Here is a 56,916-nt window from a genome sequence, read left to right as displayed (position 1 = left end):
GTCAGCGATGTGTTCCTGGACCTTGGCCACGGCTTTCTCGTCGATCAGCGGGCCAGTGGTGGTGCCTTCTTCCAGGCCGTTGCCGATCTTCAGCTTGGCCACGGCCGCCTTGAGTTTCTCGGCGAATGCGTCGTACACCGAATCCTGGATGTACAGGCGGTTGGCGCAGACGCAGGTCTGGCCGTTGTTGCGGTACTTGGAAATGATCGCGCCTTCGACGGCCTTATCCAGGTCCGCGTCGTCGAACACGATGAACGGCGCGTTGCCGCCCAGCTCCAGGGACACTTTCTTGATGTCCTTGGCGCATTCGGACATCAGTTGACGACCGATTTCGGTCGAACCGGTGAACGACAATTTACGCACGGTCGGGTTGCTGGTCAGCTCGCCGCCGATGTCGCCGGCGCTGCCGGTCACCACGCTGAACACACCGGCCGGGATGCCGGCGCGCTGGGCCAGTTCAGCCAGGGCGAACGCCGAGAACGGGGTTTGCGAAGCAGGCTTGAGCACCATGGTGCAACCGGCGGCCAGGGCCGGGCCGGCTTTACGGGTGATCATCGCAGCCGGGAAGTTCCACGGGGTGATCGCAGCGGTCACGCCGATCGGCTGCTTGATCACGATCAGGCGCTTGTCTGGCTGGTGGCCGGGAATCACGTCACCGTAGATGCGCTTGGATTCTTCGGCGAACCACTCGATGAAGGAAGCGGCGTAAACGATTTCGCCCTTGGCTTCGGCCAATGGCTTGCCTTGCTCGAGAGTCATCAGGCGCGCCAGGTCGTCCTGGTTCTCGATGATCAGCTCGAACCAGCGACGCAGCTTGTTGGCGCGTTCCTTGGCGGTCAGTGCACGCCAGGCCGGCAGCGCCTTGTCGGCGGCTTCGATGGCGCGGCGGGTTTCGGCAGTGCCCATTTTTGGCACGGTGCCCAGGATTTCGCCCGTTGCCGGGTTGTTGACCTTGATCGTCTGACCGCTGTCCGCGTCGACCCAAGCGCCATCAATGAAGGCTTGCTGGCGGAACAACAGGGTGTCTTTAAGCTGCATGTCGGCTTTCCTTAACAGCGCCGCGCGCACGCGGAGCAAATTATGATTGTAGAAAGGCGCCAAAAAGGCGGCCGTCAGGGAAATCATTCACCGGGTGCAAGCACACAAAAAGCGCACGTAGAGGTTTCGTGCGGTTCAGCACCCAGACAAGAGCGTTTGAAATCTCAAACGAATCCTAGGATCAACGGGGGTAAAGGACAATAGCCTGTTCGAAAAAAAGAACGAAAACGCCGCCTTTGCCGCTTTTTTCAGATCAGCGTAGCAAACGTGGGTTACGCTTTGAAAAAGCGCCGTCGAATCAGCAGCATGGACGCCCGCCATGCATATGAGTATCATGCGCCCGCATTGCACCAGTAGCTCAGCTGGATAGAGTACTGCCCTCCGAAGGCAGGGGTCGTGGGTTCGAATCCCGCCTGGTGCGCCATATTTAGCAACGAGAAAGCCTCAGGCCGTAGGGTCTGGGGCTTTTTTGTGGGCGCAATTGCGTCTGTGACGATTTCTCAAAGTGCGGGCAAAAAAAACCCCTGAGCAATTTCAGCACCAAAGCGCTTCAACCGACAGGGGCCGTGTTACGAGAAAGTGTTGAGTTTTGACATCATTCCGTCAAGAGCGGAAAAATCTTGCGGCAGTATTTTCTTCAACGTCACATGCAACGTTGCTCGGAGGCGACGCAATCAATAATGGCTTCCAGCTCTGAAAAAACCGCGTCTGCATCAATGGGCAGACGCGGATCGTTTCGACTGCTGGCGATTGCCTCCCGAAGTTCGTCAGCCTGTAATCTGGCCACTATCGCGGCCATGTCCGACACCAAAGGTATTGGCATTTCAAGCATCGGCGGTGAGATTTTGTTGTTTGGCGAAGATAGCGGCCATTTCCGGGTCGTCCAGATGATCCAGGGCTCGCTCCACCAGCAGGTGGACGCCATCGGCCATGCGGTTTATGGCCAAGGCGATAGAGCGGCGTGAGCCGTCGACTTCGTCGGCGAGATCGGCGGCCAAGGCGCTGATCGCCAGCAGGTCTTCGGAGGCGTTGGAGAGCAGAGCTTCAGTGTGGATGTTGGGGCTTACGGTGAAGAGCGAGGCTTTGCGGGCGGGTTGTTCTGGTTCGGTTTCGGGTGGATCGGGGATGACTTTGGACATGATCTTCAATTCCTTGAATGATGCCCTCACCCTTGCGCGACTAAACGAAGGGGTGGCGGCTGTACGCAGGTTAGTCGGACCGGGGAATTGAAGAAGCCGGCGCACCCGAAGGTGCCCTACGCACAACCACCATCAAAAGCAGGTGTCTGAGACCTGTCTGACGTTGCTCATGCAGCTTCAATTACCGGCGGGCGACTAAACCCGATCACTGACAATCAGTGACGGGAATCAAATTACCGAGCAGTCCGAAAGTGCACAAGCCGGCGGATTCTGGCGTGGGCGTAGGCAACGACGCAAGAATTTGTAGCTTGCAGGAAGTAAAACAGAGGTCTGTTAAACAGCCGCCAAATCACTGGCCTGCGCGGCTTCCCTGCTCGCGATGAGCGAATGAAGTGCACGGCGTACCAGTTTTTTAGCGTTATCGTTGACCTACATCGCGAGCAGGCTCGCTCCCACATGGGGTCATCCCATGCAGGGGATCGTTTCCCACGCTGAGGGTCACTCGGTGGTCCAGTCGAACTCGTCGTAGTCATCGTCGAAGTCGTCCTCATCGAGGATGTCTTCTTCATCCGGCTGTTCCGCCTGCTTGGCCAGCAGAAACTCCTTACGACTCTCGGTAATGGCTCGCCGCAGTTCCTCACCCTTTTCCGGGCAGTTGAGCATTTGGGCGATGCGATCGATTTTTTTTGCCACGGCATCCTCCAACGCATCGGCTATACGCCGATAGTGCGCGTTTTCGCGAGGTGATGCCAAATAGCTGGCCGCGCTGCCCTCATTTTTTCTGCAATTGTTGGAGTCGCGCCTTCAGGTCTTCCCCGGGAAACCGCTTGTGCAACGTCGCCATCAGTTCATCCGCAGCCTGGGTTTGCCCGGCCTCGCGCAGGCGCAGCACTTCGTGCAATTGCTCATCCAGAGGTTTTACTGGCGCAGCAGCGCGCTTGCTGGTTTTGGTGTGCTCGGCCATTTCGGCGTTGATCGACTCGCTCTGCCCGGCGAAATCGGCCATTGGAGCGGCAGGCGCAGGGGCGGCCAGCGAGCGCGCCACCGACGGCGCCGGCGCGGACTCCTTTTGCGCGACCGGGGCCGATGCCTTGGGCGCGAAGTCAAAGCTTTGGGGTTGCTCAGGCGTACGCTGCACCAGCGCGAGCATCAGGGCAACACCCACCAGGCTGGCAAAGGCCACTTGCCAACGCGGTTTCTGGCAGGCCGCGACCCAGCGTTGCCACAGGTTCGGTTGGCGCGCGGGCACTTCACGCTGGGCGGCGGCGAGGATGAACGCGTCCAGATGGGCCGGCGGTTCGCCTGTCGCCTGTTCACGGTAATGCTCAACCACCTGCTCTTCGGGCGTAGGACGGGCGTCAGTCATGTCAGTACCTCCTCGGCCAGCAGCCGACGCAGTTTTTGCTGGGCGTAGCGCAAACGGCTCTTGACCGTTTCCAGCGGTGTTTCGGTGAGGGCGGCGATCTGCGGCAGGTCGAGTTCGCCATGGGCGCGCAGTAAAAACACTTCGCGCTGATCGGCAGGCAGATTTTGCAATGCAGCCTCCAGGCGCTGACCGTCGCGGCTCAAGCTCAACAGTTGCTCGGGATCGCTGGCGTCGTCGATCGGTGCGTGCGTCTGTTCGTCGTAGCGATCATGCAGAGGATTGCGTACGCCGTGTTTGCGCCAGTGATCAATCAGCCGATTGCGGGCGATCTGGTAAAGCCACGTACGAAAACTCGCTCGACCTTGTGGCTGGCTGGTGCTGCGGATCAGGCTCAGCCAGGTTTCCTGGTACACCTCTTCGGCCCATTCCGCCTGACCGCTAAGCCCCAGCAAAAACCGATAGAGGCCTTGCCGGTGGCGGGCGTACAGAATCTCGAACGCCGGCCCGTCGCCTGAGCGATAGCGGGCCAGCAGCATATCGTCACTCAGCTGCGCGGCAGGCATGTCAGTGCACTTCACTGTTGCTGGCCACGGTTGAAGTCTGCAGGCTCTGCGCCAGCTCCACCAGTTGCACGAACTCGACGCGCAGGCCGAAGCGATCCTCGCCGCGTGCGCCCCGCGCCAGGGCCTCGGTGTCCTTGAGGCTGAATTCACCGGTGTAGCGCCCGTCCTTGAGCTGCTGGGCGAACGCCGCCACGGCCGCGGCAAAGCGCAGGTCGTCACTGGCCGGCGACGCAACAGCGCTGATCGGCCGCTCGACCAGGCGACTGGTGCCACCTTCCGGCAACTGATAACGCACACGCAGCATCGCCATTTCTCCCTTGTTGTCGGCCACCGCGGCGCTCGATTTGCCGTAGCGCAGCGGCTCCAGCCAGCCCTTCTCGCCCGTCGGGACAATTTCGTACAACGCCGTCACGGTATGGCCTGCACCGATTTCTCCGGCATCGACCTTGTCGTTGCTGAAATCCTCACGTTTGAGGGCGCGGTTTTCATAACCCAACAGCCGGTATTCGCTGACCTGCGCCGGGTTGAACTCCACCTGCAATTTGACGTTTTTCGCCACCACCGCGAGGGTCGAGCCCAACTGATCCACCAGCACCTTGCGCGCCTCGCGCAGGTTATTGATGTAGGCGTAGTTGCCATCACCGGCATCGGCCAGTTGTTCCATCAGGTGTTCATTGTAGTTATCCACACCGAAACCCAGGGTGGTCAGGGAAACGCCGGTCTTGCGTTTATCCACAGCCATTTGCTTGAGGCTGTCGAAGTCACTGATGCCAACATTGAAGTCGCCATCGGTGGCCAGCAGGATGCGGTTGATGCCCTTGGGGATAAACGCCTGACGAGCCATTTGATAGGCCAGCTCGATGCCCGAGGCCCCAGCGGTGGAGCCGCCTGCGGACAATTGGTCGATGGCGCTGCGAATTTTCGCCTTTTCCCGTCCGGATGTAGGTTCGAGCACCACACGTGACTCGCCGGCATACACCACCAGCGACACGCGATCCTGCTCGCGCAGTTGATCGACCAGCAATTTCAGGGTGCTCTTGACCAGCGGCAGGCCCTCGCGGCGGTCCATCGAACCGGACACATCCACCAGGAACACCAGATTTGCCGGGGCCAGCTCCGCCACTGCGCGGTCCGATGCCTTGATACCGATGCGCAGCAAACGGGTGTGCGGGTTCCACGGTGACGGTGTCAGTTCGGTGGTCACACCAAACGGTGAGCCATCGGTGGGCAACGCATAGTCGTAGGGAAAATAATTGACCATTTCCTCCAGGCGCACCGCGCCTTCGGGTGGCAGGCGGCCTTGATTGAGCAGGCGGCGCACGTTGGCGTAGGCGCCGGTGTCGACGTCGGCGCTGAAAGTGGAAACCGGTGCCTCGGCGACGCTGTGGATCGGGTTGTCCGCCAGGGCCTGATACTGCTCGCGCGGCTCATCGCGATAACCCGGTGGTGCGGACTCGGCAGCGAAACCGGCCAGGGGCGCCGCACGTACGCTGCGTTTGGCCATGGCCGCATCAGCCATGATCGCCTCCTGCATCACGGGCGCAGGCGCAATCGGTGCGGACACAACGGCCTTGTCAGGCGTTGACGAAACACCGCAACCGGCGACCGCCAGCAGCAACCCGGCGGCGAAACCCTGGGCGGCCGGGCGAAGGACATGCAGAGGGAGGAACATGGTGGCTGACCTCAAGAGGAAATTGATCCATTCATCCTCTGAGACGGGCCGTCGCACCGGTTCGGGTTAACCGCGCTGAAAAATCTTCAGCGGTGGTAACGCCGCACCACGCTGCTGTTGCGAAGTACGTGGCCTTTGATTTTTTCCAGCAGTTGCGCGCGGGTCAGGCCTGCTGGCAAAGCATCTGGAGCGAGGTCCAGGGCGTAGAGCTGGACAATGTAGTGGTGGGAACTGTCGCCCACCGGCGGGCATGGCCCGATATAACCGGTGGAGCCTTTGCTGTTGGTGCCTGCCGCCCCCTCGAACGAGGACTTGGTGCCCGCCCCTGGCGGAATCTGCCGGGTACTGGCCTTGATGCCGTAATGAATCCAGTGATCGACGCCCTGCCCTTTCTGGCCATCCGGGTCGTGCATGACGATGGCGTAGCTCTGGGTGCCAGACGGGCCGGCATTCCAGCTCAACGCCGGGGATTGGTTCTTGCCGCCACAGCCGCTGGCATCGCTGGCCGCCACCGAGGTGAACAGACGGTTGTCGGTCACGCCAGGCATGCTGACGGTGAAGCGTTCCTGGGCCTGTGCCGGAACCTGCACGCAAAGGGCGACGGCAAGGGCCGCCAGCCAAGGGTTCAGAGAGGTCAATCGAGTCATACCGGAGCACCTTGTGCGGGTGGGGCCGTGGTCGGCGTGCAAACTATAGCGGACCGTTCGTGCCGTGGCAGCGGGATTTGGCTGAACCTCGCAATATTGGCCAAACTCATAAGTGAAACGCTTGCCTGGAGAACGATCATGGCACTGCACCGCGTTGCCCGTTTGGCCGATATCCCCGAGAACCGAGGCCTGGAAGTCAATGTGGGCGAGAGCAAGATGGTTTTGTTGCGGGCGGGCGAGCAATTGCGCGCCTATCAGGGCGAATGCCCGCATGCCGGAGCACCACTGGCCGAGGGCGCACTGTGCAACGGGCGGCTGATTTGCCCGTGGCACAAGGCGGCCTACCGGATTGAGGACGGCGCCCTGTGCGAACCGCCTTCGCTGGACAGTCTCAAGCGCTACCCCCTTGAGGTGCGCGGTGACGAGGTCTGGGTCGATGATCAGTCGCTGCCCGACCCGCACACCCCGCCAGCCGATGACGAACGGACCTTTGTGATCATCGGCGCGGGCGCCGCAGGTACGGCGGCTGCGGCCGCATTGCGGGAAAAGGGTTTTGGCGGTCGCGTGCTGCTGATCGACCGCGAAACCGGGGCCGGCTATGACCGTACCGTGCTGAGCAAGTTTGTCATCGCCGGCGAGATGCCTGTGGATGAAGTCCCGGCGTTGCGTGACGAGTCGTTCTATCGCGAACAACGAATCGAACGACTCAAGGCCGACGTGGCGAGCCTGGATGCCCAGCGCCGCAGCGTGCGGTTGACTGACGGTCAGACCGTGACCTACGACGCCGCGCTGCTCGCCACCGGAGGCACGCCCAAACCTCTGGAGTTGCCTGGCGCCGACCTGCCACAGGTGTTCCTACTGCGGTCCAAAGCCCACGCTCAAGAAATTCTCGCCTCGACCCAACCCGGCCAGCGCGCCGTGATCATCGGTGACAGCTTCATCGCCATGGAATCCGCCGCCGCCCTGCGAGAACACGGCCTCGAGGTCACGGTGCTGGCCCGCCACGCGGTGCCCTTCGCCAAACAGTTTGGTGAAACCGTCGGCAAGGCGATCCTCGCACACCATGCCGCCCACGGTGTGGCGTTTCACAGCGACAGCGAAGCGGCGCAGATCGAGGGCAGAGGCAAGGTCGAAGCGGTGACGCTGAAAAACGGCCAGCGTCTGCCGGCGGACCTGGTGCTGGTTGGTATCGGCGTCACGCCGGCCACCGATCCGTTTGTCGGGCTGCCCATGGAGAAAGACCTTTCGCTGCGGGTCGACGGCGGCCTGCGCGTGGCTGACGGACTGTGGGCAGCGGGCGACATCGCCACCTTCCCCCTCAACGGCCAGCCGCAGCGGATCGAGCACTGGCGCCTGGCACAACAGCATGCGCGAATTGCAGCGGCGAATATGCTGGGTGGCGACGAACACTATCTGGATGTGCCGTACTTCTGGACCTGGCACTTCGGCCAGAACTACGACTACCTCGGCCACGCCCAGGACTGGGACGAGGTCGAATTCAAGGGAGACCCGAACCACCCACCGTTCATTGGCCTGTTCGGCAAAAACGGCGTGGTGGCCGCCGCCATCGCCTGCGAGGAAGAGCGGGCGATGGCGATGCTGGCCGAGCGGATGAAACAGCCGCTGTCGATCGACGAGGCGTGGCGGCTGATTCGCGACGTGTGAGCGTTACTCGGTGACCTGGACGCCGCCGATCTTGCTCATTACGAAGCCGACAAACTGTTCGACGGTCATCTTCTGGCCGTTGAACTCCACCTCATTGTTGGCGTAGTGCAGCTTGCTGACGACGTTGGTGCCATCGAGCGTGGCGAACTGCGTGCCGACGGCCATGGCGCCGAACATGTCAGCGGTGGCCTTGGCCTGATCGACAATCAGCTTGGCGTCGGTCTGGCCTTCCAGTTGCCCCTGAACGCTGAGTACATCGACCAGCATCGGCTTGGACACCTGAATGTTGATGTCGAGCAGGGCGATCAACTGCTTGATCAACTGGTCGGGCGGCAGGTCCATGGATTTCGGTTTGGTCAGGTCGAGCACCATGTTGGCGTGGCTTTCACCGTTGGCGGTGGTGAACGCCAGTTTCTCCAGCGCCACCTGAGGGCCGGCGGCCAGCAGTTTTTCCAGGTCGGCCTTGACCTGGGTCTCTTCAGCCGGGGTCAGCACCAACTCGGGCGCAGGCTCACCCGCCGCTGCGGCCTTGGCGGCAGCCTCTTCGTAGGGTTGCAGTTTGGTTTGATAAACCTGCATCAACGACATGGTCGCCGGGATGTCGAGGTTCTTCAGGCTCATGGCCAACTGCGCGGAGCCGACTTTTTTATCGTTCAGCGAGACTTCGCCGATCTTGTAATCGGCGCGCCCGGCAGCGTTGGTGCCTGACTCTTCGGTGAGGCTCTTCATTTCGAATTTGTTCAGGCCCAGAACCAATTGCTGCGGACCGAAGGTGGTCTTGCTGTCGGTCAGCTCGACCGTGTTCTCGCCGGTGTAATAGCCGTAGGTGCTCTTGGCCAGGTTGCTGGCCAGGGTCAGGCCTTTCAACTCGATTTTCACCGGAGACTGGCTCTCGTCGACGGTGGTCAAGGTGAAGTTGTCCATGTAACCGTTGGCTTTGACTTTCTGCGCCTGGGCGGTGGCCGAGACTTCGAGGTTCAGGCCGGAGAATTTCAGGTGCGACTTGTCGTCCAGCGCCACATCCAGCGGCAGCAGTTCGAAGGTGCCGTTGGTGGCGTTGTCGTAGCCGATGTTGACCACGCCGGTGAGCGGCGATTTGTCCTTGGCGGCGGCAAACCATTTTTCGGTGACCGGGGTCTTTTCCAGCGCGTAGTGACTGGTGGCCATGACCGGCAGCCACTTCAGCGACACCAGCCGCGAGAACGGCAGCGGACCGTGTTCGATGTTATCGACGAAGAGCAGCTCGACCGGCGTCTCGCCGAACGCTTCGCCCTCGCCCTTGAGGCGGTAGTGCGCGGTGCTGCTGAACAGGTGGCGCTCCAGCGACACCAGCTCCAGCGAAGCGGTGCCCTTGGTGCCGACCAGCGCGGCTTGCAGCTCCTTGTTGGCGTCGGCGATGGAGGTGTTCAATACCCCTTCGAGCCGGGTGCCGGTGTACCAGGCACCGCCAGCGCTGATAGCGCCGATCGCTACGACAATTCCAAGAAGCACGCCTGCGGATTTATTCATGAATGACCCAGTCAATGTCCGTTGTTTGAGTTGTGGTCGTCTTCCCTGAACCCTTGGCGGGTTATGGCTCGACTCCGGCGAAAGTGACATGCAGGTTAGCATCAGGCGCGGGGGGTGGCCCAATGATTAAAGGTGAAAGAGTGTCATTTGGGCGATGGCATGGCCTGGGGATTTTCGGCGGGTTCAAGATCGCCATCGCGGGCAAGTCGAATCGTCGCACCGCCGCTCCTACAGGGGCTACACATCCCACTTGTAGGAGCGAGCTTGCTCGCGATGGCGCCCGCCCAGACACCACAGCACTCAGGAATACTGAACTTCCATCTCATCGAGCTGATGATCGAAGCTTTTCAGCCGCGCCGTCCATGTATACACCAGCACTTCGAAGTCGCGATTGATCACCGCCCCGCCCGTCACATCCGCGCGCGGGTCGCAGAAGTCCAGTTGATAGCGCTCGCGGGCCATGGCCGAGGCGACATCCGAGAGTTCGCGGGCGTTGCTCAGCCAGTGCCGGCCGTCCTCGGCGATTTGCTTGTCCAGGGCCAGGCATTGCTTTTTCAGGGTCTCGAGGCTTTTTTCCAGCGGTGTGCCGGTCAGTTCGCCCATGACTTCCTGGAAGGTGCGCCCGGGTTGCCAGTAACTGCCCCAGAAATAACGGTCGAACACCGTCTCCACCCGACGCAAGGCCACCTTGGTGTCCCAGATCAGCACCAGGGTCTTGCCTTGTTCGAGTTGTCTTTTTTTGATGCGCTGGGCCTGGAGCGAAGCCCAGGCCACGACCACGATGGCCATCACCGCAATCAGCGCGGCCGCGCTGTCGAGAAACACCAGCGCCTGATCGAGCTGATGCGCCAGCATGACGCCGTAGAAATAGGTGGCTGACAGCAAGACCAATGCCGCAATAGCGCACCAGAAGCCGGGAGCATAAGGGTTTTTCATTATTAGAGTCCCCATGACCAACGCTAGCCTTGATTGATGAAATCGCCGCGCGACCTCATCAAGTCAAAGCATAGCAACGGCCTCAGGGTTTGCTGGCGTTCGCACCTTGCGTTCGTCCGCTTTCCCAGCCACCGCCCAGCGCCAGGAACAAGTCGATCTGGCTCAACGCAACCTGGGTGTTGGCGGCGGCCAGTTGCGCCGTGACGTCGGTGTAGGTGCGGGTCGCCTGCAGGTCGGCGAGGAACGACTCGCGGCCGGCCTGGAAGAAGCGGTGCGTCTGGTCGGCCGCCAGCTTCGCCGATTGCTCGGCGTCCGCCAGGGCTTCGCGGCGTTGCAGCAAGGCCGAGTACTGCGCCAGGCTGGTCTGGGTTTCACGGATGGCGTTGAGCACCACGCCGTCGAAGTGCGCCAGGGTCGCCTGGGTCACGGCTTCGGCTTCGCGGATGCGCGCCCGAGCGCCGTTGGTCGGCACGTTCCAGGTCAGCGACGGGCCGAAGCCCCAGCGATTGGTCGACGGCTCGCCGAGGTTTTCCAGGATGCCGACGGTGCCAATGGTCGCGCCGATGCGGATGTCCGGGTACAGCTCGCCGGTGGCGACGCCGATGCCAGCGGTTGCCGCGGCCAATCGGCGTTCGGCCTGGCGGATATCCGGGCGGCGCTTGAGCAGCGAGGCGCCGTCACCCACGGGAATCAATTGGGCAATTTTCGGCAGCTCGGCACAGGTCGCCGTGCCCGCCGGCAACTGATCGACCGGTGTGGCCAGCAGCATCGACAGTCGGTACAGCCCGGCCTGGCGCGCCGCGTCGTAGCGTGGCATCTCGGCACGCAACGACTTGAATTGGGTTTGCGAACGGGTGACCTGGGTTTCGTCACCGCGACCGGCGTCGCGCAGGCGCTGGATCAGCGTGGTGCTTTGCGATTGCAGGTCGAGGGAGTGCTGGGCGATTTCCCGCTCTTCGTTGGCCGCACACACCTGGGTGTAGGCCCGCACGACATCGGCCACCAGGGTGATGCGTGCGGTATCGGCGGCGGCCTGGGTCGCATCGGCATTGGCCTTGGCCGCTTCGATGCCGCGCTTGAGCGTGCCCCACAGGTCGAATTGATAGGACGCGCTGATGCCGATGTCACCGATGTTGGCCACCGGCACTTTCTCCGGCAGCAGGAAGGCTTCACCCGACTCCTGCAAGCGCTGGGCGCCCATCTTGATGCCGCCGCTCCAGCCACCCGCCGCTTCGGCTTCGTCCACCTGGGCGCGAGCGCGCAACAGGCTGGCCGCCGCTACCCGCAGATCGGTGTTGGACGCCAACGCCTGCTGGACCAACTGGTTGAGGCGCGGATCCTGGTACAGGCGCCACCAGTCGGCCGGCACCGGTGCCGACACCACCGGCTTGCCATCGACCGCCAGCTCGCCCTGCAAATCCTCGCGATGCACGGCGGCCTCGTCCGGCAGGTGATAGTCCGGCCCGACCATCTGGCACGCCGACAACAGCAAGCCTAATCCGGCGACCGCCAAACCCCGGGCCTTGCTCATTGCGCCGGCTCCTTGTCGTCAATGATCGACACGGTGGCGGTACGCCCGGCAATCATGCGGAAGTCCGCCGGCACGTCGTCGAAGGCAATCCGCACCGGGATTCGCTGGGCCAGGCGCACCCAGCTGAACGCCGGGTTGACGTTGGGCAGCAGGTTGCTGCCACTGCTGCGGTCACGGTCTTCGATACCGGCGACGATGCTTTCCACGTGGCCGCGCAGGCGAGCGCTGTCGCCGATCACGCGAATGTCGACGCTCTGGCCGACATGGATGCCGTCCAGTTTGGTTTCTTCGAAGTAGCCATCAATGTGGAAGGAATTGCTGTCCACCACCGACAGCACCGGGCGCCCGGCGGTGACGAACTCCTGGGTACGCGGGGCACGGTCGTTGACGTAGCCGTCCACCGGGCTGCGGATGGTCGAGCGGTCGAGGTTGAGCTGGGCGCTGTCCACCGCCACTTGCGCTTCCATCAACGCCACTTCGGCGCGGGCCACTTTCGACTGGCTTTCTTCCAGCTGTTCGCCCGGCACCAGGTTGCCCAGCCCCTTGTTGCGCTTGGCTTCGCGCTGGGCCTGGGCGAGGGTTTCCTGACGGTCGGCCACCGCCGCCTTGGCCTGGCGCAACGCCAGCTTGAAGCGGTCCTGGTCGATGCTGAACAGCACCTGGCCGCGCTTGACCAACTGGTTGTCGCGCACTTCCACCTGCTGGATCAGTCCGGACACGTCTGGTGCGATCTGCACGATGTCGGTACGGATGTGCCCGTCACGGGTCCAGGGCGCGAACATGTAATACATGACCATGCGCCAGACCACGACGACCGCGAAGCTCACGATCAACAGGGTCAGGACCACACGGCCGAGGGTCAAAAAAGGTTTTTTCATGTCATCAGGTATCGGCTGAGTGAATCCACGGCGCCCAGCAGCAAGGCGTACAGAGCCACGTTGAACAATGCCCGGTGCCAGACCAGACGGTAAAAGTGCAGGCGCGTCAGCACGCCGTGCACCAGCAGGTAAAGCAGGTAAGTAATGCCCATCAGCACCAGCAGCGTGGGCAGGAACACCCCGCTGATATCCAGATCACCGATCATAAAGGCGCTCCATCAATGCCATGGGGAAGCGGTTCTTCGGCCTCGCTGCTGCCGACGAATTCAACACCGGGCAACAAGGCCAGGCGCAGGCCGCTCAAGGCATGCAGCAAGTGCAGGCGCGCACCGTCGTCGCATTCGTGATCGAGGGCGCGGCGGGTGCGGTCCATCAACATCAGCAACGCCGCCGGTGCCGGCAGGCGCTCATCGGCCTTGAGGCAAGCCTTGAAGTATTCGCCGACCTCGGCCACCACTTGATGCAACAACACCTGGGGCACGCCAAGCACGCGCGGGGTGTAGGCCAGCAGGTCGAGCAAGTTCAGCGCGACACGCACTTCGCGCAGCGCGATGCCGGTGTCCTGGCCGGTCATGGCCAGCCGCGGCAAATGCTGCATCAGTCGGTCCAGCACCTGCACGCCCAACTGCCGATGTTCGGCCAGGGTTGCAGGCTCGGTCAGGCTGACGATGTCGCGCCAGCTGAAACGGGTCAGGCGCTTGGCGGCCAGCTCCGCGCCGAACGGCCGGGCGATCAACGTCCAGACAAAGGCGAACAGCAAGCCCACCGGCCCCGCCAGGTTGGAGTTGGCGAAGCTGAGGAAGTCGGCGTCGTAGGCGCCCTGGATGCTGATGAACGACGAGGTGTTGACCAGCGTCAGCAGCATGCCCAGGTAGAACTGCGGCTTGACCGTCAGGGTGCCGATGCAGATGAACGGCACGGCGAAGGCCAGCACCAGCATCGGGAAGTCATGCAGGTTGGGCAGCACCAGAAACAGGTAAAGGCTGGCGAACAGCACCGACATCGCCGTCCAGAAAAAGAACCGGTAGATCTGCGGCGCCGGGTCGTCCATCGAGGCGAAGAAACTGCACGCCACCGCCGCCAGAATCACCGCAGCGCCGCCGTCGGTCCAGCCGAGCAGGATCCACAGCACCGAGGCGACGATGATCGCGGTGACCGTGGACGCTGCCGAGTAGAGCATCAGCCCACGGTCGAGAAACGGCGACAGCCGCCCCAGGCGCCAGTGACGATAGACCGCGTGCCAACTGTCCTGGCTTTCGCTCTCGATGGCGTATTGCAGGCTGCGGCAGTCCTGCCACAGATCGACCCACTCGCCGAGGCGATACAGGGCGTTGGAGAACAGCAGTTGCTTGCGATCGTCCAGCGCCTGGGCGGCGGGTTGCAGCGCTTCGATCTGGTCTTTCAGCGCTTGCCAGCGGGTGAGGTCGGCGTCCTTGTGCTCAAGCCATTGGGTGGTGGCCGCGAGCAGCGGCGCGAACCTGTCCACCAGCTCCGGCGTACGCCGTTCGAGGGCGTAGAGCGCGTCGTCGAGATCGTCGATCAGCGGCAGCAGGTGGATCATCCGCCCGCGCAGCTCCTTGGTATTGCGCACGGTCTGCGGACCCGCGCCCTCGTGGGGCAACTGGCCGATCATCAATTCCAGGGTGTTGAACGTCGCCACCATTGATGAGCGCAACGCGCTGATTTCGGCCGGCTGCACGTTTCGGCTGAGAAACCGCAGGCTGTAGGTGGAGGCATCGGCGAACCATTTGTTCACCGAATCGTTGAACACTGGCGCCAGCCGCCGCGGCCAGAACATCGCACCGACCACCGCCGCCACCGCAATGCCGAGAAAAATCTCTTCGGTGCGCGCCTCGGCCACATCCCACACGGCCAGCGGGTTATCCACCACGGGCAGGGCAATCAGCGGCAGGGTATAACCGGCGAGCATCAGCGCGTAGTTGTTGGCGGTGCGCAGGTGCATGGACAAAAACAGCAGGATGCCGGTCCACAGCGCGATGACCAGCACCAGCACGTAGGGGCTCTGCACGAACATCGGCACGAACAGCACCGCCGCCGCCGCGCCGAGGAACGTCCCGATGGCCCGATAGAGCGCCTTGGAACTGGTCGGACCGACGAAGGGGCTGGACACGATGTAGACCGTGGCCATCGCCCAATACGGACGTGGCATCTGCATGAGCAGGGCGATGTACAACGCGATCATCGAGGCGGCGAAAGTCCGCACGCCGTAGAACCAGTCGCGGGCCGGGGGAACGCCGGCGAAGAATCCGCTCAAGGTGTCACCACGGCAGGCGCGTTGGCGGCTTCAAAGGCCTTGAGAACCCGCAATGCGGCTTCCAGATCACTCTGCGGGAGGCCTTCGAGCACTTCATGGCGCAGGCGCACCAGCTCGACTTCCACCGCCTGTACCAGCTCGCGGCCGGTGTCGGTCAGGCTCAAGCATTTGGCGCGACGATCCTGGGCATCGGCGGTGCGACGCACATAGCCGCCATGGCACAACTGGTCGAGCAGACGCACCAGCGACGGGCTTTCCATACCGGCTGCCTGCGCCACGGTCACCTGACGCACGCCCTCACCCAGCCGCCCGATCATCAACAACGGGACGGCGCAGGCTTCGGAAATACCATAGTTGACCAGCGTGGTCTGGCAGATTTTGCGCCAATGCCGCGCGGCCACCACCATGGAGCTGCTGATGTTCATCTGGAGAGCGTCGAGGTTTTTCGGCACGGGATAAAAGACACACTGTTAGTTTGCTAACTATCAATATGACATTGACCGGGAAAGTTGGTCAAGTTTTGAAACAATTCCCCGACGAGAAACCTACTGCCCCCTGCCCTTCCTCAGCAGCACGTTCAACTGATCGACCACCTCCGCCCAATCGGCGTCATCGAGAATCTCGTCACGCAGGAACGCAGCCTGGCTCTGGCTCCAGAAAAACGCGTCGGCCAAATGCAGCTCCGGCTTCAGCGGGGAATGGCTGGTGATGAACTGGTCGATGCTGACCGGATCGTTGGGCAGGCCCAATTGTTTGAAGAGCGAAGGGAGGCTGTGGGTTGGGGATTCCATGGTGGGGTCCTGTGCAAGATTATTGATCGCCATCGCGGGCAAGCCCGCTCCTACAGGTCTTTACGCCCCCCTGTAGGAGCGAGCTTGCTCGCGATGGCGCCTTCACTGACACAAAAAGTCTAGGCCGAACCCCGCTACCGCGAGTGAATTCCGCCCACTGGATACAGTCGACAACTGATCAGAATTCGACCAACCCACAGCTCGACTAAACTCAATACAGGGTCGGCTCTCGCGGAGGGTCAAGTGAACACGCGTTGCTTTACCGTGGCGTTACTGTTGGCCGCCAGCGGATCGGTGCTGGCGGCAGACAGCGCCGTGCTGACGGCCAGCCCGATGGGCATCTGGCTGATCATCTTCGGCGTCGCGTTGCTGGTGGCCGAGGCTGCATTGCCCAATTACGGCGTGATCGGCCTGGGCGGGATCGTCCTGTTCGTCATCGGCGCAATCATCATGACCAACGCCGACGTACCCGAACCCCTGATGATCGGCCTGGGCCTGCTCAGCGCCCTGCTGCTGGCGGTCCTGCTGATCCGTGCGCTGAAGACCCGCCCGCGCCACACCGTCAGTGGCGACGCCGGGCTGGTGGGCAGCGTGACCCCGGTGACCTCGCTGCAAGCGGGCAACGCCTGCCATGGCTGGGTGCATCTGCAAGGCGAGCAGTGGCAGGTGCTCAGCGCCACGCCGTTGCAGGCCGGGCAGACGGTTCGCGTGGTGGCGCGCAAGGGCTTACTGCTGCAAGTGGCCGCGGCTGACGCGGCGCCCGCTGGAGAATGATCATGGGCCTGCAACTGGGTTTTGCCGCGCTGCTGCTGTTGGTCATCGCGCTGGCGGCATCGACCTTTCGCATCCTGCGCGAATACGAGCGCGGCGTGGTGTTCCAGCTCGGGCGCTTCTGGCAGGTCAAGGGCCCCGGCCTGATCCTGCTGATTCCGGTGGTGCAGCAGATGGTCCGCGTCGACCTGCGCACCATCGTGCTCGATGTGCCGGCACAGGACGTGATCACCCGCGACAACGTATCGGTCAAGGTCAACGCGGTGCTGTACTTTCGCGTGCTCGATCCACAGAAGGCGATCATCCAGGTCGAAGACTTCCTCACCGCCACCAGCCAACTGGCGCAGACCACCCTGCGCGCGGTGCTCGGCAAGCACGAGCTCGACGAACTGCTGGCCGAACGCGAACGCCTGAACACCGACATCCAGCAGGTGCTCGATGCCCAGACCGACGCCTGGGGCATCAAGGTGGCCAACGTCGAGATCAAGCACGTCGACCTCAACGAGTCGATGGTGCGCGCCATCGCCAGGCAGGCGGAAGCCGAACGCGAGCGGCGGGCCAAGGTGATCCACGCCGAAGGCGAATTGCAGGCCTCGGAAAAACTCATGCAGGCCGCCGAAATGCTCGGCCGCCAGCCAGGTGCCATGCAATTGCGCTACATGCAGACCCTCAGTTCGATTGCCGGCGACAAGAGCTCGACCATCGTCTTTCCGCTGCCCATCGAACTGCTCAAGGGCATGGCGGACCTGTCGTCGAAACCCTAGAAGTCGAGGGGAAGTGCGCCTGGCGACTTCTCGCTTGCTGCCGCTCGTGATTTACCAGTCGTAAGACAGGCTCGACACCACCGTCCGGCCGTCACCGTAGTAGCAATCCCACTCGCTGACGCAACTGGCGACGTATTCCTTGTCGGCCAGGTTCTTCACGTTCAGCGCCAGCTTCACGCCCTTGAGGCGCAACGCCGACAGGCCCAGGTCGTACGTCAGGCTCGCGTCATACACCGTGTAGGACGGAATCTGGAAGGCGCCATCGTAGTCATCACCATAGCTGCTGCGGGCATACCGCGCGCCCACGCCGGCACCGAGCCCTGCCAGCGGCGTGTCGCCCCGCACCACGTAATTGACCCACATCGCCGCCGTCAGCGGTGGATTGCCTGCCGGATGGCGGCCTTTGCGCCCGTCGTTGTCCTTGGTGTATTTGATGTCGTTGCGCGATGCCGAGGCGATCACGCTCAAGGATTCGGTGACTTCAGCCTTGGCTTCGAATTCGATGCCCTTGGAGCGAATGGCGCCGCTCTGGCCACTGAAACCGGGGTTGGCCAGGTCGGTGGTGAGGATGTTCTGCTGCTCCAGCTCATACGCGGAGATCTGCACGAAACTGTTCTGGCCCGGCGGCTGATATTTCACGCCCGCTTCGTACTGCTTGCCGGTGGACGGGTCGAAGGCACGGCCCTGCACGTCGGTGCCGGTGAGCGGCAGGAACGATTCCGAATAGCTGACAAAGGGTGCGATGCCGTTATCGAACAGGTAGACGATGCCGCCACGACCGGTGAATTTCTCGTCCTTGTTGTTGGTGTGGGTGCCCGCCAGCGGCTGCTTGTTATCGACTTCGGCCCAATCGTAGCGACCGCCGAGCACAAACACCCAGTTGTCGAGCTTGATCTGGTCCTGGGCGTACAAACCGGTCTGGGTGATGGTGTTGTCCCAGCGGTAGTTGTTGCCGAAGTTCAGCGGCTGGCCGTAGACCGGGGTGAACAGGTCGATGATCGGCGGGTTGTAGTCATACAGACCGTCGAACTTCGAATTGAAATGGTAGTAGTCCACGCCGACGATCGCGGTGTGGCTGAACGGGCCGGTGTCGAACTCGGCCTGGGCGATGTTATCCACGCCGAAGACCTTGTTGTCCTGTTGCCAGTTCACGCCGTAGCGGGTTTGGTAGCGCTGGTCGTCCTGCCCGGTGATCGGGTTGGTGACAAATCGGTAGCCGTGCAGTGGCGCGGTGTAGTGGTCGTTGACCCGTGCATAGCGGGCATTCTGCTTCAGCGTCCAGACATCGTTCAGCCGATGGGAAAACTCGTAGCCGAAGGCGTATTGCTCGCGGTGGTAGTCGTTGACCCCAGGCTCCCCCAGGAACAGGTCGCGGTCGATCTTGCCGTTGGGGTTATGGAACAGCGTGCCCACCGCCGGCAGGCCCTGCGCCTCGGGCACACCCTCGTCTTTCTGGTACTGGGCGAACAGGGTCAGGCTGGTGTCGTCGCTGGGACGCCAAGTGAAGCTCGGGGCGATGAACTGGCGCTTGTCCTTGACGTAGTCGATCTCGTCCTGGCTGTCATTGGCCAGGGCGGTCAGGCGATAGAGGTACTTGCCTTCGTCGTCGAGCGGGCCGCCGAGGTCGATGGCGGCGCTCTTGTGATCGTAGCTGCCGGCTTCGAACCTGACCTGATGCAAGGCCTGTTCGGTGGGCCGCTTGCTCACCAGGTTGACGATCCCGCCGGGCTGGTTCTGCCCGTACAACACCGATGCCGGGCCCTTGAGCACCTCGATGCGTTCCAGCGAGTACGGTTCGATCTGCAACGCGCCGCCGGTGCTGCCACCGCCATAGGGCAGGTGCAGGCCGTCGAGGTACAGCGGCGTCGGCGAGAAGCCGCGCGAGGTCGGCTCATCGAAGATCTTCACCCGGTCGGAGAAGCCGCCACCGGTGATCCCCGGCGTGTAGCGCAGGGCTTCGGTGACGCTTTGCGCATTGCGCGAGCTGATTTCGGCGGCGGTGACGACGTTGACGGTCTGCGGGATTTCCACCAGCGCGGCGTCGGTCTTGGTGCCGGTGGCGCTGCGCTTGGCGACGATGCCCTCGACCGGGCCCCAGGCATTTTCCCGGGCTTCGGGGGCGCTGACGCGGGTGGCACCCAATTGCAGTGGGCCGTCTTGTGCAACCGGCTGCAACGACCAGCCGCCCTGGGCGTAAACGGCCTGCAAGCCGCTGCCGGCGAGCAACCGCTCAAGGCCCTGGGTCACATCAAAACGCCCCTGGAGCCCGGCACTGCGTTTGCCTTCGGTCAGTTGCGCATCCACCGACAGCAGAATGCCCGCCTCGCTGGCAAACCGATTGAGCACCTGATCGAGGTTGCCCGCGCCGATGCTGTACTGGCGAGCCTGACTGACGGCGCTGTCCTCGGCCCAGGCCAGGTGTGGCGCCAGCGGTGTGGTGGCCAGCAAGGTGGCGAATACGCCGCGGCGCAACACGCCATCGAGGGCAAAAGTCTTCTGTGTCGGACGTTGTGGCATTCTGGAACTCCCCGTGAGAATGCTTCTTGATTTGCTTTCAAGAGGTATCCCGAACGGGGCAAGAAAACCGACAAGCACTTGTGGAAATTTTTTTCCGGGCCGTCAGGCGCGGCGTTTGACCGTCACCCAGTAGCGGGTCACCGACTCGACCTGCACCGGCAAGGTCCGTTCGAGCGCGGCGAGCACCGCGTCGGTGTTGTCCAGGGGAAACACCCCGGTCAACAGCAGCGACGAGACCGATTCATCGCAGCGAATCCAGCCCGGTCGATAACGCGCCAGCTCCGCCAGGAAACGCCCGAGCGGCTGACGCTCGGCAATCAGGCGGCCCTGGCTCCAACTGCTGGCATTGACGTTGGCCGTTTGCAAAGGACCCACACCACTGGCGCTGAACCACAACGCGTGCCCCGCCTCCATGAGCACCGGCGCGCCCTGCCTGGGGCTGATGCGCAACTGCCCTTCATACAGCTCGACACGGGCGCCATCGTCCATTTCCCGCACGGAAAACCGCGTGCCCAACGCCTGTACATCGCCGCTGGCGGTTTCCACGATCAACGGCCGCACCGGGTCGTGACCGCTGGTGAGCAGCACCTCGCCGCGGAGCAACTTGATCCGCCGTTCCTGCGCGGTGAAACGCAGGTCGACCGCGCTGTCGCTGTTGAGGTCGAGCCGGGTGCCATCGCTCAGGGTCAGGTGGCGGATCTCACCGGTGGCGGTGCGGTGCTCGGCGAAGGTGGCGCGCCAGGTCACCTGGTCTTGCAGCAGATAGCCGCTGCCGCCAGCGACCAGCAACAGGCCGAGCATTTTCAGGGCGGCACGGCGCTGCGGGTCGGGGCTGTCGCGCAACACCGCGCGGGCGCATCCGGCCGGCACCGAGCCGAAGGTCTGTTGCAGTTGTTGCAGGCGCTGCCAGGCCCGCTGATGCTCCGGATGCGCCTGCTGCCACTGTACGAAAGCCTGGCGCTGCGGCGCGTCGAGGTCACCGCCCCAGTGCAGCATCAGCCACTCGCTGGCCTGCTCGACGATCGCCGGGTCGATGGGTGCGTCGTGGGCGCGGCTCATGATTCGTAGACCAGTTGATAACAGGCGAGAATTGCCCGGGTCATGTACTTCTGCACCGAACTGACCGTCACCCCGAGCCGCTCGGCAATCTGCGCATAGCTCAGGCCTTCGAACTGCGACAGCAAGAACGCCTGGCGCACATTGTCCGGCATGCGGTCGAGCATCGCGTCGATCTGCATCAGGGTTTCGAGGATCAGGGCGCGGGTTTCCAGGGACGGTGATTCCGGCTCCGGCAGGTGCGCGATGCTGTCCAGGTAGGCGCGCTCGATGCGCAAGCGGCGCCATTGGTCGATCACCAGGTTGCGAGCGATCTGCGTCAGATAGCTGCGGCTTTCCTGCGGGCCGGGCATGCGCCCCGAGACCAGCAGGCGCAGGAAGGTATCCTGCGCCACGTCCGCCGCGTGTTCGCGGTCGCCCAGGCGTTTGCGTAACCAGCCTTGCAACCAGCCATGGTTCTCGCGGTAAAGACGATGAAGGGAGTCGTTGCCGCCAGTGGCTGCGTCCATGGGGTGGTTCTACGCGCGTGATTGATAGCAATTATCATTACACTTAACGCAGCCACTTGGCAAAACGATTAGCGTTGCGCCGCCAGCGGGTACACCGACTCCCAGCCGCCGCCCAAGGCCTTGTACAAGCCGATCATCGCCAGCGATACGCCGGTCGAGCTTTCCACCCATTGCTGCTGAGTCGCGAGCAAATCGGCCTGTACGGTGAGTACGTTGACGAAGTCCACCACCCCTTCCACGTATTGCTGCTTGGCGGTGCTCAAAGCGATCTGGTTCTGCCGCACCGCTTCGGCGAGGCTGTCGCGGCGCAACTGGCTGGCGTTGTAGGCCGTCAGTTGGTCGTCGATTTCATGCCAGGCACGCAGCACGGTCTGCTGGTAGGCGATCGCGGCTTCCTGTTGCTGGGCTTCGCGCAAATTCAGCACACCGCGCAGGCGCCCACCGTCGAACAGCGGCAGGCTCATTTGCGGGCCGATGCCGAACGAGCGCGAGCTCCATGAGCCGAAATCACTCAGTTGCATCGCTTGCGAACCGAGGTTGCCCGACAGTGTAATGCGCGGATAGAAATCTGCTTTGGCCACGCCGATGTTCGCCGTGGCGGCGTGCAGGCGCGCCTCGGCCTGGCGAATGTCCGGGCGGCGCTCGGCCAATTGCGACGGCAGGCCGATAGCGACCTGGCGCGGCGTTTGCGGCACGGGCGCGTCAGCCGACAACTCGGCCTGCAACGCCTGCGGTGGCTCGCCCATCAACAGGCTCAAGGCGTTGATCAATTGCGCCTGGCGCGCCTCGAGTGCCGGCAGGCGCGACTCGATGGCGGCGACTTGCGCGGCCGCTTCGGCGACATCCAGGTCGGTGGCGACACCGTCTGCCAGGCGCAGTTGCGACAGCTTCAAACTGTGCCGCGCGACGTCGAGGTTCTGCTCGGTGACCGCCCGGGTGTTCTGCACGCCGCGCAGTTGGATGTAGTCCTGCGCCGTCTCCGCGAGCACCGACAGCAGCACGCCGCGCTGGTCGTTCTCGGCGACTTCCAGGGTCGCGTCAGCCGCTTCGGTTTCCCGGCGCACACGGCCCCAGAAATCCAGCTCCCAGGAGGCCGAGAAGCCGGCGTCCCACAGGTTGAAGGCCGACCGCCCCTGATTGCCTGAAGGGTCGCTCAAGCCTTCAGCGCTGTTGCGCTTGCGCCCGTAGCTGGCGGTGGCCGCCGTGTTGGGGTAACGCTCGGCGGTGACCACCTGGCGCACCGCGCGGCTCTGTTCCAGGCGGCTGCTGGCGAGTTTCAGGTCGAGGTTACTGGTGAGTGCACGTTGCGCCAGGGCCGACAGCTTGGCGTCCTGGAACACTTCCCACCAACGTTCGCTCATGGTCTCGGCTACGGCCTGGCTGGCGGCTGCCTGGTTGGGTTTTGACCATTCGGCGATGGGCTGGGTTTGTGGCTTCTGGAAGTCCGGGCCGAGGGTGCAGGCTGAGAGGCTCAGGGCCAGCAAGGCACTGATGATGAGTTGGGGCTGATGAACTGATCGCGAGCAGGCTCGCTCCCACAAGCGCACCACTGAACCTGTGGGAGCGAGCCTGCTCGCGATGAGGCCAGAGCGGCCAGCAAAAATCTTCATCGCTGCACAACCTCGCGCGCCCCGCCCCCAGCGGTATCAATACTGGCCTCCACCGACATCCCCACGCGCAACCGCTCAGCCAGCGGCTGCCCCGGTTCCAGCACGATCTTCACCGGAATGCGCTGTACCACCTTGGTGAAGTTGCCCGTGGCGTTGTCAGGCTTGATCGAGGCGAAGGTCACCCCGGTGGCCGGCGCAATGCTCTCGACACGACCGGACAGCGCTTCACCACCCAGGCTGTCGACGCGCACCTGCACGTCCTGCCCCGGTTGCACGTCGGTCAATTGGGTTTCCTGGAAGTTGGCCACCACATACGCCTGGGTCAGCGGCACCACCGCCAGCAGCTTGCTGCCCGGCGTGACGTACGCGCCGACGCGCACTGCCCGCTCGCCGACCATGCCGTCCTGCGGCGCGACGATGCGGGTGTAGGACAGCTCGAAACTGGCAATCTCCAATGCCGCCTGCGCACGCTTCAGCCCCCCTTCGGCGGCATCACGCTGCGCGGTGAGGATTTCCACTTGCTTGCGCTCTGCCGCCAGTACCGCGGTGGTGTTGGTCAACCTGGCGCTGGCCTGCTCGATGCGCGTGCTGGCTTGCTGGGCGTTCTGCACCGTGCCCGCGCCCACACCGGCCAGGTGGTTGTAGCGTTTCAGTTCATGTTCGGCGAACGCCATTTCCGCCTTGGCCGACGCCACCGAGGCTTGTGCCTGGGCGATCACCGACACCTGGCGTTCGAGGGTCGCCCGGGCATTTTGCAGTTGCGCCCGTGCCACCAGCGTCTCGGCATCGGCAGCCTGGGCAGCGGCGCGCAGGTCGCGATCGTCGATCAGCGCCAGCAATTGGCCGGCCTTGACCTGCTGGTTGTCCTCGACATACACCTCTTTGATGAACCCGGCGACACGCGGCACCACCAGGGTGAAGTCGGCGCTGACAAACGCATCGTTGGTCACCTGCTGAGTGCGCTTGCCGAACAGCCCCGGCGCCAGCAGGTAAGCCAGCACGCCCACCGCCACCACGGCGGCGATGGCCACGGCCACTTTTTGCTTTGATTGAGTCGTCATAAAAACCTTCAGTTTCAGTGGAGCATTCAAGTCGGCGCGCGCGGTGGATAGATCCGCGTCGGCAGCCAGAAAATCAACAGGATCAGCACCAGGGCGACGCCGGTCATGCACAGGTAAAGGTCCGACGCCGTCAGCACCACCGCCTGCTCGTGCAAACGATGGGCGAGGCCGGCGCTGTCGCCATCGACCAGCGGCGAGTTGCCGAGGCGGTCCACCAACATGGTCGAATGAAAGTGCAACCGCGAGGTGGTCAGCGTCTCGATCACGCCCGTGGCGATCACCGCCGCCAGCCCTTTCACGGTGTTGAACCAGGAGGAGGCGAACGGGCCTTCCATCGGCGTGATGCTGCCGGTGGAAAGCATCAGCAAAGGCAACACCGCCATGGGTTGGCCAAAGATCTGCAACAGTTGCAGTACGTAGAAGTCGTCGCGAATCCATTGCGAGGTCAGCTGCGAGCCCCCCAGGCACGACACCGCCAGCATGCTCAGGCCGATCCCCAGCACCCAGCGGCAATCCACCCAGCGCAGGTTGCACAGCGCCGCCACCAGCGGCAGCGCGATCAGTTGCGGCAGCGCCGCGATCAACATGATCGGCGCGGTCTGCACCGGGCGATAACCCTGCACCTGCGCCAGGTAACTGGACGGCAGGATGATCACCGACAGCAGGATCACCAGCACACCGGCCAGTGTCAGCAGTGCGAACGACAGGTTGCGGATGCCGAGCATCTGCAACTTGAAAAATGGAATCGGCTGCGACCATTCGTTGATCAGAAACAGCACCAGCAACACCAGGCCACCGGTGAGCAAACCCGTGATCAGGCTCGACTCGAACCAGTCCAGGCGATTGCCTTGCAGGATGCCGATCACCAACATGCAGATCGCCGGAAAACCCAGCAGCACGCCGCGCCAGTTGAATTGCTTGAAACGCTCCAGGCGGACCGGGTCCTGAGGCAAGCCGTAGGCGACCGCCACCATGGCGATCAGGCATGGCGCGATGATCTGCCAGAAGGTCCATTGCCAGCCGACATGCTCGGTCCAAAGCCCCGCCAGCGGCGTACCGAGCCCAGGGCCGAACGTGGCGGTCAGGGCATATCCGGCCAGGCCGTAGAGCTTCACGTTGGCCGGCAGGAAACGCAGGGCCACGGTCATCAGCATCGGCGGCAACGCACCGCCCGCCAGGCCTTGCAGGGTGCGCATCAGCAACAGGCTTTCGTAGTTCGGGGCGAAGGGGCACAGCACGCCCAGCAAGGTGAACAGGCCGATGGCGCAGAGGGTAAAACGCCGCAACGAGAACGTCACCGCACACCAGGGGGCGAATGCCATCGCCGCCACCGAGGTCGCGGTGTAGCTGGCGACCAGCCAGGTGCCTTCGTCATAGCCGATGGCCAGGGCGCCGCGGATGTCGGCGAGGGCCACCTTGGTCACCATCTCATTGAGGCCCGACACCAGCACCGCCAGTAACACGCCCACCAGGCCAATGATGATCCGCAGGCCAAATTGCGTCGGCGCGGCGGCCGGCGCAGGGGCAGCCAACGACGCCGATGCCGTCAGGGAGGTCATCGGTAGACTCCAAAATGAATAGGCTGGCAGTTTAAGGACGCTGATCGCTGACGAAAATTGACTTATTGGCAATGTATAAGTGCATCAGACGCAGCTATCGAATGACAAGGTGCCGCCTCGCAACGCTGAAAAAACTAACACCGGCCTCACAGGTGCAACACCATCCATAGGTATGAATGGCCTGTGCCGTCATCAGGCCTGGGCGGCCAGCCAGGTTTCGTCGCAGCGGTTCTTCACCGTTTCGCGCAGCCAGCGATGCACCGGATCGTTGTCGAAGCGCGGGTGCCAGGCTTGCGTCAGCACGATGGTCGGCAGCGCCACCGGCAGGGTGAACGAGCACAACTTCAGGCCCAGGCGGCGCACGCTCAACAGCGTTTCCCGGGGCACCGGCAGAATCAGGTCGGAATCAGGCAAGGCGAACATCGCGGCATGGAAGCTCGGCGCGATTACCGCCACCCGTCGCTCCAGCCCCAGGGCGTTGAGCGCGGTGTCGATCGGCCCGCGAGCGATACCGCGACGGGACATGCTGATGTGGGAAAACCCGGCGAAGCGTTCAGGGGTGATTTCTTCGTCCAGCAACGGATGGCCTTCGCGCACCAGGCCGACGAACTGCGTGGAAAACAGGTTCTGCACCTTTACTTCCGGCATCAGCGGACGACTGTTGCTGACATTCAGGTCGATGCGCCCTTCGCGCAGCGCCTCGTCATCGCCATCGCCTTCCGGAACGAAGCGCAGCTCACAATGTGGCGCCTGGCGCTCCATGGTGTCGAACAGCTTGCCGCCGTAGATGCCAACGAAAAAGTCGTTGGCCCGGATGCTGAAGCGCCGGCGCAAACTGCCCAGGTCCAGCACCCGCGCCGAATGAAACAACTGCGCCGCCTGCTCCACCAGGTCGCGCACCTGCTCGCGCAGCTCCAGCGCCTTGGGCGTCGGCACCAGGCCACGGCCGGCCCGCACCAGAATCGGATCGCCAATGGCCTCGCGAATGCGCGTGAGCGTGCGGCTCATGGCTGCCGGGCTGAGGTTCATCCGCCGCGCCGCGCCCACCACACTGCCCTCGTCGAGCAGAGCGTCGAGGGCGACCAGAAGGTTCATGTCCGGGAGTTGCATGCTGAGCACTCATTGGCCGTGGGGATTGATTCGAGCGCAATGCTAGCAAACATCTTTGGTTGATGTGGTGGTCGGTAGGGCCCCATCGCGGGCAAGCCCGCTCCTACAGTGGATCGGTGTACGCAGATCCATTGTGGGAGCGGGCTTGCTCGCGAAGGGGCCAGTCCTGACACCCATTACCTCTGCATCCCCCACCGCTTCACCGTCACCCGCTCCAGCGAATCGAACACCAGGTTCTCCACCAGCAACCCGATCAGGATCACCACCGCCAATCCGGCAAACACCTTGTCGGTGTACAGCTCATTGCGATTCTGGAAGATGTACCAGCCCAACCCGCCCTTGCCACTGGTCGCGCCAAACACCAGTTCCGCCGCTATCAACGTGCGCCAGGCAAATGCCCAGCCGATTTTCAATCCGGCGAGAATCGACGGCAGCGCCGCCGGAATCAGGATGAACAGCACGAAACGCATGCCCTTCAGGCCATAGTTGCGCCCCGCCATGCGCAGGGTTTCCGAGACGCCGAGGAAGCCGGCATAGGTGTTGAGCGCCAACGCCCACAACACCGAATGCACCAGCACGAAAATCAGGCTGTTCTGCCCCAGGCCGAACCACAGCAGCGCCAGCGGCAACAGGGCAATGGCCGGCAACGGGTTGAACATCGAGGTCAGCGTACTCAGCAGGTCGCGTCCCAACTGGGTCGACACCGCCAGGGTGGTCAGGGCAAACGCCAGAACGATGCCGATCAGATAGCCCTTGACCAGCACCACCAGGGAAATCCACACCTTGCCCAACAGCTCGCCACTGACCAGCCCGCCATACAGCGCCTGGGCGGTCTGCACGAAGCTGGGCAGCAGCAGGTCGTTGTTCTGGTAACGGGCGATGGCTTCCCAGAGCAGCGCCAGCAGGATCAGGATCAGGCCTTTGCGAATCCAGCCCTGTTGCCACAGGCGCTGGCCCAGCGGCAGCTCACGCTCCAGCGACACGTTGGCAAGCGGCGGCAGAACGTTTTCGAATTCTTCACGCGGGGATGATAAATGGCTCATCGGGCCCTCCTCTCAACTGGCTCAATAAGCGATGCGGATATCGGTGAAATCCAGTTCGCGCTCGGTTTGCTCTGACGGGCCTTCATCGAACAACAGCCGATGAATACGCCGCGCCGATTCCTGAAACGCCGCGCCACCCAGGCTATGCAGATCGTACTGATGGCTGTGGACTTCCGCCCGCACGCGGCCCGGATGCGGCGACAGCAACAGGATGCGATTGCCCACCACCAGCGCCTCTTCGATGGAGTGGGTGACGAACAGCAAGGTGAAGCGCACCTCCTCCCAGAGGAGCAGCAACTCTTCCTGCATCTTGCGCCGGGTCAGCGCGTCGAGGGCGGCGAAAGGTTCGTCCATCAACAGGATCTTCGGCTGCATGGCCAGCGCGCGGGCAATGGCCACACGCGCTTTCATGCCACCCGAAAGCGTGTGCGGATAGGCATCGGCGAACGCCGCCAGCCCGACCTTTTCCAGATAATCCAGCGCGCGTTCTTCGGCTTCCTTGCGCTTGAGGGTTTTCGACGCCAGCAGCGGAAACATCACGTTCTGTTTGACGGTTTTCCACGGCGGCAGTTGGTCGAACTCCTGGAACACCACGATCCGGTCCGGCCCTGGCGCATCGACGCGCTGGCCTTGCAGGCGGATCTCGCCCTCGACCGGCTGGATGAAGCCGGCGGCGGCCTTGAGCAAGGTCGATTTACCGCAGCCGGAAGGCCCCAGCAGGACAAACCGGTCCGCCGGATCAATCTCGAAACTGACTTGATGGGTCGCCCGAACCACCCGCTGGGGCGTGCGGTATTCGAGGCTGACGTTGTCGACCGCCAACAGCGCCTGGGCGGTGGCGTTCGGTTTGCTGGCCGTGTGGCCTGGCAATGGGGCGTTCATGTCGATCAGCTCCCTTAAAGCGGCTTGGTGCCCTGGATGGTGGTGCGATACAACTTGCGACGCAGATGACCTGGGCATCCGGTGGCGAGGTGGATCAGCGAGCGGTTGTCCCAGAACACCAGGTCATGGGGCTGCCATTGGTGACGGTAGATGTTCTGCGGCAACACGCTGTGGGCGTAGAGTTCATCGAGCAACTGCTTGCTCTCGTCCTCCGGCAAGCCGACGATCCGTGTGGTGAACCCTTCGCTGACGAACAAGGCCTTGCGACCGTTTTCCGGGTGGGTGCGCACGATCGGGTGGATGACTTCGGCGACCTGGGCCAGTTGTTCCGGTGTCAGGGTCGGACGCCAATTGCCTTCGAACTTGGTCTCGCTGTAGCGTGCCGTGTAGGAATGCGCTGCGGACCGTCCTTCGACCGCCTTGCGCAGCGCTTCGGGCAGGTTATCCCAGGCTTTGTGCATGTCGGCGAACAGGGTGTCGCCACCTTCCGATGGCAGTTCCTGGGCGTGCAGCATCGAGCCCAGGCTGGGCAGCTCCTTGTAGGAAAGGTCGGAGTGCCAGAACTTGCCGGCATCGCCCAGGCCGATGGACTGGCCGTTTTCGATGATGTTGGAAACGATGAGGATTTCCGGGTGCCCGGCCAGCAGGAACTGCTTGAGCACATGGATCTGCAACACGCCAAAACGGCGGCTGAAGTCGATCTGTTGCTGGGGGGTAATGCGCTGGTCGCGGAACACCACGACATGGTGGTCCAGGTGCGCACGGTGAATGCGCGCGAAATCATCGTCATTGACCGGCCGGGAGAGGTCCAGGCCAATGATTTCGGCGCCGACCACGCCGTTGAATGGGCGAATCTCGAAGATTTGCGCGGCGATGTTGCGAGTTGCAGAAACGACGGACATAAAATCACTCCCACGCACGGCACGCTCAAGGGCGCGCACGTCGATCAGAAACTCACGGAGGTCCCGTGTTGGTTCGTGTCGTGCGGCGCGCCGATTGGTCGGCAGGTACGCAGGGTGTTAACTTTATAGATATAAGAACTTTATTTTAAATACCGTTAGCGCATAACCATATGGCTGATTTCGCCTATGCTGCTGACAGGATGACGCTGCTCAACTCATGAGGGACGCTCGATGTTCTACGTGCAACGCGATACGGACGGCCAATTGACGCGCGTGGAAGCCGAGGCGTACGCCGGGTCCACTGAAACCTTGCCGGCGGATCATCCTGACCTGCAGGAATGGTTCGCCACTGAACTGGTGGCCACCAGTCAGAAGCAGTTGAAGCAGATCAAACAGCTCAAGCAACTGAAGCAGAGCGACCTGGACATGATCCGGGTCATCGACGACCTGATCCAGGTGCTCACCGACAAAGGCGTGATTCGTGTCACCGACCTGCCGGTCGCCGCCCAGGCCAAGCTCATGGACCGTTCCCAGGCGCGGGAAGCGCTGGGTGGGCTGGAGCATTTGGTGGATGACGATGAGGTGGGGTTGATCTAGTTCTCTCAGGTATTGTGTCGTTATTGAAGGCCCCATCGCGAGCAGGCTCGCTCCCACAGGATTTTCAGTGTGGGAGCGAGCCTGGAGAACAACCCAACGCCAAAGCTCACTCCCAGGGCTTCGGCTCCCCAACCAACTGCCCCTGCACACCAAAAATCTCCATCTCGCGAATCACCGCCAGCTCTCCTTCGGTTTCGACCCGCTCGGCAATCAGCGGCAGGTCGATGCTGTGCGCCGCGCGCTGAATCGCCTCGATGAACAAACGCTTGTCACTCTCCTGATCAATCGCGCGGATGTACACACCATCAATTTTCAGGTACGCCAGCCCCAGCCGCGCCAGGTTGCCGATCATGCTGAAGCGGCCGCCAAAATGTTGCAGGCCCAGGGAGAAGCCAATCTCGCGCAGGCGGCGCATCAGGTCTTCGAGCCGGGCTTGTTCCGGCAGTTGCTCCTCGCCGATTTCCAGGATCAGTCGCGGGCCGAGGTTGGAGTGCGCGCGCAAAATGTCGAAGACCTTGCCCAACGCCTGGGGATGGGTCAGCGTCGCCGAAGACAGGTTCAGCGCCAGCGCGGCTTGATGGCCCGTCATCTGCTCCAGCACCTGTTCCAGCATCAGCCGATCCAGGCGCGCGGCCCAGCCGAAACGCTCCAGCCACGGCAGGAATCGGCCGGCCGGAATCGCCTGGCCCTGGTCGTCGATCAACCGCGACAACACCTTGTAATGCAACACCAGCGAGGTGTCCTGGCTGGCCACCACCGGCTGGAAATACAGCTCGAAACGCCGTTGATTCAGCGCGTTATCGAGCAAGCGGTGCCAGGCATGATGATCGTCGGCGAGCGCCGACGGAGCACTGTGGTCCAGGCAGACCCACCTCGACTCACCCTGGCCTTCTGCCTGGGCGAGGGCCTGATCGGCAAGCCCGAGCACCGCTTGCGGTGAATCACCAAACTTGAAAGGCGCCAGACCGATGTAGGCCACGGCCGCCAGGTCGGTGGCACCCGTCGCGTGCAGACTGGTCAGGGCCAGGTCCAGGTGTTGCGCCAGTTGCAGCGCTTCGGCGTGCATCAACCCCGGCGCCAGCACTGCGAATTCGCCACCGCGGACCCGCGTCACCATGTTCAGCGTCTCCGGATAACGGGCGCACTCACGCAACAGCTGCTGGCCGACCGCCTTGAGCAACTCGTCGGTGTGCTGGCCACCCAGGCGCTGATTCAGCCCGGCCAGGTCCTTGACCCGCAACAGCATCAAGTAACCCGAGCTCGCCTTCTCGGGATTGCTCACCCGCGCATTCAATTGCATCTCGAAGTAACGCCGGTTGGCCAACCCGGTCAATGAATCCTGATAGGACTCGTCGCGCAATTTTTCACTGCGTTCGGCCTGCTCCTGGAACAACGCCTTGAGCTTTTCGACCATCTGGTTCATGGCCTGCACTACGCGACGCAACTCGGGGGTGCGTGGCAGGTCCGGCAGGCTGAGGAATTCGCGACGGGCAATGGCGTGGGATTGCTGGACCATGTAATCCAGCGGCTTCAATTGCCGGCGCAGCAGCAAGGCGCCCAGCGCCGCACTGACCGCACCGCACAGCAGCAACCAGCCGAGGCTGCCCAGGGCGCTCTGCCACAGCTTGGCGATGGCGAACATCGGATGGCTGACCACTTCGACCCGTGCTGCCTGCTCCCAGCCGCGACTGACGATCGCATCGCCCCCCGCCGGATCCAGGCCGATCAGTTTGACGAACCAGTCGGGCACGTTGCTCACCGCCGGGCTGCCGCTGCGTTCGACCAGCGTCTTGTCGTTCGCCAGATCGACCACGCGGATGCTCGCGTAATAACCGCTGTCGAAAATCGAGCTGACCAGCAGCTCGACCATCGCCGGGTCGTCGATGTTCGGCGTCAACGACAGCGCCAGCGCCGTTGCCGCGTCCTGCGCATGGGAGCGCAACTGGTTGACGTACTGGGTGCGCGAGCTTTCGAGGCTGACCATGAAGCTGCCGGTGAAGGCGACCACCAGGAACAGACAGATTGCGATCAACAGCTGTTTGAACAAAGACATCTGAGAGCGTGCTCCTAGTTAGTCGTCTCGACCGGAAATCCTTCGGCCTGCATTTTTTTCAGAACGTCCTGCCAGCGAGACAGGCGTTTGGTGTCGCTGACTCTTTTGTTGCCCTTGTCCCCCGGCAACCACACGCCCTCGGCATTAAAAGCGTAGACGGGCAGCAGGTCGGTTCGTTGGCTGGCGGGTTTGATCGCGTCTATCAGGCTGTCGAGCACCAGCGGCATGGCGTCGGGGCTGGCGTAGTAAGTCAGCACCATGTGCGCGCGGTTCTGGGTCAGGGCCTTGACGTAGGTGATGCGCAACTTGTCGCTGGAAACGCCGAGATGACGCAAGCTGAAATACTTGGCGATGGCGTAGTCTTCGCAATCCCCGGCGCCTTTCCACAAGGCTTCGATGGGCGTTTCCCAGTAATCGACCGTGTGCCACAAGTCGATGTCTTCCTGATAACGCAGTTGCCGGTTGAAGAACAGATTGACGACCTTGAGCTTCTCGAGCTCAGGGAGCTGCTTCTGCGTCGCCAGCAGGTTCTGCCAGGCATTCGATTCGTTGCTGACCTGCGCCCAAAGGTCCGTACAATGCCTGCGCCCGGCGGCTGATCAGGGAGAAATCCCAGTCGGCATGCAGACCGCCCGCCAAGGCACCGGCCAGCAGCAACGCGCAGGATAGCCAGCGCACAGTCCGAGGGATCGCGAAACGTACCGCCAATGCGTGGCATCCATGTAGGCAGGTGGATTCGATGAAGGTGAAGGTTAGCCGGTTACAGGAACAATGGCACGGTGAGATCGCAGGACCGCGCTAAGCTTGATGTACAAGATGTTTAATTTGCCCGTTTGACAACTTCTCAGGCAGTTACTAGTTTCATTTTGGATCCAATCTCTCAGTCATCAGGGTGCGTTGTAGTGACACAAAAACCCAACCCTCTTCACAGCATCAAGGTCAACGGCCCGATTCCCGCCCACGTGGCCCGTTCCGTCATCGAACAGACGTTGCGCGCCGCCATCCTCGACGGCCGTATTCCCTGCGGTACCGCCCTTCGCCAGCAGGACCTGGCCGATCTGTTCGGGGTGAGTCGCATGCCCGTGCGCGAAGCCCTGCGCCAGCTCGAAGCGCAGGCGCTGCTCAATGTGGTCGCCCATAAAGGCGCTGTCGTTGCGCCACTGGTTCAGGGCGATGCCGCCGAAACCTATGCGCTGCGCATTTTGCTGGAGTCAGAAGCGCTGCGTCTGTCGATCCCTCTGCTCACTGCCGAGGATTTCGAGCACGCCGCCCAGTACATCGAAGCACTGGAAACCGAGCACGACTACAGCGAAATCGGTCGACTCAACCGTCTGTTTCACATGTCGCTCTACGGCAAGGCCCCCAACCATCGGTTGTTGAAACTGATCGAAGAGGGCCTGAACGAAGAAGAACGCTTCCTGCGGTTCAACCTGGAAGCCATGGGCCTGGGCAAACTGTCCCAGGACGATCACCGCGCCTTGCTGCACGCGGCGCAAGCTCGCGACATCGAAGCTACGGTGAAGCTGCTTGAGCACCACCTCAATCGCGGCGTCGAGGTCATTACCCGCTACCTCGAAAGCACCGAAGCCAAAAGTCGAAAAGCCTAGAAACGAATCGCCGCACCGGACCTGATCGAGCCGCTTCCCTCAGCTCGATCAGGTCTGGCGCAGCTGCGTAACCTCCCTTTTTTTCCTCGAGTTCAAGCGCTGCGCTGACGGCAGGACACGTCAGCGATAGCGGCTGCCTTGATTTACGCTCAGTCTTGGATTGCCAACCAATAACAACGGGCGAAACACCGCACAAGCGGCGTCGCCCACCCTACCCAAGAACCTACGGAAGGAGTCTTGCCACGGGAAAAGGAAGTATTGGCGCCATGGCCATCTTCCCCCTCAGATCACACTAACGATGATCCTTAGAAAGTTGCTCGAGTGAGGCATTCACTCTTTATTCGATTTCTACTTATATAAGTCGGAGGGAGCAACTACGCCAAAATAAAACTTCATACAAAAGTTTTATCGGGGTATCTCGCACCTTAAAAAGTTGAACTTGAAATTAGTATAAAAATTACTTGCCCGACACTTAATTCGTGTATTAATTTTTTCTCTGCCACCCAAGAGCACCGGCCACCAAGCGCTACGCCATTGACCTGCATGTCAGTGACATCGTTCAACGCTTGTTGTACCCGCTCGCCAGAAAGAACTTCATACAACTGTTACCTGTTGATTCCAATCCATTACAGAACACTGACCTATAGGCTCGCCATGAATTCAATAAAAGACCGGCTCGATCAGAAAAAGGCAGAACTGAGTTCGCACCCCATCTTTTCTGAAATACATTCTCTTGCGGTACTTCAACGGTTCATGGAGTGCCATGTATTTGCAGTATGGGACTTCATGTCCCTGACCAAGCGCCTGCAACAGGAACTCACGTGCGTACAACTGCCCTGGCTGCCGCCGAGGGATCCACGCGCGGCGCGACTGATCAACGAAATCGTGCTTGGCGAAGAGTCCGATGATCGTCCCGCCCAGGGTCATTACAGCCATTTCGAGCTGTACCTCGATGCCATGCGCGAGGTGGGCGCCAGCACCGTCGTGGTAGAGCGGTTCGTCGCCCTGCAACAGGAAGGCGTGAGCTATGACGTCGCGCTGCGCAGCGTGGACGTCGACCCGTGCGCCGCGCAATTCGTGCGCCACACCCTGCACACCGCGCTGCACGCGCCCGGCCACAGCGTGGCGGCAGCCTTTCTGCACGGTCGCGAAAGCGTCATTCCGCAGATGTTCCAGCGCATTCTGGACGATTGGGGCATTGGCATCGAACAGGCGCCGACCTTCCGCTATTACCTGGAGCGCCATATCGAAGTCGACTCCGAAGACCATGGCCCGGCCGCTGAACAGCTGCTGGCGCGACTGGTGGATGGCGACCCGCAAAAGGAACGGGACGTCTATGCCAGTGCCCTTGCCGCCGTGGAAAGCCGTATCGCCCTGTGGGATGGCCTGCGCCTGAGCATGCACGAGCCTCTGGCGGAGGTGAACGCATGAACGCCGTCGACTACCAATCCTTCGCCGATGCCTGGGAAAACCGCGCGACCATTCGCACTCGCCCGCGCCGCATGCTGGAGAACGACGACAAGCTGATCTACCCGCTCAGCCGCCAGCAACTGGTGCTGAGCGAAACCTTCCTGCGCGAATGCCCCGAACAGCGGGATTTCGCGCTGGTGCAGACGCTCTACAAATTCATCAACGACGTGGTGATTTTCGAGACCGAGATCGTCGATAAAACCGCCCGCAGCATCGCCAAGAATCGCTTCCCCGTGCCCTTCCCGTTCGCCTGCCGCTACGACGCCATGACCGTGGTGATCGACGAGGATTATCACGCGCTGGTGGCGATGGATTTCATGCAACAGACCGTTGCCCTGACCGGCATCGAGCCCATCGAACTGCCTGACCAGATCGAACTGAGCCGGGCGATTCCGGCGGCCATGGCCCTGGCACCGGATCATTTACGAGCGGCCGTGGAACTGATCTGCGTCGCCATCGCCGAGAACACCGTCACGTGCGATGTCGCAGCGTTCGCCAGGGACGACAGCGTCAAGCATTCGATCAAGGGGCTGATGGCCGATCACTTGCTCGACGAAGGCCGCCATTCGGGCTTCTGGGCCCGGCTGGTACGTATTTACTGGCACACCGCAAGCGACGCTGACCGCCAATGCATCGCACGGATTCTGCCGGTGTTCATCAGTCATTACCTGACCAATGACATCCAGCAAGCCTTCGACCTGCGTCTGATCGGCGCCTTGCGCATCAGCGATGCCGCCCGCGATGCACTCCAGCGCGAGGTGTCCGGCGTGGCCTTCCCGATCAATCGCCATCACCCACTGGTGGCCAACATCGTGCGGTTCTTCCACAGCAGCTCGCTGCTCGATTCACCGTGCGTGCAAACAGCCCTAAGCGATTACCTGGTTTAACGAGGAGCCCCTCATGAGACGTCTCGACATTTTGCTCATTGGCCGCAGCCTGGCGTTGAACGACCTGACATCCGAGCTGGAACAAACCGGCCATTCGCTCACACGTTCAATGGATCCTCACACGCTGCCGCCGGGCAACTTCGATCTGTTGATCGATGATTCCAGCCTGCCGTCGCAGGGACCGGGCAATACCCCACGATTGACGCTGTGCCTGGGCGTCGGCGTGGTAGGTGCGTCCGGCCTGCCACCCCTGGACTTGCTGTGCCTGCTCGGCTCGATGCCGTTTGCACGCATGCCGGTCGCTGACGAACCCTCGGGCAACGGTCAGGCGCTGCGCCTGCGAGCCGTGGCGGAAATCGTTGATCACGTCGCGTTGCTGGTCAGTCGCTTCTCCCGGGACGCGGATTACTTTCTGCGGGCCGAGCCGGCAGGCGTCGCGCATTTTCAGCGAATGGAAAGCTTGCAGTATCTGGAAGGCCTCGCCTTTGTTCATCGGCTCAATGCAACCGCTGACGAGCGCCTGCGGCTGCGCGCCCAGGTGCCCATGATCGAGCGCCTCGAGCAGCGTTTCATCCAGTGCCCCGACAGCCCCGCACTGTGCATCGGTGACAGCATTGTCAGCTATGGGCAATTGCATGCTCACAGCCGCGCCATTGCGCAGCGGCTGCAACCGTTGCTTGACGCTCGGAGCGGGCCGTTGGTGGTGGGTGTTTGCCTGCCGAAATGCAGTGCGCTGTATGCGGGGATTCTGGCGGTTCTCGGCAGCGGCGCGGTGTATCTGCCACTGGAACCGAGCCATCCGTTGCCCCGCCAGCAATACATTCTGTCCGACGCCGGGGCCGTGCTGTTGCTCCATGACGGCAGCCACCCACTCGCCGGGGAGATGCCCAGCCTGGACATCAGCGCCATCGACATTGCCGACGCAGACCCCGATCAGCCACTGATGCATCGCCGCCCCGCTCTCGACTCGCCCTGCATGGCGTTCTACACCTCGGGCACCACCGGTCACCCCAAGGGTGTGTTGCTCAGCCAGGCCAACCTGGCGCACTTCACTGCGTGGTACGCCGACTATGTCCAACTGAGCGAAGGCAGCCGCGCGTTGCAGTTCTCTTCGCTGAGTTTCGACTCGTCGCTGATCGACATCTTTCCGACCTTGCTGCAGGGCGCCCTGTTGGTCGTGCCCAGCGATGATCAGCGTCGTGATCCGCGGCAACTGGTGGAGCTGATCCGCCGACAACGCTTGAGCCACGCGTTTCTGCCGCCGGCGCTGTTGAGCATCCTGCCGCTGGAGCAGTTGCAGGGCCTGGCGCACATCATGACCGGCGGCGATGTGTGCGAGCCTTGTGTCATCGAACAGCTCACCCGTCAGGGCAACCTCTACAACCTCTACGGCCCGACAGAGGCCACGGTATTGATCACCGCCCGGCGATTGCAGGCCGGCGACAGCAACCGCACTCTGGGCGCGCCGATCGCCAACAGCCAGGTGCTGATTCTCGACGAGGATCTTCAACCGGTGCCGCAGAACACCGTCGGCGAGCTGTACATCGTGGGGCCGGGGGTGGGCCTGGCGTACCTGAACAATCCACAGCAGACCGCTGAGCGCTATCTGCAACTCGACGTCCCCCATGGCCAGCCCCTGCGTGCCTATCGTACCGGCGACATGGCGAAGTGGACCGACGCTGGCATCGAGCTGTGCGGGCGGCGGGATAATCAGGTCAAGATCCGCGGTTTTCGGGTCGAGCCGGAAGAGATTGAACGCTGTCTGCGCGACAGCCAACTGTACCGTCAGGTGGCGGTGGTCATCGACAGTCAACGGCGGATCCTGGCGTTCCTCGCCCAGCCGCTGGAGAGTCGACGCGCGACGGCCCGCGATGCACTGCAAGCTCATGCTCGCCAGTTACTACCGGACTACATGCAACCCTGCGCCTGGACCGAACTGGCCAACATGCCATTCGCCAGCAACGGTAAAGTCGATCGCAAGGCGCTGCTGGAGATGCCCGTCAGCCTGAACGAGAGCTCCTCAGTGCGTTTGCCGGCGAGCGCGGATGAAGCGGTGCTGGTGGAGATCTGGGCTGACTTGCTGGAACTGCCCGCGAGCGATATCTCCACGGACGAAAGCTTCTTCAATCTGGGCGGCCACTCAATTCTGCTGTCGCGCATGCTGTTGCGGTTAAGGGAAACGTTCGGGCGCAGTATCTCGATCAACCGCTTCATCGAACTGCCAACCATCGAAAAGCTCGCGACGCTGGTGCGAGGTTCCGGCACCGCAGAAGTGTTGAGCGAGCAGGCACTGGGCGACGCCTTCCGCGAGCTGGATGTACAGCCGTTGCCGGCAGGTCGTATGGGTGATGTGCAGAAAGTGATCGTCACCGGTGCCAACAGTTTTGTCGGCGTGCACATCGTCGAGGCACTGCTGGCCTGGGGTGCCAGCGAAGTGGCCTGCCTGGTCCGCGAGGGCGGCGGGCAATCGGCGTTGCAGCGTTTTACCCAGGCCTTGCAGGAGAACCGCCTGGAGCATCTGGACCTGAGTCGCGTGCGCGTGTATCCGGCCGACATCACCCAGCCGTCGCTGGGGCTCGAGCCGCAGGTGTACGAACGCCTGGATCGCGAGTTCGGCGCGCTGGTGCACAACGCCGCGAACGTCAATCACGTGCTGGATTACGGATCGCTGGTGCAGGACAACGTCGAGCCGATTTTCGAGTGCCTGCGCCTGTGTGAAGGGCGCAGTAAAAAGATTCTCAACTTCGTGTCGACCTTGTCAGCCTCCAGCACGATTTCCGCCGATGGCCGGGTGCTGGAAATGCCGGCCGCGAACACCCCGCCGATCTACATCAAGAACGGTTACAACCTGTCCAAATGGGTCGGCGAACGCATCCTCGAACGGGCGCGCGAGCGTGGCGTCAGGGTCAATATCTATCGCCCAGGCAACATCAGCTTCAACAGCCTGACCGGTGTCTGCCAGCCACATAAAAATCGCCTGATGCTGATGCTCAAGGGTTCGATCCAACTGGGACAGGTCCCGGAGTTCGCCCTGAATTTCGACCTGATGCCGGTGGACTTTCTAGCCCGCTTCATCGCCTTTCATGCCAGCCGCTACTGCGCGGAAAAAGCCGTGTTCAACCTGCACAACCCCGAACCGCTGAGTTGGGACGATTACGTCGCATCCTTCCGCGAAGCCGGCCGGGAATTCGCCATGGTCAGCGTCGCCGACTGGCAGCAGCAACTGGGACGGGTCGATAGCGACAACGCCTTGTTCGGCGTCCTCGGCTTTTACCTGAACGGTTTCGAAGAAGACATCGGCGACATCTCCATGATCGGCCACGACAACGCTCAGGCCGGCGTACGACTGATGGGCGCGCACTACCCGGAAAAGTCCCCGGCGCTGCTGCGACGCGGCTGTGACTACCTCAAGGAAATCAATTTCATCTGATTCATCCAAGCGGAGCTAAACCATGAAAACCCTGCAACCCGATACCCTGATTCAAAACCCTCAAGGCTGCCATGTCGTGTCGTCGGTGGAGGTGCCGGCACAAGCTGAATCCGTCTGGGCGCTGGTCGGCAACTTCGCCGGCTTCGATCAATTCATTCCGGCGTTGTCGCACATCGAGATGACGGGTGAAGGGGTGTCCAGCCTGCGCAAGAAATTCTTCAAGGATGGCAACCTGGTGGTCGAGCAACTCAACTCGCGCGATGAGCAGGAGCGATACATGACCTGGACCACGATCTACAACACCCTGGGCGTGCGTCACCTGTGGGCAGCGATGACCGTTGAATCATTGGGTGAGGATCTGTCACGGGCGACCTGGACCATCAGCGCCGAACCGGCCCAGGGTGGTGCCGAGGCTTTGGCGGGCTTCAGGGACTTCGTCCAGGGGTTTGCCGATGATGCGATGGGCAATGTATTGAAGCGCTTTGCGTAACGCATCACCTGCCGTTGTTTACTGACCCCGGAAAAGACAAAACCCCTGTTTGCGTGAGCAAACAGGGGTTTTGGAATTCAATCTTGACGATGACCTACTCTCACATGGGGAAACCCCACACTACCATCGGCGATGCATCGTTTCACTGCTGAGTTCGGGATGGGATCAGGTGGTTCCAATGCTCTATGGTCGTCAAGAAATTCTGTGACCAGTGCGTTACCAGCGTAACGTCCCGGTGAATTTGGGTGACTTCTACTAAAAACAAAACCCCAACTGCTTTCGCAATTGGGGTTTCGGAATTTAATCTTGACGATGACCTACTCTCACATGGGGAAACCCCACACTACCATCGGCGATGCATCGTTTCACTGCTGAGTTCGGGATGGGATCAGGTGGTTCCAATGCTCTATGGTCGTCAAGAAATTCTTGAGCTGACGTGTCTTTCGACATTCCAGCGAATCGGGTATGTGACGGTGTTTTGTGAGTTGCAAACTTTCGGTTTGTTTCGTCTTCACAACACCGCAATCTGGTCATTCGACTCAAATTGCTTGGGTGTTATATGGTCAAGCCTCACGGGCAATTAGTATTGGTTAGCTCAACGCCTCACAGCGCTTACACACCCAACCTATCAACGTCGTAGTCTTCGACGGCCCTTCAGGGAACTCAAGGTTCCAGTGAGATCTCATCTTGAGGCAAGTTTCCCGCTTAGATGCTTTCAGCGGTTATCTTTTCCGAACATAGCTACCCGGCAATGCCACTGGCGTGACAACCGGAACACCAGAGGTTCGTCCACTCCGGTCCTCTCGTACTAGGAGCAGCCCCTCTCAAATCTCAAACGTCCACGGCAGATAGGGACCGAACTGTCTCACGACGTTCTAAACCCAGCTCGCGTACCACTTTAAATGGCGAACAGCCATACCCTTGGGACCGGCTTCAGCCCCAGGATGTGATGAGCCGACATCGAGGTGCCAAACACCGCCGTCGATATGAACTCTTGGGCGGTATCAGCCTGTTATCCCCGGAGTACCTTTTATCCGTTGAGCGATGGCCCTTCCATACAGAACCACCGGATCACTAAGACCTACTTTCGTACCTGCTCGACGTGTCTGTCTCGCAGTCAAGCGCGCTTTTGCCTTTATACTCTACGACCGATTTCCGACCGGTCTGAGCGCACCTTCGTACTCCTCCGTTACTCTTTAGGAGGAGACCGCCCCAGTCAAACTACCCACCATACACTGTCCTCGATCCGGATAACGGACCTGAGTTAGAACCTCAAAGTTGCCAGGGTGGTATTTCAAGGATGGCTCCACGCAGACTGGCGTCCACGCTTCAAAGCCTCCCACCTATCCTACACAAGCAAATTCAAAGTCCAGTGCAAAGCTATAGTAAAGGTTCACGGGGTCTTTCCGTCTAGCCGCGGATACACTGCATCTTCACAGCGATTTCAATTTCACTGAGTCTCGGGTGGAGACAGCGCCGCCATCGTTACGCCATTCGTGCAGGTCGGAACTTACCCGACAAGGAATTTCGCTACCTTAGGACCGTTATAGTTACGGCCGCCGTTTACCGGGGCTTCGATCAAGAGCTTCGCGTTAGCTAACCCCATCAATTAACCTTCCGGCACCGGGCAGGCGTCACACCCTATACGTCCACTTTCGTGTTTGCAGAGTGCTGTGTTTTTAATAAACAGTCGCAGCGGCCTGGTATCTTCGACCGACGTGGGCTTACGCAGCAAGTGCTTCACCCTCATCGGCGCACCTTCTCCCGAAGTTACGGTGCCATTTTGCCTAGTTCCTTCACCCGAGTTCTCTCAAGCGCCTTGGTATTCTCTACCCAACCACCTGTGTCGGTTTGGGGTACGGTTCCTGGTTATCTGAAGCTTAGAAGCTTTTCTTGGAAGCATGGCATCAACCACTTCGTCACCTGAAAGGTAACTCGTCATCAGCTCTCGGCCTTGAAACCCCGGATTTACCTAAGATTTCAGCCTACCACCTTAAACTTGGACAACCAACGCCAAGCTGGCCTAGCCTTCTCCGTCCCTCCATCGCAATAACCAGAAGTACAGGAATATTAACCTGTTTTCCATCGACTACGCTTTTCAGCCTCGCCTTAGGGACCGACTAACCCTGCGTCGATTAACGTTGCGCAGGAAACCTTGGTCTTTCGGCGTGGGTGTTTTTCACACCCATTGTCGTTACTCATGTCAGCATTCGCACTTCTGATACCTCCAGCAAGCTTCTCAACTCACCTTCACAGGCTTACAGAACGCTCCTCTACCGCATCATCCGAAGATGATACCCGTAGCTTCGGTGTATGGTTTGAGCCCCGTTACATCTTCCGCGCAGGCCGACTCGACTAGTGAGCTATTACGCTTTCTTTAAAGGGTGGCTGCTTCTAAGCCAACCTCCTAGCTGTCTAAGCCTTCCCACATCGTTTCCCACTTAACCATAACTTTGGGACCTTAGCTGACGGTCTGGGTTGTTTCCCTTTTCACGACGGACGTTAGCACCCGCCGTGTGTCTCCCATGCTCGGCACTTGTAGGTATTCGGAGTTTGCATCGGTTTGGTAAGTCGGGATGACCCCCTAGCCGAAACAGTGCTCTACCCCCTACAGTGATACATGAGGCGCTACCTAAATAGCTTTCGAGGAGAACCAGCTATCTCCGAGCTTGATTAGCCTTTCACTCCGATCCACAGGTCATCCGCTAACTTTTCAACGGTAGTCGGTTCGGTCCTCCAGTCAGTGTTACCTAACCTTCAACCTGCCCATGGATAGATCGCCCGGTTTCGGGTCTATACCCAGCGACTAAACGCCCTATTAAGACTCGCTTTCGCTACGCCTCCCCTATTCGGTTAAGCTCGCCACTGAATATAAGTCGCTGACCCATTATACAAAAGGTACGCAGTCACAGAACAAAGTCTGCTCCCACTGCTTGTACGCATACGGTTTCAGGATCTATTTCACTCCCCTCTCCGGGGTTCTTTTCGCCTTTCCCTCACGGTACTAGTTCACTATCGGTCAGTCAGTAGTATTTAGCCTTGGAGGATGGTCCCCCCATATTCAGACAAAGTTTCTCGTGCTCCGTCCTACTCGATTTCATGACTAAGAGACTTTCGCGTACAGGGCTATCACCCACTATGGCCGCACTTTCCAGAGCGTTCCGCTAATCTCAAAGCCACTTAAGGGCTAGTCCCCGTTCGCTCGCCACTACTAAGGGAATCTCGGTTGATTTCTTTTCCTCAGGGTACTTAGATGTTTCAGTTCCCCTGGTTCGCCTCTTAAACCTATGTATTCAGTTTAAGATAACCAGCTTGTGCTGGCTGGGTTCCCCCATTCAGAGATCTCCGGATCAAAGTCTGTTTGCCGACTCCCCGAAGCTTTTCGCAGGCTACCACGTCTTTCATCGCCTCTGACTGCCAAGGCATCCACCGTATGCGCTTCTTCACTTGACCATATAACCCCAAGCAATCTGGTTATACTATGAAGACGACATTCGCCGAAAATTCGCAAAACTCTTAAGAGTCACTCACAAATTTTACCTTAGCCTGATCCGTTACCAGTGAAAGTAACGTTCAGTCTATCTTTCTATCACATACCCAAATTTTTAAAGAACGAACTAGTCAAAGACTAGAAATCAACATTCATCATCGCGGCGATGGAATGCTCATTTCTAAGCTTTACACTTCAGAAGCAGTAGTGGTGGAGCCAAGCGGGATCGAACCGCTGACCTCCTGCGTGCAAGGCAGGCGCTCTCCCAGCTGAGCTATGGCCCCGTATTTCTACAGGCGTTTCCCACACAAAATTGGTGGGTCTGGGCAGATTCGAACTGCCGACCTCACCCTTATCAGGGGTGCGCTCTAACCAACTGAGCTACAGACCCAATTTCGGGCTGCTTCTTTCGTCTTCTTCAATGAATCAAGCAATTCGTGTGGGAGCTCATGGAGCAGCTGCTGTCGTCGATTAAGGAGGTGATCCAGCCGCAGGTTCCCCTACGGCTACCTTGTTACGACTTCACCCCAGTCATGAATCACACCGTGGTAACCGTCCCCCCGAAGGTTAGACTAGCTACTTCTGGTGCAACCCACTCCCATGGTGTGACGGGCGGTGTGTACAAGGCCCGGGAACGTATTCACCGCGACATTCTGATTCGCGATTACTAGCGATTCCGACTTCACGCAGTCGAGTTGCAGACTGCGATCCGGACTACGATCGGTTTTGTGGGATTAGCTCCACCTCGCGGCTTGGCAACCCTCTGTACCGACCATTGTAGCACGTGTGTAGCCCAGGCCGTAAGGGCCATGATGACTTGACGTCATCCCCACCTTCCTCCGGTTTGTCACCGGCAGTCTCCTTAGAGTGCCCACCATAACGTGCTGGTAACTAAGGACAAGGGTTGCGCTCGTTACGGGACTTAACCCAACATCTCACGACACGAGCTGACGACAGCCATGCAGCACCTGTCTCAATGCTCCCGAAGGCACCAATCCATCTCTGGAAAGTTCATTGGATGTCAAGGCCTGGTAAGGTTCTTCGCGTTGCTTCGAATTAAACCACATGCTCCACCGCTTGTGCGGGCCCCCGTCAATTCATTTGAGTTTTAACCTTGCGGCCGTACTCCCCAGGCGGTCAACTTAATGCGTTAGCTGCGCCACTAAAGACTCAAGGTCCCCAACGGCTAGTTGACATCGTTTACGGCGTGGACTACCAGGGTATCTAATCCTGTTTGCTCCCCACGCTTTCGCACCTCAGTGTCAGTATCAGTCCAGGTGGTCGCCTTCGCCACTGGTGTTCCTTCCTATATCTACGCATTTCACCGCTACACAGGAAATTCCACCACCCTCTACCATACTCTAGCTTGTCAGTTTTGAATGCAGTTCCCAGGTTGAGCCCGGGGCTTTCACATCCAACTTAACAAACCACCTACGCGCGCTTTACGCCCAGTAATTCCGATTAACGCTTGCACCCTCTGTATTACCGCGGCTGCTGGCACAGAGTTAGCCGGTGCTTATTCTGTCGGTAACGTCAAAATTGCAGAGTATTAATCTACAACCCTTCCTCCCAACTTAAAGTGCTTTACAATCCGAAGACCTTCTTCACACACGCGGCATGGCTGGATCAGGCTTTCGCCCATTGTCCAATATTCCCCACTGCTGCCTCCCGTAGGAGTCTGGACCGTGTCTCAGTTCCAGTGTGACTGATCATCCTCTCAGACCAGTTACGGATCGTCGCCTTGGTGAGCCATTACCTCACCAACTAGCTAATCCGACCTAGGCTCATCTGATAGCGCAAGGCCCGAAGGTCCCCTGCTTTCTCCCGTAGGACGTATGCGGTATTAGCGTCCGTTTCCGGACGTTATCCCCCACTACCAGGCAGATTCCTAGGCATTACTCACCCGTCCGCCGCTCTCAAGAAAAGCAAGCTTTTCTCTACCGCTCGACTTGCATGTGTTAGGCCTGCCGCCAGCGTTCAATCTGAGCCATGATCAAACTCTTCAGTTCAAACATCTTTGGGTTTTGAGAAAACCCTAAACTTGGCTCAGCAATCGTTGGTTACATCTTTGATTTCTCGCGGAGTAACTTGTGATGCTGATAATCTGTTGACTAGCAGTCTGACTCCACAAGCACCCACACGAATTGCTTGATTCAGTTGTTAAAGAGCGGTTGGTTAAGATCTTTCGTCTCAACCGAGGCGCGCATTCTACAGCGTCCTCTGTGTCTGTCAAGCGGTTATTTTAAGAAGTTTTCAAAGTTTCCTTTGCAACTTCAACCACTTGCGCTTCCGATCTCTCGTTAGCGGGAGGCGAATTCTACAGCGTTGTTCGCTGCTGTCAACACCTCTTTTTCTCCGCTTTCGATCGAGAAGACCGAACCGTCAATCAAGCGACAACTTACTGCCTGACCGACTCCCTCCAGACTTCGATAACTTGAAGCTGAACACTGTCGAAATTCGCGTAACTCGTTGTTTATCAAGGAGTTTTCCGTTTCGACTGCGCCGGAAGTGGGGCGAATTATAGACCTCCAGAATCTGCCGTCAACACCTTTTTTTACATTTCTATCAATAACTTGCAGAAGCCGGAAAAACGCTCGCTTCTCTATATAGAAGGCCCCTCTATATAGAGCGCGCTCTCATAGCACTCCGGCTTCTTTAAAGCCGGCAACCGCGTCCGCATTCAATCCCAACACTCGCTGCAGCACCTCGAGCGTATGCTCACCCAGCAAAGGTGGCGCATGGCGATATTCCACCGGCGTCGCGGACAGACGAATCGGGCTCGCCACCTGCGGCACCTTGCCAGCCAGCGCATGGGGCAATTCAATCGCCAAGCCGCGCGCTTTCACCTGGGGATCGGCGAACACCTGCGCCAGGTCATTGATCGGGCCACACGGCACGCCCGCCTGCTCCAGTTGCGCCACCCACTCGGCCGTGGTCTTGAACACCGTGGCCTGGCGAATCAGCGGAATCAGCACGGCCCGGTTCGCCACGCGCTGCTTGTTACTGGCAAAACGCGGGTCATCGGCCCATTGCGGCTGTCCCGCCACTTCAGCAAATTTGCGGAATTGGCCGTCATTACCCACGGTCAGGATGAAATCGCCGTCTGCCGTAGGAAAATCCTGATAAGGAACGATGTTTGGGTGCGCATTACCCAAACGCTTTGGCGCATTGCCCGTCGCCAGGTAATTCATGGCCTGGTTGGCCAGGCACGCCACCTGAACATCCAGCAAGGCCATGTCGATATGCTGGCCGCTACCGCCTTGATCCCTGCTCGCCAGCGCCGCAAGGATAGCCACGGTCGAATACAGCCCGGTCAGGATGTCCGTCAGCGCGACGCCGACCTTGACCGGCCCAGCCCCCTCCGCCCCTTCGGGTTGCCCGGTCAGGCTCATCAGGCCGCCCAAGCCCTGGATCATGAAGTCATATCCGGCGCGTTTGGCGTAAGGCCCCGTCTGACCGAAGCCGGTGATCGAGCAATAGATCAGCTTCGGGTTGAGCGCTTTCAGCGACTCGTAATCCAGCCCATAAGCCGCCAGACCACCGACCTTGAAGTTCTCGATCAGGATGTCTGACTTGCACGCCAGCTCGCGCACCAGCTTCTGCCCCTCGGGGCGGGTGAAGTCGATGGTCACCGATTGCTTGTTGCGATTGGCCGACAGGTAATAGGCGGCCTCGCTGGTGTTCTCGCCAGAGGCATCCTTGAGGAAAGGAGGCCCCCAGGCGCGCGTATCGTCACCACTGCCAGGGCGCTCGACCTTGATCACCTCGGCGCCAAGGTCCGCCAATATCTGCCCGGACCACGGCCCGGCCAGCACTCGCGACAAATCCAGTACCCGCAGATGCGAAAGCGCGCCCATGGCGTTCTCCTATTAATAGAACGCTTGAAGGCCGGTTTGCGCCCGACCGAGGATCAGCGCGTGGACGTCATGCGTACCTTCATAGGTATTCACCACTTCCAGGTTGACCAGGTGACGGGCCACTCCGAACTCATCGGAGATACCGTTACCACCGAGCATGTCCCGCGCCATCCGGGCGATGTCCAGGGACTTGCCGCAAGAGTTGCGCTTCATCATCGAAGTGATTTCGACCGCTGCCGTGCCTTCGTCCTTCATGCGCCCCAAACGCAGGCAGCCTTGCAGCGCCATGGTGATTTCGGTCTGCATGTCAGCCAGTTTCTTTTGGATCAACTGGGTAGCTGCCAATGGACGACCGAACTGCTGACGGTCCAGGGTGTACTGGCGAGCGGTGTGCCAGCAGAACTCGGCAGCCCCCAGGGCGCCCCAGGAAATACCGTAGCGTGCGGAGTTGAGGCAGGTGAACGGGCCCTTCAAGCCACGGACATCAGGGAAGATGTTCTCTTCAGGGACGAATACGTTGTCCATGACGATCTCACCGGTGATGGATGCCCGCAGGCCGACCTTGCCGTGAATCGCCGGAGCACTCAGGCCTTTCCAGCCCTTCTCCAGGACGAAACCACGGATATCGCCTGCATCGTCCTTGGCCCAGACCACGAACACATCGGCGATCGGGCTGTTGGTGATCCACATCTTGCTGCCGGTCAGGCTGTAGCCGCCTTCCACTTTGCGTGCACGGGTAATCATCGCGCCCGGGTCGGAACCATAGTTGGGCTCGGTCAGACCGAAGCAGCCGATCCACTCACCCGACGCCAGTTTTGGCAGGTACTTCTGCTTCTGCGCTTCAGTGCCGAATTCATTGATCGGCACCATTACCAGCGAAGACTGCACACTCATCATCGAGCGGTAGCCCGAGTCGATGCGCTCGACTTCACGGGCAATCAGGCCGTAGCTGACATAGTTCAGGCCGCTGCCGCCGTACTGCTCAGGAATGGTGGCGCCGAGCAGGCCCACTTCACCCATTTCACGGAAGATCGCCGGGTCGGTCTTCTCATGACGGAAAGCTTCCAGAACACGTGGCGCGAGCTTCTGCTGAGCGAATTGCTCGGCGGTGTCGCGGATCATGCGCTCTTCTTCGGTGAGCTGTTGGTCCAGCAACAGGGGATCGATCCAGTTGAAGCTGACTTTGCCGCCCATGAGTGTTTCCTCTCGATTCGGGTCAAATAACGTGGACTGATCCTAGGCCCGGTTCGGCGAGACCGCAAACGAGGATTTTGCATACTGTTGTGCTAATTTCTCACTCCGAAACATCGTAGAACCGCCTTTATGCGATGTATTAGTGAGGTAGACGTACATGCGCAGAAAAATCCCCAGCACAGCGGCGCTGATCAGCTTTGAAGCGGCGGCACGCCACGAGAGCTTCACCAAAGCTGCCCAGGAGCTTTCGCTTACCCAGGGTGCCATTTGCCGACAGATCGCCAGCCTCGAGGAGTTCCTCGGTGTGGAACTGTTCCGACGCTCCCGACGCGGGGTCAAACTGACGGAGGCCGGCCTTTCCTACAGCCGCAGGGTCGCCACCCAACTGGATGCGGTCGAACGCGACACCTTGTCGGTGATGGGCCAGCAGGGCACCAATGTGATCGAACTGGCGGTCGTACCGACCTTCGGCACACAGTGGCTGCTGCCAAGACTCAAGGACTTCCAGCAAAAGCATCCAGAGGTGACCGTCAACCTCACGAACCGCACTCGCCCGTTCCTGTTCGCCGACACCGAATTCGATGCGGCGATCTACTTCGGCGATGCGGATTGGTCCGGTACCGAATCCCACCGCCTGATGGGCGAAAACCCCATGCCGGTGTGTAGCCCGGGCCTGCTGGGCAAAAAGTCCAGCCTGACGGTCGCCGACATCGCCGAACTGCCCCTGTTGCAGCAGACCACCCGCCCCTACGCCTGGCGCCAATGGTTCAACTCACAGAACCTGAATGTGCCCCGCGACATGACAGGACCACGCTACGAGCTATTCTCCATGCTTGCCCAGGCCGCCATGCATGACATGGGCATCGCTTTGATTCCGCCGTTCCTGATTCAGCGCGAATTGGCCGAGAAGCGCCTGGTCATTGCCAACCCCCAATCGCTCGCGAGCATCAAGGCGTATTACCTGATGATTCCCGATCGAAAGGTCGAATCAGCCTCCCTGAAGGCATTTCGCGACTGGCTGGTGAACCAGGCACAGAGCTACAACCTAGAAGGGTGAAGGCCTGCAAGGTTTACTGACTTCGTAGTCAGAAAAATCAAAGCCCTACAGATATAAGTATTTGTCGCTAATTTGCAGACTGTATCGGAATCAGTACAAACGTCCCACAAGCGTTATAAAACGTGGCGTTGAGCCGCTATTGGTCAGCAATGCCCGCTCATTCACCCAACCAATGAGTAATTTCTGCAAATTCGGCCAAAATCCTTACAAGGCAAGGCCTGCAAGGGATTGATCCGCCCTGTTGCGACATTCGGTCACAGGGTGACTTGTAGTTAATTTTCCGTCACCCGTCATAATCCCTTGATGGGCACATAGTTCGCCTGCAAAATGCCGCGCCCCGCCCTGATTCGGCGGGATCGTGCTGATCGGCCGCCCCAGTCGCACCATCCGAAGTGCCTGGGTTTACTCAATAAGATCACGCAGGAGATTTGACGTGCACATTGGTGTTCCTCTCGAAACCCAACCGGGTGAAACACGGGTTGCTGCAACCCCGGAAACCATCAAGAAGCTGATCAGCCAGGGCCATAAGGTCACGGTTCAAAGCGGCGCCGGCGTGAAAGCCAGCGTTATCGACAGTGCTTATGAAGCCGCCGGCGCCACCATTGGCAGCGCCGGCGATGCGTTGGGTGCCGAGCTGATTCTCAAGGTGGTTGCCCCCAACGACAGCGAACTCGCCCTGATCAAGAGCGGCACGATCGTGGTGGGCATGCTCAACCCGTTCAGCAATGAAACCATTGCCAAGCTGGCTGAGTGCGGCATTACCGCGTTCGCCCTGGAGGCCGCGCCGCGCACCTCCCGCGCGCAAAGCCTGGACGTGTTGTCCTCCCAGGCCAACATCGCCGGCTATAAGGCCGTGTTGCTGGCTGCGCACCATTACCCGCGCTTCATGCCGATGCTGATGACCGCTGCGGGCACCGTGAAAGCGGCACGCGTGCTGATTCTCGGTGCGGGTGTGGCCGGCCTGCAGGCCATCGCCACGGCGAAACGCCTGGGTGCGGTAATCGAGGCGTCCGACGTGCGCCCGGCCGTGAAAGAACAGATCGAATCCCTCGGCGCCAAGTTCGTCGACGTGCCTTATGAAACCGATGAAGAGCGCGAGTGCGCCGTCGGTGTCGGCGGCTATGCGCGCCCCATGCCGGCGAGCTGGATGCAGCGCCAGGCCCAGGCCGTGCACGAACGCGCCAAGCAGGCTGACATCGTCATCACCACCGCCCTGATCCCGGGCCGCAAGGCACCGACGCTGCTCAGCGCGGACACCGTGGCGCAGATGAAACCGGGTTCGGTGGTCATCGACCTCGCGGCCGCCCAGGGTGGCAACTGCCCGCTGACCGTGGCCGACCAGGTCGTGGTGGCGCATGGCGTGACCATTTGCGGTCCGACCAACCTGGCCGGTGAAGTCGCGGCAGACGCTTCGGCCCTGTATGCGCGCAACCTGCTGGACTTCCTCAAGCTGGTCTTCACCAAGGAAGGCCAGTTCGAGATCAACCTCGAAGACGACATCGTCGCCGCGTGCCTGATGTGCCGCGACGGCCAAGTCATCCGCAAAAACGCCTAAGCAGGGATTCAGACGATGGAAGAGCTCATCTCCCCCGGTATCTACAACCTGATCATCTTCGTGCTGGCGATTTATGTCGGTTATCACGTGGTCTGGAACGTTACACCCGCGCTGCACACGCCACTGATGGCGGTGACCAACGCGATCTCGGCGATCGTGATCGTCGGCGCCATGCTCGCCGCCGCCCTGACCGTCACGCCTCTGGGCAAGACCATGGGCACCCTGGCCGTGGCCCTGGCAGCGGTAAACGTGTTCGGTGGCTTCCTGGTCACCCGCAGAATGCTTGAGATGTTCAAGAAAAAAGCCCCGAAAGCCGCAAAAGAAGAGGCGCCCAAGTAATGAGCATGAACCTCGTAACGACGCTCTACTTGATCGCGTCCGTCTGCTTCATCCAGGCCCTCAAGGGCCTGTCGCACCCGACCACCTCGCGGCGCGGCAACCTGTTCGGCATGCTCGGCATGGCCTTGGCCATCCTGACCACCGTGGGCCTCATCTATAAGCTGGGCGCAGAACTGGCCACGGCTGGCATCGGCTACGTCATCGTCGGCCTGTTGATCGGCGGTACCGCCGGTTCGATCATGGCCAAGCGCGTGGAAATGACCAAGATGCCTGAGCTGGTGGCGTTCATGCACAGCATGATCGGCCTGGCTGCGGTGTTCATTGCCATTGCTGCCGTCGTCGAGCCGCAGTCGCTGGGCATCGTCAAGCAACTGGGCGATTCGATTCCGGCAGGTAACCGCCTGGAGCTGTTCCTCGGCGCAGCCATCGGTGCAATCACCTTCTCCGGCTCGGTCATCGCTTTCGGCAAGCTGTCTGGCAAGTACAAGTTCCGCCTGTTCCAGGGCGCACCGGTACAGTTCGCGGGCCAGCACAAGCTGAACCTGGTGCTGGGCGTGGCGACGCTGGCACTGGGCGTGACCTTCATGCTGACCGGCAACCTCGGCGCCTTCGCGCTGATGCTGATCCTGGCTTTCGTGATGGGCGTGCTGATCATCATCCCGATCGGCGGCGCCGACATGCCGGTGGTGGTGTCGATGCTCAACAGCTATTCGGGCTGGGCAGCGGCCGGTATCGGCTTCTCGCTGAACAACTCGATGCTGATCATCGCCGGCTCGCTGGTAGGTTCGAGCGGCGCGATCCTCTCGTACATCATGTGCAAGGCGATGAACCGTTCCTTCTTTAATGTGCTGCTGGGCGGCTTCGGCAACACGGCCGATGCAGGTCCTGCCGGCGCCAAGGAAGAACGCCCGGTGAAATCCGGCTCGGCTGACGACGCGACCTTCCTGCTGACCAACGCCGACACCGTGATCATCGTTCCGGGCTACGGCCTGGCGGTCGCCCGTGCCCAGCACGCCCTCAAGGAACTGACTGAAAAGCTGACTCACCACGGCGTGACCGTGAAGTACGCGATTCACCCGGTCGCCGGTCGGATGCCAGGCCACATGAACGTACTGCTCGCCGAGGCGGAAGTGCCTTACGACCAGGTGTTCGAGATGGAAGACATCAACTCCGAGTTCGGCCAGGCCGACGTGGTGCTTGTGCTGGGCGCCAACGACGTGGTCAACCCGGCCGCCAAGAACGATCCGAAATCGCCGATTGCCGGCATGCCGATTCTCGAAGCGTTCAAGGCCAAGACGGTCATCGTCAACAAGCGCTCGATGGCCAGCGGTTATGCCGGCCTGGACAACGAACTGTTCTACCTGGACAAAACCATGATGGTGTTCGGCGACGCCAAGAAAGTCATCGAGGACATGGTCAAAGCCGTGGACTAAAACTTGTTCCAGCGCAATACCAAAAACCTCAGCCTTTAGTAGGCTGGGGTTTTTTTATAGCTGTCAGAAACCGACAAAAGGCTCTAAATCAGGGCTCTGCATTCGACCATGGTAGCGCGAGGAATTTTTTTCAAATCACTAGACTGCACACCTTGCTTCCGTTGCCCGAGATAACAATCCATGTACCGTGAACGTATTCGCTTGCCTTCGTTGTTGGAAAAGGTAATGAGCGCAGAAAATGCTGCCGCTCTGATTGAGGACGGCATGACCGTCGGCATGAGTGGTTTCACCCGAGCCGGCGAAGCCAAGGCCGTACCTCATGCATTGGCCGAACGTGCCAAAGTCTCGCCACTGAAAATCACCTTGATGACTGGCGCGAGCCTGGGCAACGACCTCGACAAACAACTGACCGAAGCCGGTGTACTGTCGCGCCGCATGCCGTTTCAGGTCGACAGTACCCTGCGCAAGGCGATCAACGCCGGTGAAGTCATGTTCATCGACCAGCACTTGTCGGAAACCGTCGAGCAACTGCGCAACCAGCAGCTCAAGCTGCCGGATATCGCAGTGATCGAGGCGGTGGCGATTACCGAGCAGGGTCACATCGTGCCGACCACCTCCGTGGGCAACTCGGCGAGCTTCGCGATTTTCGCCAAGCATGTGATCGTCGAGATCAACATGGCGCACAACCCGAACCTCGAAGGCCTGCACGACATTTACATCCCGACCTACCGTCCGACTCGCACGCCGATTCCACTGGTCAAGGTCGATGACCGTATTGGCAGCACTGCCATTCCGATCCCGGCGGAAAAGATCGTCGCCATCGTCATTACCAACCAGGCCGACTCGCCCTCGACCGTGACGCCACCGGACGCCGACACACAAGCCATCGCCGACCACCTGATCGGCTTTCTCAAGCAGGAAGTGGAAGCCGGGCGCATGAGCAACAAGCTCGGTCCATTGCAGGCCGGCATCGGCAACATCGCGAACGCCGTGATGTGCGGGCTGATCGACTCACCGTTCGAAGACCTGAGCATGTACTCCGAAGTGTTGCAGGACTCGACCTTCGACCTGATCGACGCCGGCAAGCTGAGCTTCGCTTCGGGCAGTTCGATCACCCTGTCCAGCCGTCGCAACAGCGATGTGTTCGGTAACCTGGAGCGCTACAAGGACAAGCTGGTCCTGCGTCCACAGGAAATCTCCAACCACCCGGAAGTGGTGCGCCGGCTCGGGATCATCGGCATCAACACCGCGCTGGAATTCGACATCTACGGCAACGTCAACTCCACCCATGTCTGCGGTACGCGGATGATGAACGGCATTGGCGGTTCCGGTGATTTCGCTCGCAACGCCCACCTGGCGATCTTTGTGACCAAGTCGATCGCCAAGGGTGGCGCGATCTCCAGCGTGGTGCCGATGGTCAGCCACGTCGATCACACCGAACACGATGTCGACATCCTGGTGACCGAGATTGGCCTGGCAGACCTGCGCGGCCTGGCACCACGGGAGCGGGCTCGCGCGATCATCGACAATTGCGTGCACCCCGACTATCGCCAGGCCCTCAACGACTACTTCACCACCGCTTGCGCACTGGGTGGTCACACCCCGCATATCCTGCGCGACGCCCTGAGCTGGCACATCAACCTGGAAGAAACCGGGAAAATGCTCGTCCAGTAACGCAAACAGATAGCAGCTGACGCAAACACAGTTTGGTCAGCTGCTTGTCGTTTTGCTCGATTTTGTTTAAAACTGTACTACTGTACCGGCGTTTTCCTACCGTAATGGCCTACCCGTCACGAGCAAATCACTCGAAATGCACCAACAAGGTGCAGATAGGTACAGTTGCCTCAATTTAGACCAGTACACCCCCCTTAAACAGTTAACTGATTGATCACAATACAGGTGAACTGTATCTAGAGAGACTGGCCAAACAGGAGGATCATTGGCATCAGTTAAACCACTACCTAATCCCGCCACAAGCGGAAGGATGTCAACCATGGAACGTACACTCAGTTCCGAGCTGTTTTTCGAAGATACTGCTGCAAAAACCCAGGCTTCCCTGCCTCTTCGCGTTATCGCTAACCTGATGCTGTGGCAGCGCCGCATCGCCAGCCGCCATCAACTGGCTCGTCTGGATTCGCGTCTGCTGGCCGATGCCGGGATCAGCGAAGCACAACGCTACGAAGAACTGGCCAAGCCGTTCTGGCGCTAACTTAGCGCTGCTGGCTCTGATCTTTCGAGATCACTCGCCAGCCCCCGAATTGAACAAACAAGACCCGTCGTGGGAAACCACGACGGGTCTTGTCGTTTCAGGCCCTGGAAAACACCTGGAAAGCTGTCGAGAGGCAGACCGATACAGTTTTACCAATCACAGAATTAACCAGTACAATTATGCCCAGCAAAGAAAACGGCCGAGACACTCTGCAACAGGCGGGGCTGTGCGAACCGGCACCGGCAGGCCTAATATCAAGTCAGAACGTGGCGGTGACTGCGCGACCGGCGTCTGACTCACAGATACCGCGCCACTTCTCAACCCGCTATCCATAGGAGTTACACCATGTCCCGTCTACGCCTGCTCAGTGCCGCAGCCCTGCTTGCCGTGGCTGCCAATTCCCACGCCACCAGCTTCATCGTGACCACCGACGCCGTCGTCGGAGCATTGAAAGCCACGTCTGATGCCACCTCCGACGTGACGTCCTCGTTCCGTGACGACAAGATCGTCCGCGCGGCCCGTGACGATGCCGCCAGCTTTGTCGCCAGCGAAGGCGCCATCCGTGGCGTGAAGCTGGAAAGCGCCCTGGATCACATCCGTCATCAGGTACCTGGCCTAAACGCGACCGACGCGCAACTGGCCCAGGCCATTCTGACCATCTGAATGTCACTCGCGGAGGGGCACGGGCTATCTGCCCCGTCCCCGCGCTGGCTCTAGACCGGGCGTTACGCTAGCCTTGGGGCTCACTTTCGACAGTCGAGTCCCATGATCCTTTCCAAGTACCTGCTGATTTCGCCGTTTCTCGTCGCCTGTTGGGCTGGTTCGGCCCAGGCTTTTGACCTGACCACCCAGGGCGTTGTGGCCTCCGGATACGCCACAAGCATGGTGACCTCCGCGCCGTTCGACCGTAAGCTGCTCGCCGCCCGGGATGACGCTGCGTCATTCATTGCCAGTGACGGCCAATTGCGTGGAGCACACCTGGAGTCCGCCCTGAATTATCTGCACCGGACCCAGCCAAAACTTCATGCAAGCGACCTTGAACTGGCAGAGGCAATTCTCGTCCAATAGTTATTCTTGTTTCTCCGGAGTCGTTCCATGCGTAGCCCGCTGATTATTGCCACCCTTGGCCTGCTGTTGTTGGCCGACGTCACCCAGGCGCATACCCTGGTTGGCACCAGTAACATGCTTCTCAACGCCACTCGGCGCTCCCTGGACTTCACCTCTGACACGACCACTTCCATCCGCGATTCGAAGATCGTTCGTGAAGCCCATGACGATGCCGCCAGCTTCGTCGCCACCGACGGTGATATCCGCGGGGCGAACCTGGAAGCCGCCATCAACGTACTGCGCACCCGCGTACCGGAAGCCCGGGGCGCCAGCGATCAGGAACTCGCCGAAGCCATCCTCGCATTGTGAAACGCCTGAATGCCTGGCTGCTGGCCGGGGTCGTGTTG

The 56,916-nt window shown here is 60.6% G+C and carries 47 protein-coding genes, 3 tRNA genes, 4 rRNA genes and 1 pseudogene (2 of these 55 running past the window's edge); 20 read left to right on the top strand and 35 right to left on the bottom strand.

The genetic code is table 11. The features are described from left to right. A protein-coding gene (gabD, locus tag ABVN20_RS14795; RefSeq protein WP_368556458.1) for an NADP-dependent succinate-semialdehyde dehydrogenase crosses the window boundary here: on the bottom strand, positions 1–1,038 show its 5' portion. The gene continues 405 nt to the left of window position 1, outside the view; only the first 1,038 of its 1,443 coding nucleotides appear in the window; the start codon lies at positions 1,036–1,038; the stop codon falls past the left edge of the window. 347 nt (positions 1,039–1,385) lie between these two features. Here gabD and ABVN20_RS14790 point away from each other — a divergent pair. Then, positions 1,386–1,462, top strand: a tRNA-Arg gene (locus tag ABVN20_RS14790). A 400-nt stretch (positions 1,463–1,862) separates the two neighbouring features. Here the strand turns inward: ABVN20_RS14790 and ABVN20_RS14785 are convergent. The 6 genes from ABVN20_RS14785 to ABVN20_RS14760 all read right to left on the bottom strand — a co-directional run bounded on the left by ABVN20_RS14785 (position 1,863) and on the right by ABVN20_RS14760 (position 6,425). Further along, positions 1,863–2,177: a DUF6124 family protein gene (locus tag ABVN20_RS14785; RefSeq protein WP_368556457.1), complete on the bottom strand. Its 315-nt coding sequence runs from the start codon at positions 2,175–2,177 to the stop codon at positions 1,863–1,865. A gap of 498 nt (positions 2,178–2,675) precedes the next feature. Then, on the bottom strand, positions 2,676–2,930 hold the full coding sequence (locus ABVN20_RS14780) for a hypothetical protein (protein ID WP_368556456.1): 255 nt from the start codon (positions 2,928–2,930) through the stop codon (positions 2,676–2,678). A gap of 19 nt (positions 2,931–2,949) precedes the next feature. After that, entirely contained in the window at positions 2,950–3,543 is a 594-nt protein-coding gene (locus ABVN20_RS14775; protein ID WP_368556455.1) for a hypothetical protein, read from the bottom strand. Then, the gene (locus tag ABVN20_RS14770; protein ID WP_368556454.1) at positions 3,540–4,106 is read right to left on the bottom strand and encodes an RNA polymerase sigma factor; all 567 of its coding nucleotides are present in this window, start codon (positions 4,104–4,106) and stop codon (positions 3,540–3,542) included. The genes ABVN20_RS14775 and ABVN20_RS14770 overlap by 4 nt, the downstream gene beginning before the upstream one ends. Position 4,107: 1 nt before the next feature. Beyond that, positions 4,108–5,778 carry a von Willebrand factor type A domain-containing protein gene (locus ABVN20_RS14765; protein ID WP_368556453.1) on the bottom strand — a complete coding sequence of 557 codons (1,671 nt, stop codon included), beginning with the start codon at positions 5,776–5,778 and terminating at the stop codon, positions 4,108–4,110. Positions 5,779–5,864: 86 nt separating this feature from the next. Next, complete coding sequence (locus tag ABVN20_RS14760) at positions 5,865–6,425, bottom strand: YbhB/YbcL family Raf kinase inhibitor-like protein (protein ID WP_368556452.1); 561 nt, start codon at positions 6,423–6,425, stop codon at positions 5,865–5,867. A 138-nt stretch (positions 6,426–6,563) separates the two neighbouring features. On the opposite strand from ABVN20_RS14760, the gene ABVN20_RS14755 reads away from it, so the two are divergent. Continuing rightward, entirely contained in the window at positions 6,564–8,090 is a 1,527-nt protein-coding gene (locus ABVN20_RS14755) for an FAD-dependent oxidoreductase (RefSeq protein WP_368556451.1), read from the top strand. A gap of 3 nt (positions 8,091–8,093) precedes the next feature. Here the strand turns inward: ABVN20_RS14755 and ABVN20_RS14750 are convergent, their stop codons facing one another. The 8 genes from ABVN20_RS14750 to ABVN20_RS14715 all read right to left on the bottom strand — a co-directional run bounded on the left by ABVN20_RS14750 (position 8,094) and on the right by ABVN20_RS14715 (position 16,010). Further along, positions 8,094–9,599, bottom strand: a complete 1,506-nt coding sequence (locus ABVN20_RS14750; RefSeq protein WP_368556450.1) for a YdgA family protein — start codon at positions 9,597–9,599, stop codon at positions 8,094–8,096. A 300-nt stretch (positions 9,600–9,899) separates the two neighbouring features. Beyond that, positions 9,900–10,535 carry an NADH:ubiquinone oxidoreductase subunit N gene (locus ABVN20_RS14745; protein WP_368556449.1) on the bottom strand — a complete coding sequence of 212 codons (636 nt, stop codon included), beginning with the start codon at positions 10,533–10,535 and terminating at the stop codon, positions 9,900–9,902. A gap of 82 nt (positions 10,536–10,617) precedes the next feature. Beyond that, the gene (locus ABVN20_RS14740) at positions 10,618–12,066 is read right to left on the bottom strand and encodes an efflux transporter outer membrane subunit (RefSeq protein WP_368556448.1); all 1,449 of its coding nucleotides are present in this window, start codon (positions 12,064–12,066) and stop codon (positions 10,618–10,620) included. After that, entirely contained in the window at positions 12,063–12,944 is an 882-nt protein-coding gene (locus tag ABVN20_RS14735; RefSeq protein ID WP_368556447.1) for an efflux RND transporter periplasmic adaptor subunit, read from the bottom strand. The genes ABVN20_RS14740 and ABVN20_RS14735 overlap by 4 nt, the downstream gene beginning before the upstream one ends. Then, complete coding sequence (locus tag ABVN20_RS14730) at positions 12,941–13,150, bottom strand: DUF1656 domain-containing protein (RefSeq protein ID WP_056852052.1); 210 nt, start codon at positions 13,148–13,150, stop codon at positions 12,941–12,943. Before ABVN20_RS14730 ends, ABVN20_RS14735 begins: the two co-directional genes overlap by 4 nt. Continuing rightward, positions 13,147–15,219 (bottom strand): FUSC family protein, encoded by a 2,073-nt coding sequence (locus tag ABVN20_RS14725; RefSeq protein WP_368556446.1) that lies wholly within the window; start codon positions 15,217–15,219, stop codon positions 13,147–13,149. The genes ABVN20_RS14730 and ABVN20_RS14725 overlap by 4 nt, the downstream gene beginning before the upstream one ends. Further along, positions 15,216–15,644, bottom strand: coding sequence for a MarR family winged helix-turn-helix transcriptional regulator (locus ABVN20_RS14720; protein WP_368556445.1), 429 nt, complete (start codon positions 15,642–15,644; stop codon positions 15,216–15,218). Before ABVN20_RS14720 ends, ABVN20_RS14725 begins: the two co-directional genes overlap by 4 nt. 120 nt (positions 15,645–15,764) lie before the next feature. Further along, positions 15,765–16,010: a DUF2789 domain-containing protein gene (locus tag ABVN20_RS14715; RefSeq protein ID WP_368556444.1), complete on the bottom strand. Its 246-nt coding sequence runs from the start codon at positions 16,008–16,010 to the stop codon at positions 15,765–15,767. 243 nt (positions 16,011–16,253) lie between these two features. Here ABVN20_RS14715 and ABVN20_RS14710 point away from each other — a divergent pair, with 243 nt between their 5' ends. Both ABVN20_RS14710 and ABVN20_RS14705 read left to right on the top strand, forming a co-directional pair. Next, on the top strand, positions 16,254–16,784 hold the full coding sequence (locus ABVN20_RS14710; protein ID WP_368556443.1) for an NfeD family protein: 531 nt from the start codon (positions 16,254–16,256) through the stop codon (positions 16,782–16,784). Further along, positions 16,784–17,545 (top strand): slipin family protein, encoded by a 762-nt coding sequence (locus ABVN20_RS14705; RefSeq protein WP_368557710.1) that lies wholly within the window; start codon positions 16,784–16,786, stop codon positions 17,543–17,545. Before ABVN20_RS14710 ends, ABVN20_RS14705 begins: the two co-directional genes overlap by 1 nt. 51 nt (positions 17,546–17,596) lie before the next feature. Here the strand turns inward: ABVN20_RS14705 and ABVN20_RS14700 are convergent, their stop codons facing one another. The 10 genes from ABVN20_RS14700 to ABVN20_RS14655 all read right to left on the bottom strand — a co-directional run bounded on the left by ABVN20_RS14700 (position 17,597) and on the right by ABVN20_RS14655 (position 29,794). Next, entirely contained in the window at positions 17,597–20,062 is a 2,466-nt protein-coding gene (locus ABVN20_RS14700; RefSeq protein ID WP_368556442.1) for a TonB-dependent siderophore receptor, read from the bottom strand. Positions 20,063–20,164: 102 nt separating this feature from the next. After that, positions 20,165–21,121 carry a FecR domain-containing protein gene (locus ABVN20_RS14695; protein WP_368556441.1) on the bottom strand — a complete coding sequence of 319 codons (957 nt, stop codon included), beginning with the start codon at positions 21,119–21,121 and terminating at the stop codon, positions 20,165–20,167. Further along, positions 21,118–21,627, bottom strand: a complete 510-nt coding sequence (locus tag ABVN20_RS14690) for a sigma-70 family RNA polymerase sigma factor (RefSeq protein WP_368556440.1) — start codon at positions 21,625–21,627, stop codon at positions 21,118–21,120. The genes ABVN20_RS14695 and ABVN20_RS14690 overlap by 4 nt, the downstream gene beginning before the upstream one ends. Before the next feature lie 68 nt (positions 21,628–21,695). After that, on the bottom strand, positions 21,696–23,237 hold the full coding sequence (locus ABVN20_RS14685; protein WP_368556439.1) for an efflux transporter outer membrane subunit: 1,542 nt from the start codon (positions 23,235–23,237) through the stop codon (positions 21,696–21,698). Next, a complete protein-coding gene (locus tag ABVN20_RS14680; protein ID WP_368556438.1) occupies positions 23,234–24,298 on the bottom strand; it encodes an HlyD family secretion protein in 1,065 nt (354 codons plus the stop codon). Before ABVN20_RS14680 ends, ABVN20_RS14685 begins: the two co-directional genes overlap by 4 nt. Before the next feature lie 26 nt (positions 24,299–24,324). Beyond that, a complete protein-coding gene (locus tag ABVN20_RS14675) occupies positions 24,325–25,857 on the bottom strand; it encodes an MFS transporter (protein ID WP_368556437.1) in 1,533 nt (510 codons plus the stop codon). Positions 25,858–26,049: 192 nt separating this feature from the next. Continuing rightward, positions 26,050–26,967: a LysR family transcriptional regulator gene (locus tag ABVN20_RS14670; RefSeq protein ID WP_368556436.1), complete on the bottom strand. Its 918-nt coding sequence runs from the start codon at positions 26,965–26,967 to the stop codon at positions 26,050–26,052. A gap of 176 nt (positions 26,968–27,143) precedes the next feature. Further along, a complete protein-coding gene (locus tag ABVN20_RS14665; RefSeq protein ID WP_368556435.1) occupies positions 27,144–28,010 on the bottom strand; it encodes an ABC transporter permease in 867 nt (288 codons plus the stop codon). 21 nt (positions 28,011–28,031) lie between these two features. Beyond that, a complete protein-coding gene (locus ABVN20_RS14660; RefSeq protein WP_368556434.1) occupies positions 28,032–28,892 on the bottom strand; it encodes an ABC transporter ATP-binding protein in 861 nt (286 codons plus the stop codon). 14 nt (positions 28,893–28,906) lie between these two features. Continuing rightward, positions 28,907–29,794, bottom strand: coding sequence for a TauD/TfdA dioxygenase family protein (locus ABVN20_RS14655; protein WP_368556433.1), 888 nt, complete (start codon positions 29,792–29,794; stop codon positions 28,907–28,909). Positions 29,795–30,025: 231 nt separating this feature from the next. Between ABVN20_RS14655 and ABVN20_RS14650 the strand changes: the two genes are divergently transcribed. Further along, positions 30,026–30,391 (top strand): tryptophan synthase subunit beta, encoded by a 366-nt coding sequence (locus tag ABVN20_RS14650; RefSeq protein ID WP_368556432.1) that lies wholly within the window; start codon positions 30,026–30,028, stop codon positions 30,389–30,391. A 106-nt stretch (positions 30,392–30,497) separates the two neighbouring features. Here the strand turns inward: ABVN20_RS14650 and lapD are convergent, their stop codons facing one another. Together lapD and lapG are read right to left on the bottom strand one after the other, a co-directional pair. Next, positions 30,498–32,444, bottom strand: coding sequence for a cyclic di-GMP receptor LapD (gene lapD / locus ABVN20_RS14645; RefSeq protein WP_368556431.1), 1,947 nt, complete (start codon positions 32,442–32,444; stop codon positions 30,498–30,500). Positions 32,445–32,458: 14 nt separating this feature from the next. Beyond that, positions 32,459–33,152 (bottom strand): annotated as a pseudogene (gene lapG, locus ABVN20_RS14640) (cysteine protease LapG). Between the two features lie 194 nt (positions 33,153–33,346). Here lapG and ABVN20_RS14635 point away from each other — a divergent pair. The 5 genes from ABVN20_RS14635 (at position 33,347) to ABVN20_RS14615 (ending at position 40,328) form a co-directional block, all read left to right on the top strand. Next, a complete protein-coding gene (locus ABVN20_RS14635) occupies positions 33,347–34,051 on the top strand; it encodes a GntR family transcriptional regulator (protein WP_368556430.1) in 705 nt (234 codons plus the stop codon). A gap of 654 nt (positions 34,052–34,705) precedes the next feature. After that, entirely contained in the window at positions 34,706–35,482 is a 777-nt protein-coding gene (locus ABVN20_RS14630; protein WP_368556429.1) for a DUF3050 domain-containing protein, read from the top strand. Further along, entirely contained in the window at positions 35,479–36,408 is a 930-nt protein-coding gene (locus ABVN20_RS14625) for a diiron oxygenase (protein WP_368556428.1), read from the top strand. The genes ABVN20_RS14630 and ABVN20_RS14625 overlap by 4 nt, the downstream gene beginning before the upstream one ends. A gap of 13 nt (positions 36,409–36,421) precedes the next feature. Continuing rightward, complete coding sequence (locus ABVN20_RS14620; protein WP_368556427.1) at positions 36,422–39,838, top strand: amino acid adenylation domain-containing protein; 3,417 nt, start codon at positions 36,422–36,424, stop codon at positions 39,836–39,838. A 22-nt stretch (positions 39,839–39,860) separates the two neighbouring features. Next, on the top strand, positions 39,861–40,328 hold the full coding sequence (locus ABVN20_RS14615) for an SRPBCC family protein (protein ID WP_368556426.1): 468 nt from the start codon (positions 39,861–39,863) through the stop codon (positions 40,326–40,328). 81 nt (positions 40,329–40,409) lie between these two features. Here ABVN20_RS14615 and rrf (ABVN20_RS14610) read toward each other — a convergent pair. From rrf (ABVN20_RS14610) to ABVN20_RS14575, 8 genes are all read right to left on the bottom strand, one after another. After that, positions 40,410–40,525: ribosomal RNA gene (gene rrf, locus ABVN20_RS14610) — 5S ribosomal RNA — on the bottom strand. 107 nt (positions 40,526–40,632) lie between these two features. After that, positions 40,633–40,748 (bottom strand): 5S ribosomal RNA (gene rrf / locus ABVN20_RS14605). Between the two features lie 139 nt (positions 40,749–40,887). Next, positions 40,888–43,781: ribosomal RNA gene (locus tag ABVN20_RS14600) — 23S ribosomal RNA — on the bottom strand. Positions 43,782–44,026: 245 nt separating this feature from the next. Continuing rightward, positions 44,027–44,102, bottom strand: a tRNA-Ala gene (locus ABVN20_RS14595). A 30-nt stretch (positions 44,103–44,132) separates the two neighbouring features. Next, positions 44,133–44,209: transfer RNA gene (locus ABVN20_RS14590), tRNA-Ile, on the bottom strand. Between the two features lie 81 nt (positions 44,210–44,290). Continuing rightward, a 16S ribosomal RNA gene (locus ABVN20_RS14585) occupies positions 44,291–45,827 on the bottom strand. The 16S, 23S and 5S rRNA genes sit together here with 2 tRNA genes alongside, the layout of an rRNA operon. A 627-nt stretch (positions 45,828–46,454) precedes the next feature. Further along, the gene (locus tag ABVN20_RS14580) at positions 46,455–47,675 is read right to left on the bottom strand and encodes a CaiB/BaiF CoA transferase family protein (RefSeq protein ID WP_368556425.1); all 1,221 of its coding nucleotides are present in this window, start codon (positions 47,673–47,675) and stop codon (positions 46,455–46,457) included. A gap of 12 nt (positions 47,676–47,687) precedes the next feature. Continuing rightward, the gene (locus tag ABVN20_RS14575; RefSeq protein ID WP_368556424.1) at positions 47,688–48,869 is read right to left on the bottom strand and encodes an acyl-CoA dehydrogenase; all 1,182 of its coding nucleotides are present in this window, start codon (positions 48,867–48,869) and stop codon (positions 47,688–47,690) included. 157 nt (positions 48,870–49,026) lie between these two features. Between ABVN20_RS14575 and ABVN20_RS14570 the strand changes: the two genes are divergently transcribed. The 10 genes from ABVN20_RS14570 to ABVN20_RS14525 all read left to right on the top strand — a co-directional run. Beyond that, positions 49,027–49,926, top strand: coding sequence for a LysR family transcriptional regulator (locus tag ABVN20_RS14570; protein ID WP_368556423.1), 900 nt, complete (start codon positions 49,027–49,029; stop codon positions 49,924–49,926). Positions 49,927–50,359: 433 nt separating this feature from the next. After that, a complete protein-coding gene (locus tag ABVN20_RS14565; protein ID WP_368556422.1) occupies positions 50,360–51,481 on the top strand; it encodes a Re/Si-specific NAD(P)(+) transhydrogenase subunit alpha in 1,122 nt (373 codons plus the stop codon). Positions 51,482–51,496: 15 nt separating this feature from the next. After that, positions 51,497–51,820 (top strand): NAD(P) transhydrogenase subunit alpha, encoded by a 324-nt coding sequence (locus tag ABVN20_RS14560; RefSeq protein ID WP_003196446.1) that lies wholly within the window; start codon positions 51,497–51,499, stop codon positions 51,818–51,820. Continuing rightward, complete coding sequence (locus ABVN20_RS14555; RefSeq protein WP_368556421.1) at positions 51,820–53,253, top strand: NAD(P)(+) transhydrogenase (Re/Si-specific) subunit beta; 1,434 nt, start codon at positions 51,820–51,822, stop codon at positions 53,251–53,253. Before ABVN20_RS14560 ends, ABVN20_RS14555 begins: the two co-directional genes overlap by 1 nt. A 180-nt stretch (positions 53,254–53,433) precedes the next feature. Continuing rightward, positions 53,434–54,927, top strand: coding sequence for an acetyl-CoA hydrolase/transferase family protein (locus tag ABVN20_RS14550; RefSeq protein ID WP_368556420.1), 1,494 nt, complete (start codon positions 53,434–53,436; stop codon positions 54,925–54,927). Between the two features lie 319 nt (positions 54,928–55,246). Next, positions 55,247–55,462, top strand: a complete 216-nt coding sequence (locus tag ABVN20_RS14545) for a DUF1127 domain-containing protein (protein WP_368556419.1) — start codon at positions 55,247–55,249, stop codon at positions 55,460–55,462. 345 nt (positions 55,463–55,807) lie between these two features. Next, positions 55,808–56,125 carry a DUF2388 domain-containing protein gene (locus ABVN20_RS14540; RefSeq protein ID WP_214380073.1) on the top strand — a complete coding sequence of 106 codons (318 nt, stop codon included), beginning with the start codon at positions 55,808–55,810 and terminating at the stop codon, positions 56,123–56,125. Between the two features lie 102 nt (positions 56,126–56,227). After that, on the top strand, positions 56,228–56,530 hold the full coding sequence (locus ABVN20_RS14535) for a DUF2388 domain-containing protein (protein WP_368556418.1): 303 nt from the start codon (positions 56,228–56,230) through the stop codon (positions 56,528–56,530). A gap of 27 nt (positions 56,531–56,557) precedes the next feature. Then, positions 56,558–56,878, top strand: a complete 321-nt coding sequence (locus ABVN20_RS14530; protein ID WP_368556417.1) for a DUF2388 domain-containing protein — start codon at positions 56,558–56,560, stop codon at positions 56,876–56,878. Beyond that, on the top strand, positions 56,875–56,916 hold the 5' end (the start) of the coding sequence (locus tag ABVN20_RS14525) for a DUF4105 domain-containing protein (RefSeq protein WP_368556416.1). 1,920 nt of this gene lie beyond the right edge of the window; only the first 42 of its 1,962 coding nucleotides appear in the window; its start codon is at positions 56,875–56,877; the stop codon falls past the right edge of the window. Before ABVN20_RS14530 ends, ABVN20_RS14525 begins: the two co-directional genes overlap by 4 nt.

This window comes from Pseudomonas sp. MYb118, from assembly GCF_040947875.1.
In the GTDB taxonomy this organism is placed as follows: domain Bacteria; phylum Pseudomonadota; class Gammaproteobacteria; order Pseudomonadales; family Pseudomonadaceae; genus Aquipseudomonas.
Note: the sequence above shows the minus strand (reverse complement) of the source record. Positions and strands in the feature narration are given on the sequence as shown.

What these genes read in the sequence shown, in the direction of transcription:
- ABVN20_RS14785 (WP_368556457.1), bottom strand. Translation starts at nt 2,177, where the DNA reads ATGTCCAAAGTCATCCCCGATCCACCCGAAACCGAACCAGAACAACCC.
- ABVN20_RS14775 (WP_368556455.1), bottom strand. Translation starts at nt 3,543, where the DNA reads ATGACTGACGCCCGTCCTACGCCCGAAGAGCAGGTGGTTGAGCATTAC.
- ABVN20_RS14770 (WP_368556454.1), bottom strand. Translation starts at nt 4,106, where the DNA reads ATGCCTGCCGCGCAGCTGAGTGACGATATGCTGCTGGCCCGCTATCGC.
- ABVN20_RS14765 (WP_368556453.1), bottom strand. Translation starts at nt 5,778, where the DNA reads ATGTTCCTCCCTCTGCATGTCCTTCGCCCGGCCGCCCAGGGTTTCGCC.
- ABVN20_RS14760 (WP_368556452.1), bottom strand. Translation starts at nt 6,425, where the DNA reads ATGACTCGATTGACCTCTCTGAACCCTTGGCTGGCGGCCCTTGCCGTC.
- ABVN20_RS14755 (WP_368556451.1), top strand. Translation starts at nt 6,564, where the DNA reads ATGGCACTGCACCGCGTTGCCCGTTTGGCCGATATCCCCGAGAACCGA.
- ABVN20_RS14750 (WP_368556450.1), bottom strand. Translation starts at nt 9,599, where the DNA reads ATGAATAAATCCGCAGGCGTGCTTCTTGGAATTGTCGTAGCGATCGGC.
- ABVN20_RS14745 (WP_368556449.1), bottom strand. Translation starts at nt 10,535, where the DNA reads ATGAAAAACCCTTATGCTCCCGGCTTCTGGTGCGCTATTGCGGCATTG.
- ABVN20_RS14740 (WP_368556448.1), bottom strand. Translation starts at nt 12,066, where the DNA reads ATGAGCAAGGCCCGGGGTTTGGCGGTCGCCGGATTAGGCTTGCTGTTG.
- ABVN20_RS14735 (WP_368556447.1), bottom strand. Translation starts at nt 12,944, where the DNA reads ATGAAAAAACCTTTTTTGACCCTCGGCCGTGTGGTCCTGACCCTGTTG.
- ABVN20_RS14730 (WP_056852052.1), bottom strand. Translation starts at nt 13,150, where the DNA reads ATGATCGGTGATCTGGATATCAGCGGGGTGTTCCTGCCCACGCTGCTG.
- ABVN20_RS14720 (WP_368556445.1), bottom strand. Translation starts at nt 15,644, where the DNA reads ATGAACATCAGCAGCTCCATGGTGGTGGCCGCGCGGCATTGGCGCAAA.
- ABVN20_RS14715 (WP_368556444.1), bottom strand. Translation starts at nt 16,010, where the DNA reads ATGGAATCCCCAACCCACAGCCTCCCTTCGCTCTTCAAACAATTGGGC.
- ABVN20_RS14700 (WP_368556442.1), bottom strand. Translation starts at nt 20,062, where the DNA reads ATGCCACAACGTCCGACACAGAAGACTTTTGCCCTCGATGGCGTGTTG.
- ABVN20_RS14695 (WP_368556441.1), bottom strand. Translation starts at nt 21,121, where the DNA reads ATGAGCCGCGCCCACGACGCACCCATCGACCCGGCGATCGTCGAGCAG.
- ABVN20_RS14690 (WP_368556440.1), bottom strand. Translation starts at nt 21,627, where the DNA reads ATGGACGCAGCCACTGGCGGCAACGACTCCCTTCATCGTCTTTACCGC.
- ABVN20_RS14685 (WP_368556439.1), bottom strand. Translation starts at nt 23,237, where the DNA reads ATGAAGATTTTTGCTGGCCGCTCTGGCCTCATCGCGAGCAGGCTCGCT.
- ABVN20_RS14680 (WP_368556438.1), bottom strand. Translation starts at nt 24,298, where the DNA reads ATGACGACTCAATCAAAGCAAAAAGTGGCCGTGGCCATCGCCGCCGTG.
- ABVN20_RS14675 (WP_368556437.1), bottom strand. Translation starts at nt 25,857, where the DNA reads ATGACCTCCCTGACGGCATCGGCGTCGTTGGCTGCCCCTGCGCCGGCC.
- ABVN20_RS14670 (WP_368556436.1), bottom strand. Translation starts at nt 26,967, where the DNA reads ATGCAACTCCCGGACATGAACCTTCTGGTCGCCCTCGACGCTCTGCTC.
- ABVN20_RS14665 (WP_368556435.1), bottom strand. Translation starts at nt 28,010, where the DNA reads ATGAGCCATTTATCATCCCCGCGTGAAGAATTCGAAAACGTTCTGCCG.
- ABVN20_RS14660 (WP_368556434.1), bottom strand. Translation starts at nt 28,892, where the DNA reads ATGAACGCCCCATTGCCAGGCCACACGGCCAGCAAACCGAACGCCACC.
- ABVN20_RS14655 (WP_368556433.1), bottom strand. Translation starts at nt 29,794, where the DNA reads ATGTCCGTCGTTTCTGCAACTCGCAACATCGCCGCGCAAATCTTCGAG.
- ABVN20_RS14650 (WP_368556432.1), top strand. Translation starts at nt 30,026, where the DNA reads ATGTTCTACGTGCAACGCGATACGGACGGCCAATTGACGCGCGTGGAA.
- lapD (WP_368556431.1), bottom strand. Translation starts at nt 32,444, where the DNA reads ATGTCTTTGTTCAAACAGCTGTTGATCGCAATCTGTCTGTTCCTGGTG.
- ABVN20_RS14630 (WP_368556429.1), top strand. Translation starts at nt 34,706, where the DNA reads ATGAATTCAATAAAAGACCGGCTCGATCAGAAAAAGGCAGAACTGAGT.
- ABVN20_RS14625 (WP_368556428.1), top strand. Translation starts at nt 35,479, where the DNA reads ATGAACGCCGTCGACTACCAATCCTTCGCCGATGCCTGGGAAAACCGC.
- ABVN20_RS14620 (WP_368556427.1), top strand. Translation starts at nt 36,422, where the DNA reads ATGAGACGTCTCGACATTTTGCTCATTGGCCGCAGCCTGGCGTTGAAC.
- ABVN20_RS14615 (WP_368556426.1), top strand. Translation starts at nt 39,861, where the DNA reads ATGAAAACCCTGCAACCCGATACCCTGATTCAAAACCCTCAAGGCTGC.
- ABVN20_RS14580 (WP_368556425.1), bottom strand. Translation starts at nt 47,675, where the DNA reads ATGGGCGCGCTTTCGCATCTGCGGGTACTGGATTTGTCGCGAGTGCTG.
- ABVN20_RS14575 (WP_368556424.1), bottom strand. Translation starts at nt 48,869, where the DNA reads ATGGGCGGCAAAGTCAGCTTCAACTGGATCGATCCCCTGTTGCTGGAC.
- ABVN20_RS14570 (WP_368556423.1), top strand. Translation starts at nt 49,027, where the DNA reads ATGCGCAGAAAAATCCCCAGCACAGCGGCGCTGATCAGCTTTGAAGCG.
- ABVN20_RS14560 (WP_003196446.1), top strand. Translation starts at nt 51,497, where the DNA reads ATGGAAGAGCTCATCTCCCCCGGTATCTACAACCTGATCATCTTCGTG.
- ABVN20_RS14555 (WP_368556421.1), top strand. Translation starts at nt 51,820, where the DNA reads ATGAGCATGAACCTCGTAACGACGCTCTACTTGATCGCGTCCGTCTGC.
- ABVN20_RS14550 (WP_368556420.1), top strand. Translation starts at nt 53,434, where the DNA reads ATGTACCGTGAACGTATTCGCTTGCCTTCGTTGTTGGAAAAGGTAATG.
- ABVN20_RS14545 (WP_368556419.1), top strand. Translation starts at nt 55,247, where the DNA reads ATGGAACGTACACTCAGTTCCGAGCTGTTTTTCGAAGATACTGCTGCA.
- ABVN20_RS14540 (WP_214380073.1), top strand. Translation starts at nt 55,808, where the DNA reads ATGTCCCGTCTACGCCTGCTCAGTGCCGCAGCCCTGCTTGCCGTGGCT.
- ABVN20_RS14535 (WP_368556418.1), top strand. Translation starts at nt 56,228, where the DNA reads ATGATCCTTTCCAAGTACCTGCTGATTTCGCCGTTTCTCGTCGCCTGT.
- ABVN20_RS14530 (WP_368556417.1), top strand. Translation starts at nt 56,558, where the DNA reads ATGCGTAGCCCGCTGATTATTGCCACCCTTGGCCTGCTGTTGTTGGCC.